We start from the raw sequence: 57,671 nt of genomic DNA, 5'->3' as shown, positions 1-57,671 counted from the left end.
TGTAATGCCATGATGGAAGTCAATATGGAAGGTAACGCTGGATATATGACAGATACTGAACCAGGTTCATTAGCTGCAATGATTGATTTAACTAAAAAGGCTGAACCAGGTTATGGTCCATTATTTGCTATTTCTGATTCTGAAGCGGAAATGCGTAAAGAGAGAATTAACAAAACCAAAACAGTATGTACATACTGCGGTGTAGGTTGCTCATTTGAAGTATGGACTAAAGATAGAGAAGTGTTGAAAGTACAACCTTCACATGATTCTCCAGCTAATAAAATTGCATCATGTGTGAAAGGAAAATTCTCTTGGGGACATATTAATTCTGATCAACGTTTGACGAAACCACTTGTGCGTAAAGATGGTCAATTTCATGAAGTTGAATGGGAAGAAGCGTTAGATGTTATTACAGATAATTTCAAACAAATTAAAGACAAATATGACGCAGATCATTTGGCATTCATTTCCTCTTCAAAAGCAACAAATGAAGAGTCATATTTAATGCAAAAACTTGCACGACAAGTCATTGGAACGAATAATGTTGACAACTGCTCAAGATATTGCCAAGCACCGGCTACTAAAGGATTATTTAGAACTGTCGGGCACGGTGGTGATTCAGGTAGTATTGAAGACCTTGAAAAAGCAGCAATGACTGTATTAATTGGTACAAATACTGCTGAGGCACACCCTGTTATTGCATCACGAATGAAACGAGCTCAAAAATTATTTGGACAAAAATCACATGTATTTGATATTAGAAAACATGAAATGGCTGAACGTGCAGATGAATTTTATCAACCGAAACCAGGTACAGACTTAGTATGGTTAGGTGCTGTAACGAAATATATTATTGATCATGATCTGCATGACAAAGCATTCCTAGACGAATGGGTAGATGATTTTGAGAAGTATTATGAATCATTAGCACCATTTACGATGGCATTTGCAGAAGAAGCTACAGGCATCCCTCAATCACGTTTGATTAACTTTGCTAAAGAAGTAGCTAAAGCAGAATCAGTATCTATTTGTTGGGCAATGGGTATCACACAACAAGATATCGGAAGTGATTCAAGTACTGCCATTTCAAATTTATTACTAGTAACAGGTAACTATAGAAAACCAGGTACAGGTGCATATCCATTACGTGGACATAATAACGTTCAAGGTTGTAGCGATATGGGTAGCATGCCTGACCAATTTACAGGTTATCAAAAAGTAGTTGATGATGATGTTCGTGCGAAATTCGAAAGAGAATACGGCGTCGAATTAAATAAGAAACCAGGTCGAGATAATCATCAAATGATAGAAGGTATTCATAATGGTGAAATTAATTCACTATATTTATATGGTGAAGATACAGGAATAGTTGATTCTAATATCAATTTTGTTCAAGCTGCCTTTGAAAAACTAGACTTTATGGTTGTTCAAGACGAATTCTTAACTTATACAGCAACTTATGCAGATGTTGTATTACCAGCTAGTCCGTCATTAGAAAAAGATGGCACATTCACTAATACTGAACGTCGAATCCAAAGGTTATACCAAGCACTTGATCCTAAAGGTGACTCTAAACCAGACTGGAAAATTTTCCAACTTATCGCAAATCGTTTAGGATTTAACTGGAACTACAAACATCCAAGCGAAATTATGGATGAAATTGCACGTGTGACACCATTATATGAAGGTGTAAGTTACGACTTATTAGAAGGCTTTAATAGTTTACAGTGGCCAGTGCATAAAGATGGTACAGATGAGCCATTACTTTATTTAAATGGATTTAACTTTGATAACGGTAAAGCAAAACTTTATCCATTAACATTCGATAATTTCTTCAAAGAAGATGAAGTGTATGACTTACATGTTAATAATGGTAGATTATTAGAACATTTCCATGAAGGAAACATGACATATCAAACTGAAATGATTAAATATAAAGTGCCTAATGCCTTTGTAGAAATCTCACCAGAACTTGCTGAAGATAGAGGTATTCATGAAGGTGCACAAGTTAAATTAATTTCTGAAACTGGCGAAGCTACATTAACGGTACATGTTACAGATCGCGTAAGTGGAAAACAAATTTACATTCCTTTAAATAATGATGCTTTAGAAAATGGTAATATGGGTGCAATCAACTTACTTACTAATAGTGATGTAGATCCATACACAGATACACCATCGTATAAACGTACAAGTGCAAGAATGGAAGTGATAACTAAACGTGGTAAATCACCGCTAAACCCAACTAACTTCCGTGTAGACAAACAACGTAATCCACAATATAGTGTCAGAGTTGATAAAAAATGGGCGCGTCCAGACTATATTTTCCCAGGAAATCAGGTGAATGACTGATGGCAGAAAGAATAACTCAAATTAAACGCATGGAAAAATCAGATGAACAAGTCAAAGCAGATAATCTCAATGAAGTGTTAGATGCAATATCTGAGAATAAAGATAGTATCATGAAAGCAATTCGATTAGTTAAAGTTTTAGACGAAGCGAAATTGTTAGACGCACTATCTGGTGGTATTAAAGGTAGACAAGTTATTATTAATAAATTTGCAGTCGAATTAAATAAAGATATTTATACTGGATTATTATCTAATATGGCATCATTAGTATTTTTACTTGGCGACTTAAATGTTAAAGACTTAAGTGAGATGCTCAATAGACTGAATAAAGGTATGCATGTAGCCAATCAAGCAAGTAGCCATTCCAAAACGAGTGTTCGAAGCTTGCTAGGGGTTCTTAAAGATGATGATATGAATAGAAGTATCACCTATATGCTTAATTTATTAAAAGGTATGTCTCGAGAAGATTAGATATAAGAAGAGGTCAGAACAAACAACTTTTGATGAACAGGTTTGTCAAAAGCGTGATGGATGATTCATTTTCCATCACATGTTCTGACCTTATTTCTTTATGTCGACATTTACAAATTAAATCATGTATCATGTAGGATAAGTATTATTTTAAGTGAATAGAGGTGTCATATGATTAATCCCAATATATTAAAAGCTATGGCTATCGTATCTAATGTTTTATTAGTGATTGGTATCATCTTTTTAATAATGTTGAAGTTGATATTAGCCATCACATTTTTTACGGTATCGTTGGCTATTAGTTTAGTAATATTTAATGTACTATTTCGTGATAGAACAGGTATGAAGATTGCAATTAACGTATCATTCTTTATCGTTGTCATAGCAATTGTAATCGCATATGTCGTTTTGTCTAAATAGTTAAAATAGGAGCTTTTATTGAATGAAGAAATTGAGTAAGTCCCGTGTAAGTACTATTATTATCCTCTTACTATTGATTGTTTTCGGAATACTGTATATCATTTTTGATACTAATTTATTTAATAATGATAAACGTGTGTCTTTTAACGAAGCGGTCTCACGTCAACAAAATAAAGGCGTACTTAATATGAAAGAAGATCATGGTGAGTTTAAAAAAGCAAATGAAAATGATATTAAAAAGGCCATGTCAATTCATCATGGCGATAACAAACTCAAATATATGGATATTTCCGAAAAAGTACCTATGTCAAAAGAAGAAGTTAATAAAATGCTTAAAGGAAAAGGGATTTTAGAGAATCAAGGGCAAAGTTTTATAGATGCTCAAGATAAATATGAAGTTAATATTATATACTTAATCAGCCATGCAATTGTGGAAACTGGAAATGGTGACTCTGAATTGGCACATGGAATCAAAGATGGTAAACACAATTATTATAATTTTTATGGTATCGGTGCATTTGATGAGAATGCGGTGCATACTGGTAAAAGTTATGCCAAAAAGGAAGATTGGACATCGCCACGAAAGGCAATATTAGGTGGAGCAAAATTTGTAAGGAATCAATATTTTGAAAATCAACAAATTTCACTTTATCAAATGAGATGGAACCCGAAAACACCAGGACAGAATCAATATGCAAGTGACATCCACTGGGCTGACAATATAGCAAAAATAATGAAGAAATATTACGAACAATTTGGAATCAAAAAAGACAAAGTTCGAAAAGATTATTACATTTAAATTATAAATTGATAAGAGTATCTGCTTGAAAGCGAGCGGTATACTCTTTTTATTGTGGCAAGCATATCTTTAGTTTACTCAATTTTGTAAATGTATGAGATGTGATAAAATATATAAGAATCACAATGTTGAGGTGGAATCATATGAAAATCGCAATTGTCGGTGCAGGGATCGGTGGCTTAACAGCGGCTGCACTATTACAAGAACAAGGTCATCAAGTTAAAATTTTTGAAAAAAATGATGCAATTAGAGAAGTGGGTGCGGGTATAGGTATTGGTGACAATGTCATTCAAAAACTACACAACCACGATTTAGCGAAAGGTATAAAAAATGCGGGTCAGAATTTAACATCAATGCAAACGCTTGATGAGCATAATAAACCATTGATGACTGCGCATTTAAAACGAGATACACTTAATGTTACATTATCTCGTCAAACACTAATCAGTATTATTCAGTCTTATGTACAACAAGACAGCATTTATTTAAAACATGGCGTAACTAAAATAGATAATAGTAATTCAAAAGTCATTCTTCATTTCATGGAACAAGAAAGTGAAGCCTTTGATTTATGTATTGGTGCAGATGGCATACATTCAATTGTTAGAGAAGCTATTGATAGCCAAAGCAAGGTTCAATATCAAGGCTATACATGCTTCCGTGGGCTAGTCGATGATATTCATTTAGATGAAACGGATGTAGCTAAAGAATTTTGGGGCAAACAAGGACGCGTTGGTATTGTGCCATTAATTGATAACCAAGCATATTGGTTTATCATAATCAACGCTAAAGAAAAAGATGTCAAATACCAATCATTTGGTAAGCCACATTTACAAGCACGATTTAATCATTATCCCAATATTGTAAGACAAATATTAGATAAACAAAGTGAAACAGGCATTATATTAAACGATATTTATGATATGAAACCACTAAAATCTTTCGTTAAAGAGCGTACTATTTTACTAGGTGACGCAGCACATGCAACAACACCTAATATGGGTCAAGGTGCAGGACAAGCTATGGAAGATGCAATTGTATTAGCTAACTGTTTAAAATCATATGACTTCAATGAAGCATTAGAAAGATATGATAAATTAAGAGTAAATCATACAGCAAAAGTGATTAAAAAATCACGTAAAATTGGAAAGATTGCACAATATCATAACAGTTTGATGATCAAATGCAGAAATACAATGATGAAAATATTACCGAATAAAATTGCTTCAAACCAAACTAAATTTCTTTATAAATCTAAAGAAAAATAGTGTATAAGTAAAAAGGCAATCCAAATCAATGATGTGATTTGGATTGCCTTTTGTTTTACTGTTGAGGATTAACAATGAATTGCGGCGTTTTGCCATTTAATTTTTTAATTGTATCATTTGCTACAATTTTAGCCATCATATCTCTTGCTTCAAATGTTGCATTACCAATATGTGGTGTAAGTACAACATTTTTAAGCGATTTTAATTCATCTGTAATTTTAGGTTCAAATTCATATACATCTAATGCTGCACCTTCAATTTCTTTGTCTTGTAAGGCTTTTACAAGTGCTTGTTCATTAATGATTGGACCACGTCCAGCATTAACAATATAAGCTGTAGATTTCATCTTTTTGAATTGTTCAGTATCAATTAAGTGATGTAAATCAGGATTATAGGCAGCATTAATTGTGATGAAGTCTGCATTCTCAAGTAATGTATCTAAATCAACATATTTAGCACCGATATCTCGTTCTTTTTCCTCTTTACGATGAGGTCCAGTATATAAAACATCCATATCAAATGCACGTGCACGTTTTGCAACTGCACCACCAATTTCTCCTAATCCAATAATGCCAATGGTTTTCTCAGAAACTTCTCTACCTCTAAAGAATAGGGGAGCCCAACCATCAAAGCCTTTCGTACGTGATAACTCGTCGCCTTCAACAATACGTCTTGCGACACTTAAGATAAGACCAATGGTTAAATCAGCTGTAGCATTGGTTGAAGCTTTCGGTGTGTTTGTCACATCAATATCTTTCTCACGTGCATAGTCAATATCTACATTATTAAAACCTGCACCATAGTTAGCAATGATTTTTAAATTTTTAGCACTATCAATCACATCTTTATCTACATTAGTTGATAATAAACTTACTAATGCAGTGGCATCTTTAACACCATTTATTAGCGCATCTTTACTAATTAATCCCTCATCATCGTACATTTCTACTTCGAAATGTTCTTTGAGAAGGTTTAAACCGACCTCTGGAATTGCACCTGCGATAAATACTTTTTCCATCCTAATCACTCCTTTTATCAACAGTATATAAAAAGATAATACTCTAAACAATGAATAAACATATGAGCTGAATAATATATTAATTGATTAAACGTAATCCAATGACTGATCCTAGTATAAGTAGAATACAAAGAATTCTCATAATATTTTTGGATTCATGATAAAAGATCATACCTATCATCGTACCCCCAGCTGTACCAATACCTGTCCAGATAGCATAAGCAGTACCCATAGGAATATCTATCATTGATAGTTTTAATGTACTAAAACTACATACAAAGGCAATACCAATGAGAAGAATGAAAATTTTATGTTTAGTTCTAGACCATTCATTCATCAATATAACACCAATCACTTCTAAACAACCTGCGATTAAAAGATACACCCAAGCCATTATTTGCTACCTCCTTCAACATCATCCGTTGTGGAAAGCTTTAAACCTATAATACCTATTATTAATAAAGTAACTAATAATATTTTCATAAATGTAAAAGGTTGGTTGAAAAATAGTATATCGACGATCACAGTACCAGCTGCTCCAATGCCGACGAATATCGCATACACTGTACCAACTGGTAAAGATTTCGTAGCATTGATGACGAGATAAAAGCTTAAAATGATAAAGATAAGTGTAAATAACCAACTGAAAATTGAATCAGCATTATTCAGTCCAGTAACCCATATGATTTCAACTAGTCCTGCTAGAATGACTTTTAACCATTTCAATGTAAAGGTCCTCCTTATCAAATAACAATAAGAATATTCTCTCAAATTTAAAGATATAGGGCAAAGTTTGAAATTGATGTCGTTAAGATACATTTTCAAAATAAGTTTTATTATATATGTATTTCAATATTAGGGAAGCATATTCTAAAAAAGGATGTGAATAGGGGAATAATTTATAGAAAGAAAAAAGCCTGTAAATGCTTAATTAAAAGCATCTACAGACTTTAAATGTCTATTTCATATATGAATTAGATATGAATATAATTATATGAGCTTGCTTCACCTGCAGAAATAGTACGTGTGCTTACTGAGAAAGGTCCACCGCTATAGTTCATTTCAGAAACTGTAACTGAACCGTCAGAACCAACACTTTCAACATAAGCAACGTGACCATAACCACCTGCTGATGATTGTAAAATTGATCCAGCTTTTGGTGTATGATTGACTGTATAACCAGCTTGTTGTGCAGCTGATGCCCAGTTTCTAGCGTCTCCCCAAGTTGAGCCTACTTTTCCGCCAACTTTGTCATAAACGTACCAAGTACATTGACCAGCTGTATATAAGTTACCAGAAGCAGATCTTTCTGATGTAGTATTGCTAGTAGATGTTTGAGCTGTATTATAATTATATGATTGATTATTTGATTGATTAAATTCTGCAGCATCTGCGTGATGAGCAGTTGTACCGAAATATGCAGCGCCAATGCCTGCTGTTAATGTAGTAATAGTTGCGATTTTTTTCATGATAAATATCCTCCCGAATTTTGTTTGGTTTTATTATGTAAGAAGATACGGCGTAGCGAACCGGAAATCATCTTCATTTACCAATTTAAGTTTTATCGTTTTTACGACAAGAGTAACTTTAACAGAAAATCATTACCTTGTGCGGAATGTTACAGCATCGTAATTAAATTAAAAAAACCATGACGCTCGCTGTAATAAACGAGAATCATGGTAATAAAAGTTTGTAACGCTTACAAAGTGCATCCACACTGATTTATAATTAATTTAATAAATGACCATCAATCATAAATATTACAAAGAGTTGTAATAAATGTGTTAGAGATTATTTGAAAAATCTAATGCTAAGTGGAATTAGGTATTCATTGCCATTATAGTATTTAACACATGCAATAATAGTAAAAATAAATGAAACAAAGGCTAAAACCATCATAATAATAAAGCCAATGATATAGATAATAAAACCTACAGTCATAGAGGTATCAGTACCCATACTTAACCCGATAAAAAATGGAACTAACATAACAACTAATATAATTATTGTCCAAATTGTATAGGAAATAACAAAGTTTAAGTAATTTTTACCAGCTTTATTAACGAAACGAGATTCTTTATGTTTGATTATCCAAATGATAAGCGGACCAATAAAACCACTGAATAAACTTAATAAATAGATTAACATAGCCATTAATCGAGATTCTTGGTTATCTGAATCAACTACTTCAGAAGATTGATCATGTAAAACATCATTCTGATTGTGTTCTGTCATGGTATTACCTCCATTTTATATGTAAATTAAATTTATTACATCTTTACTATATCAAATAATTATAAATTGATAAATAAGTTTTTAGATTTACTTATAACATGATATACGTTATTGTTCATTTAAAGGTTTAATTCATTTAAAATAAGGATATATAAAATTATTACAAGTTAATGGGTTGAAAATAATTGAGACGTTAATCATACCTAATTCAAGTATTTAAACATAAATGTCCAATTAAAAATGATTGTTACATCTATAATGTTTGATTTTAGTATTTAGTAGTTGTAGCAAGATTGAAAAATAGAGTGGGACTAAGAAATCTTTTTATAAAAGTCATTTCAGTCCCGCTTTTTTAATGAAAGAAAAAGATTAAGAAAGAGAGAGGATTTTAATGAAAATAGCAATTATTGGTTCAGGTAATGGTGCTGTAACAGCTGCACTAGACATGGTGGATAAAGGTCATGAGGTTAAATTGTATTGTCGTAACCAATCTCTAGAAAAATTCAATAAAGCAATAGAAAAAGGTGGATTTGATTTTAATAATGAAGGAGAAGAAAAATTCATTCAGTTCATGGATATCAGTGATGATATTGAATATGTGATGAAGGATGCAGATATTATACAAGTCATTATCCCATCTTCATTTATCGAATATTATGCAAAAGTGATGTCTTATCATGTCACAAATGATCAACTGATATTCTTTAATATCGCTGCATCAATGGCATCTATACGCTTTATGAATGTACTTGAAGATAGACATATTGATGTAATGCCTCATTTTGCTGAAGCTAATACATTAACTTATGGTACACGCGTTGATTTTAATGAAGCACGTGTCGATTTATCATTGAACGTGCGTAGAGTATACTTCTCTACATTTAATCGAGAAGAATTAAATGACAGTTATGATAAAGTTTCACAAATTTATCCGAATTTGGTTAAAGAGGAAAGTTTACTTAAAACCAATTTAGAAAATGGTAACCCAGAGGTACATCCAGGGCCTACTTTATTAAATGTTGGACGTATTGATTATGCAGATGAATTCTCACTATATAAAGAAGGGATTACAAAGCATACTGTTCGTCTACTTCATGGTATTGAATTAGAACGTTTGAATTTAGGGCGTAAATTAGGATTTGAATTAGAAACTGCTAAAGAATCTAGAATTCAAAGAGGCTATTTAGAACGTAAAGATGAGGATGAGCCGTTAAATCGTTTATTTAATACGAGTCCAGTATTCTCTCAAATTCCTGGTCCTAATCATGTAGAAAATAGATATTTAACAGAAGACATTGCATATGGCTTAGTACTATGGTCTAGCTTGGGACGTGTGATTGATGTACCTACGCCTAATATTGATGCAGTGATTGTCATTGCTTCTACTATTTTAGAACGTGATTTCTTTGAAGATGGTCTAACAGTTGAGGAACTAGGATTAGATAAATTAGATTTAGAATAGTGATTTAAAAATATGGAAAGGAAAGAGGTCTTGTTTCAAAAAGAAAAGTAAAGGGGTTTAGATATATGAAAAGACAACCAACTTTTTTAGAGTCTATATCTACAATTATAGTTATGGTAATCGTAGTAACAACAGGATTTGTCATCTTTAATATACCTATTCAAGTTTTATTACTTATATCTTCAGCTTATGCAGCATGTATTGCTTATCGGGTAGGATTACGTTGGGAAGATTTGGAAGAAGGGATATCTAAACGATTGAATACAGCGATGCCGGCGATATTTATTATTTTAGCTGTGGGTATTATTGTAGGTAGTTGGATGTTCTCCGGTACTGTACCTGCACTTATTTATTATGGTCTTAATTTTTTAAATCCAAGTTATTTTCTAGTTTCTGCTTTTATCATTAGTGCGATTACGTCAGTAGCGACTGGTACGGCATGGGGGTCAGCATCAACTGCTGGTATTGCGTTAATATCAATCGGAAATCAATTAGGTATTGAAAGTGGTATGGCTGCAGGCGCTATTATTGCTGGTGCAGTATTTGGTGACAAAATGTCACCACTATCAGATACGACCAACCTAGCCGCATTAGTTACAAAAGTCAATATCTTTTCACATATTAGATCGATGATGTGGACTACGATACCTGCTTCTATCATTGGATTAATTGTCTGGTTTTTTGCAGGATTAAAATATCAAAGTCATACGAATCCTAAGCAAATTAAACAACTACTTCATGAATTAACACAGGTATACAATATTAATATATTTGTATGGATTCCATTAATTGTGATTATAGTATGCTTACTATTAAAAATTTCTACTGTACCTGCGATGTTAATATCAAGTTTAAGTGCACTTTTAGTAGGAACATTTAACAATCATTTCAATATTGTTGATGGTTTCAAGGCAACATTTAATGGTTTTAGTCATACTATGGTAAATCAAAGTCATGTTTCAAATAGTGTCAAAGCACTAATAGAACAGGGTGGCATGATGAGTATGACTGAAATTATCGTGACCATATTCTGTGGGTATGCATTTGCTGGTATTGTTGAAAAAGCCGGTTGTCTAGATGTTTTATTAAAGACAGTATCAAAAGGTGTGAATTCTGTTGGCACACTTATATTAGTAACAGTAGTATGTTGTCTCATGCTAGTTTTTGCAGCTGGTGTCGCATCTATCGTTATTATAATGGTAGGGGTACTTATGAAACAAATGTTCGAAGAGAGACATTTATCCCAAACTGTATTATCTCGAACATTGGAAGATTCAAGTACAATGGTATTGCCTTTAATACCTTGGGGAACATCAGGTATATACTATGCACATCAATTAAATGTAAGTGTTAATGACTTCTTTATATGGACCGTTCCTTGTTATATATGTGCAATCATTGCAGTTATTTATGGCTTTACAGGAATAGGAATTAAAAAAATTAATAAAAGTGAAGTTTAAATGAATGAAAATGTGGAAAGTATTAAATAAGTTAAAACAATTACATAGATATAAATTGTAGCGATTATATCTGAATGATGTTTTAACTGATAAATATCCTTCTAATTAGAGTAGTGATTGAGTTTTGTAGCGGAATTTAATCATGAAATATTAGACTAAACGAATTCTTTTAAACAACATTTAATAAATTGCCAATTATTATGTAGAAAAAGCGAATCAAGAAAGATTATTTGAATTTGTTTGTAACCAAGAACCGGGTAAGGTTGTAGCGATATTACCTGGTTTACTTGGTTATTAACGAGACAGTTATTTAGTTACTGTTCTCAATTAAATCGTTAATATAATAGTTGCAATCATATAAAGAAACCGAGTATTACATTCACAATTTTGTGAACATAATACTCGGTTTTTTAAATATGACTAAAAATGATTAGTGAATGTAGTTATATGAACCAGCTTGACTAGCTGAGATAGTACGTGATGTTACTACACCAGGACCATGTCCATAGTTCATTTCAGAAACGCGAATTGAACCGTCACTGTTTACACTTTCAACGTAAGCAACATGACCAAATCCACCTTGAGTTGTTTGTAAAATAGCACCTGCTGCTGGGCGATTATTTACAGTGTAACCTGCAGCTGCTGCAGCGTTTGCCCAATTATTAGCATTACCCCAAGTTGAACCAACTTTTCCACCTACACGGTCATATACATAATATGTACATTGTCCAGCAGTGTATAAGTTTCCGCCATTTGAAGTTGCTCTTGATAATGAAATACCATTTGAAGATGGTGCAGATGTCGTAGTTACATGTACGTTATGGCTTGTTGCTGAATAACTAGCACCTAAACCGCCTGTACGTTGTGGTGTGTTATAAGCTTGAGTGTTATAGCCATAATCATAATTATTATAATTGTAGTTATTGTAATTGTTGTAAGCTTGAGTATTGTAACCATAATCGTAGCTGTTATTATGGTTTACTTTGTCTGGGCTCCAATTTCCTTGCCAAGTGTAGTGGTAATTACCTTGTTGATCGATTGTATATGAATAACTGTAAGAAGTTGGATCATTTGGGTTATATCCACCATTATTATTTTCTGCTGCTTGAGCATCATGATTTGCAAAAGCGAAAGTAGCGATTCCTGCAGTTGCGATTGTAGCTGTAGCGATTTTTTTCATTTGATAAATATCCTCCAATTTATTTTTATAATTTTAATAGCATAAAAGCTATGTTTTTATGTAAATGAATTCGTTCTTAACGACAAGCAATACTTTACCAAAAAAAAGTAGGTTTGTGGGCGTTGTTATGGATTTGTAATTTTTTGCTAATATTGTTACACAACTTAAAATAAAAATAATACGGCAATGATTTTGTTGAAATATGATGGTTATGCCATTTATTAAATGAATTTAAAATATTACGAAAAAATGTGTTACATATCTGTAAACTTACAGAAAATTTAAATTGTATTATATTTTAAAGGATGAATAATAAATTAAAGCGTAGGACAACATCATTTAATAATATATGTAAAATATGAACTGTTCTTAATAAATGATAGTTATCAACGAGTGATAAAATATATTGAAAAATGGATAAAGTAACTAATAGTCTAAAACATGCTGTTTAAATATAAATGAAAATTGATATAATCTTTAAAAGAATTGATAGTATAGAATATTAAATCGTTATAAAATTGAATGTGAAGATAGAGGTTATCTAATTAAGAGATACTTATTAAATCAAAGCATGAAGTTATGTGGATGATGTTATTGTAAGCAGCGTGAGGAAACAACATGATAGAAAACTATTCAGTCCGAATATTTCAGAATTTAATTATTAATAATAGTAAAGAGTCAAATATCAAACTTATTTATTGGTTAAAAGGGACAGGTAACATGATCGTTAATTTAAAAAAGTATGAGATGTGGCCTGGTCGTGTTTTACTCGTAATGATGAATGATGTATATCAAATTAAAAGTGAAAATCAAGCTATAACTTGTTTAATAGAAGTTTCAACTAAGGATTTCTTGAGATTTGTAACACCTCGAACAAGACTAATAGGTGGAGAAATACCAACGTCGAACTACTCAAAAATTACTGATCTACTAACCAAGTTAATCGAAATAAAATGTATGAATCAAACAGAAGAAATGATGATTGATAAAATTATCAAATATTTATGTATTGAATTATGCTCAATCGCTTCAGATGAAAAAGGGAATCAGGGCATTTCACTCATTTCAGAACCTATTCATAATTATTTAGTAGACAATCACTCAAGAAAAATAAATAAGAATGAATTAGTAAATGCAACTAATGTGCCAAGTCATCAATTAACACAAATGTTTCAACATACACCTTATTATAGTTTTAACCAATATTTAAATCATATTAGACTAAAATTTTGTTTGATTGATATTTTATCAACCGATCAATCAATCGAGTTTATTGCGATAAATCATGGTTTCAATCATTATTCTAGGTTTATCAAATTATTTAAAGATGCTTATGGTCAAACGCCAAAATTAATTAGAAAACTATATATAGAGACGTCTATCTCTAATAATAAAACAAAAGAAATTAAATTGGACGAAAGTATATTAAGACTTTTGAACCACGTGAATAAAGATAATCAACAATCATCTATGATGATTGATGTTCATTTCCCAGTAAGTAAACAGCGCAAAAGGATTGTCCCTCATCAATTATATATAGAAGTGGATAAATTAATAACGCTCAGTCATTTTGATTTGTTGAAATTGAAAGAGAAATTGAATTATAGATGTAAGCCGATCCATATCATTATATAAGTTGAATTAACTTCACTCATAAAACAAAGCAAGGTATTTGAAGAACATTTAAATCAACGATTAAAAATGTTAAATGATGTGAATATGATTCCAGTTTATAAGATTAAAACAGAACACTCAGATGAATTGACTTCAATTGAAAAAATAGCCATCCAAAAATTAATCAAAATCTTATTTCAAATAAAAAGGCGATTTAAAAATGAAAAATTAGAAGTTTTAATTCGAGGGATTAATATTGATAGAATTAAAGAATTTAAACAATTATTGAATGTATATTTTGATGATTATCAATTAATTTGGTCTCCTTATCAACAACAATTAAATATGATTGATAAGGCTGAAAAACTAGTAGACATGATCATGATTCCTTTAAATAAAGTAAGTCAATTTGATTTTATTAAAAATGAAAAATTAATGATTAGTAATTTGATAGAGGGTAATCATACTTGTTTTATCAAACAGTCGCATTTTAAACAATTTAAAGACATTTTTAAACAACTGAAAAATGTCAATGCTGTCTGTTTACATTGGGATGATATTGATATGAAAGATATACAATTTTCTCAAATCACATCGACTCATTCCATATTGTTTTTATTGGATATTTATAATCAATTGCGTGGTAAAGTTATATTTGAGAATGCTAATTTGATAGTGTCTCATTATAGAAATGAATATCAGTGTATTGCACTACTAGATATACCAATGACTAAAAATCCTAATATTGATTTTGTTCAATTCAATTTCGCAAATATAACTAATATCAATCATGCTGAAATTAACATGATAGACTATTAGCCTTTTATGAAGTCAACTAAAGGAGATAGGAAATCAGATACAAGTGAGATTAAAACAGAAAATTTATATTGGATTGGTGAAATTTGTAAAAAAGAAATAGGTAAAAACACGATACAACTACCAAGTATAGCAATGGTTCATATTAATATTTTAGTTAATGATGTATGACTGGTATGTAAAGGGGAAGATTCATCATGCCAAATGTAAAAATAAAGACGTTTATTGCGCACTACATGATTATTAAAGTCGCTAACGATTATTTAAAATATTCATACCATTTAACATTTGATCATATTAAATTACTTTACTTTTTAGTTAATGAGAAAAACAATGAAAAGTATATGGATCTTAATCAACTTGAAATGGTCGAACAAAAAACAAAGATACTACAAATGTTACAATACTTATATCAACAACATTGGATTTTGAAAGATCGTAAGGATGAAGACCAACGACAATTAAGTATATCGATAACAGAGCTACAGAAACAAAAAATACATTTTTTATTTAGTGAACTTCTTGAAATGCTTAATTCAAATCAATTAATTATAAATGCTACAACAAAACATTCTATTAAATATGTTATAACCTGTAATGAAATGATTAGTTACATTAGTCAATGTTTAAATAAATATAACCTTTCAATTGAAGAACTCTATGTACTAGCTACATTACTTATTAATGAAAATGAAATGACAATTAAGTATATGAGATATCAAACACAAAGAGGTGTTGTAGCTTTAAGTCCCAATATAAAGAAGTTGAAACAAAAGGGTTATATTATAAAAGAAAGATGTGTCGAAGATGAACGTACGATCAAACTTAAAATAAAACATTCTAATATGAACTTAGTCGTTTCTATCATTGAATCATGTTATGAAATTTTAAAAAAGGGAATTAAAGATATATAAATAGATGAGTTATAGATAGAAGGAGTTTGTGTATGATTTTAGATAATGTCAATCCCAATGATTTATTCCCAACTGAAAAGAAAGGTCCTTCAGTGTTAGGAATTATGGATTACCAAGTTCAAGGACAATCTCAATTTGAGGGTGCATTTATAGCTACGTCTGAACGTTTAATTATGAATGTAGATATGAATGGTCAATTCTATTATAGAAATATTGGCTACGATGAAGTGAATGAAATTGAATATGATGGTGAAACAATTATATTTAATTTTAATATTGGTAAAATACCGATGCACGATTTTAAATCTAATGAAGTTCAAGCGTTTGTTGATTTTGTAAAAGATAAAATACAGGCTTAAACAAGCGGTTATAAGAAATATTTGAAATGAAACTGTCAATACTACTAATGATATATAGCGATATGCCATGATAATACGTATTATTATGGCATATCGTTATTTTTATTTTAATATTGCTTAGCAATTTATTATTTGTAAAAATCCAACTAATCAAATGGGAATTATAAAAATTTTAAAATATACGCTTTCAGAATAAGTGGTAAATTTGTGATATATATATTTTAATAACCATGAAAAAAGTTAAATAAATTTTTGAGAAAAGAAATAAATATATAAATGAAAATTCGAGTAATAAAATTATTGAATTTTTAAACTTGTTTGTTTAAAATGAACTTTGTAACATGGGTGGAGATCAATTCAGTAAGATGAAATTATGTAAACCTTGCTACAACAAGATGTGCATCAGAGGAGTGGTTTTAGAATGGCAAAAATAAAAAATATTAATGATTTAGTTGACGCTACATTTCAAGTGAAAAAATTCTTTAGAGATACAAAAAAGCAATATAATCTTAACTATGAAGAAATTTATATTCTGAATTACATATTAAAAAGTGAGTCTAATGAAATATCTTCTAAAGAAATTGCAACATGTTCTGAATTTAAACCATATTACTTAACTAAAGCATTACAAAAATTAAAAGAGTTAAATTTATTATCTAAAAAGAGAAGCGTGCATGACGAACGTACAGTAATAGTTTTTGTGACAAAAGAACAAAAGGATAAAATTAAGCAACTCATTGATGAATTAGAACAATATATCTAAGTGACTTGTTTTATTATATTTTATATTTAATGGTTCAAATTCAGATAATTAATTGTGATGGAAAGTAAGTTTTGGAATTGAGTAAGAAAGTGGAGCATTAGTTGTTACGCTTTTATCGTGTAGCTAGGGAATTATAGGTGTTTATCATTATAAACTTATTGGAAAATGGGTGTGTTTCAAGGTTAATGAATGTTTTCTTATTGTAGATACGATAAAAATGATCCATTAACCACAAACTGAATAGCATCTTAATTACATAATTTAGCTTCGCCCCTTATTTTTCAAATAAAGAAAGGCTTGGTTACCAAATGGCAACCAAGCCTTTTTAAATTTTAATCATTTTGACACTTGATTCACATTAATATTTTCTTAAGAAATTTAAATTTCTATCATACAGCATATTAGCAATATAAGCTTGAACTGTTTCAAGGATCTTTTCAATATACTGTGTACGGTTAGATAAAATTCTAATCGATAGCCCGTGTGTTGGTAATTGTGAAATGCCAAGTCGACAATTTAATTCTTTCTCAAAATGTTTAATTTGATCATAAACCTCATCGATAAATCTTTGATTTACATTAGGATGAATAAAATAAGCTGATCCTAAATGAGTATAATTTTCCATATAACCAATAGAATCTATTGAATTTTTTTCGGGATTTAACATAAGGTTATCATAATTTACTAATTCATTATCGATGTATATTTCATTTACCAAATGCATATACTTATATGAAAAGTTTTTATCTTCTGATGAATAACCAGGTGTAAGAATATCAGTATAAAACATGGCACTGGTTTGATCTAAGTCAAAGCGATTGTATTGATAAAATTTAGCATTTTCGTATGCAATAATTGGATCTGCCACATATTCCATGTATGCGTTTGGCTTTAAATGGAATGTTTGATACTGTTCCACTCTGTCGTTTAATGTTTTATAAATTTTCGTCGCACCTTGAGAAGTCAGTGTTACACTAGCATTTTCTTCAATATTAAAATTCATTGAATAACGATCACCGTCAAGATAACCACCACCGACATTAACAATATAGAAAGTAGGGATGGTTGATCCGTTTAAATATACTGGACGAATAACTTTTAATGCTTTTTCAAAAAAGATATCACGTGCAACAGAACGACTTCCATTATTAAATACGGTTAAATCAAGTTGACCTGTCCAAGCTTGTTGAGACATTATGATAATCCTTTAAGTAAAGTATCTCGTTCAATCCACTTAATCACTTCATCAAGACCTTCATCTGTTTTTAAGTTAGTAAACGCGAATGGTCTGTCGCCTCTAAATACTTTTGTATCTTCAGCCATTTGTTCTAACGATGCGCCAACATGTGGTGCTAAATCCGTTTTATTGATGATGAAAAAGTCTGATTTAATCATACCTTGTCCACCTTTACGAGGGATTTTTTCACCTTGAGCAACGTCGATAATATAGATTGAAAAATCTACAAGTTCAGGACTGAATGTAGCTGCTAAGTTGTCGCCACCAGATTCAATAAAGATAAGTTCAATATCATCATTACGTTCTAATAACTCATCAATAGCAGCAAAGTTCATAGAAGCATCTTCACGAATTGCTGTATGAGGGCAACCACCTGTTTCTACACCAATAATTCTATCTTCAGGTAAGACACCTGTATTAACTAAGATCTTTTCGTCTTCTTTTGTATAAATGTCATTCGTTATAACGCCGATGCTCATATCTTTGGCTAGACGTCTAACTACTTTTTCTATTAATTGGGTTTTACCTGCACCAACAGGGCCACCAATTCCAATTTTAATTGGTTCAGTCATACTGATACCTCCTATGAAATAAAGATTCTTACATTAACATTTTCATGTTCCATTTGGTTTAATTCTAAACCGGGTGCTGTCATACCAAAGTCGCTTTCATCAAGTGATAATATATGATTTCTTGTTTCTTCGATATAAGGCACCATTTGTGTAACCACTTTTTGCCCAGCAGTTTGTCCTAAAGGAATAGCTCTCACTGCATTTTGTGTTAAACTTGATACATTTTGATAAAGGTAATAATCAATGATTGTTCCTATATCAACACCTAAATGATAACCAAGCATAGTGAAGCAGATAGCTGGATGCAATTTGGCTTTTTTATTTTTCATTTGTTCATGATACCAATTAATCCATTCGCTATCGTATAATTCCGTCGCTAATTTCACCATACGTGTTCCCATCTGTTTTGCACCAACACGTGTTTCTTTAGGAATACTTTGTACGAATATAAGTTGATCCATACGTAAAATCTTTTCTGTGTCATTTGCTTCTAGAGCCTCATAGACAATTCTCATCGCAAGACCATCCGAATACGTTAACTGTTCATTTAAAAATAATTTTAACCATTGTACAAAAGTGTCATCATTATTGACTGACTCACGTTGTATATAGGTTTCTAATCCGAATGAGTGACTGAAAGCACCCGTTGGAAATTGCGAATCACAGAACTGAAATAAACGTAAATTTTGATGATCAATCATGGGAATGTCCTATATGTCTAAATGCTTGATTTACTTTTCTATCTTCGTGACTATATGGAATACCTAAAGATTTTAGTAAATCTTCTACAAGATAGTCATATTGTACTAACATTTCAGTTTCTGTGAACTGTGCTGGTAAATGACGGTTCCCAAGTTGATGAGCAATATCTCCCATTTCTTTTAAATTACGTGGTTTAATCACTAATAAATCTTCAGAATTAACATCTACGACAATCATATTGTTCTCATCTTGATATAAAATATCACCATATTGTAAGTCGATAGGTTGTTTTAATCGAATACCTAATTCGTTACCATGATCTGTTTTGACACGTTGAATACGTTTAACTAAATCAGAATTTTCTAGATATACTTTTTCGACATGTTTATTTTTTTCTTCAGCTGATAAATTGGCTATATTGCCTTGTATTTCTTCGATAATCATTAATATGCTTCCTCCTAGAATAAGAAGTATCTTTGAGTTAATGGTAACTCAGTTGCTGCTTCACTCGTAATTTTTTCCCCATCAACATAAACTTCATATGTTTGTGGATCAACATCTAATTTAGGTGTTGCACTGTTATTCTTCATATCTGCTTTTGTCAAGTTACGGATATTTTTAACAGGTCTTACCATACGTTGTAAGTTAAGTTGTCTGTAAATACCATTTTCATAAGCAGTATTAGATACAAATGTCATAGCTGTATGAGTAATATTACCTCCATATTGTCCATACATTCTACGATATTTCATTGGTTCTGATGTTGGGATAGAACCATTAGCATCACCATTAACTGCTACATTTATTAAACCGCCTTTTACTACAAGCTCAGGTTTAACACCAAAGAAAGCAGGATCCCATAATACTAAGTCAGCTAATTTACCAGATTCAATTGAACCAACATAGTCAGAAATACCATGTGTAATAGCAGGGTTAATTGTATATTTCGCAATATAACGTTTAATACGATTATTATCGTTATATTCTGAATCGCCTTCTAATGGACCACGTTGTTCTTTCATACGATGAGCGGTTTGCCATGCACGCGTGATAACTTCACCGACACGTCCCATCGCTTGTGAGTCAGAACTAATCATACTGAATACACCCATATCTTGTAATACATCTTCAGCAGCAATAGTTTCTTTACGAATACGTGAGTCTGCAAATGCAATATCTTCTGGAATTGAAGCATTTAAATGGTGTGTAATCATAACCATATCTAAGTGTTCATCTACAGTATTATGCGTATAAGGTAATGTAGGGTTAGTAGATGAAGGTAAGATATTTGAATAAGACGCTGATTTAATTAAGTCAGGTGCATGTCCGCCACCAGCACCTTCAGTATGATACATGTGTAAGACACGATTATTAACTGCTTTCATTGTATCTTCCATAAAACCAGCTTCGTTTAATGTATCGGCATGAAGTGCAATTTGAACATCGAATTCATCTGCTACGTCTAATGCATGACTTAATGCTGATGGTGTAGCACCCCAGTCTTCATGAACTTTTAAACCAATAACACCAGCATGGATTTGTTCGATAAGTGCTGTGTGATTGACTGCTTGTCCTTTACCTGTAAAACCAACATTGATAGGTAATGCTTCTGCAGCTTCTAACATACGATGTATATGCCAAGGACCAGGGGTTACAGTTGTTGCTTTTGCACCTTCTGAAGCACCAGTACCACCACCGATATGTGTTGTAATACCGCTTTCTAATGCGACTTCTGCTTGCTCAGGATTGATAAAGTGAACATGAGTATCAATACCACCAGCTGTTACGATTTTCCCTTCTGCAGAAATAATATCAGTTGTACTACCAATGATGATATTCACATTATCCATAATGTCAGGATTACCCGCTTTACCGATTGCAAAAATATAGCCGTTTTTAATTCCGATATCCGCTTTAACAATTTTGTCATAATCGATAATCATTGCGTTCGTTAAAACTAAATCGGCTACATTTTTATCATCACGAGTTACGTTAGGATTCTGTGCCATACCATCACGAATAGATTTCCCACCACCGAATGTAGCTTCGTCACCATAATTAGCATAATCTTTCTCAACTTCTGCAAATAGGTTAGTATCACCTAATCTTACAGCGTCACCAACGGTTGGACCGTATAAACTTGTGTATTGTGATTGCGTCATTTTAAAGCTCATTATTTAGTACCACCTTTTTTATTGACATTATCATGGCCTTCGTCATTGAATACGCCTGCATATTTATCGTCTTCGCCAGTAGGACGATATACACGGGAACCATCGATAGGGCCATTTACAAATCCGCGGAAGCCATAAATTCTACGATTACCTGCATACTCTACAAGTTGGACTTGTTTGACATCTCCAGGTTCAAATCTGACAGCTGCACCAGCAGGAATATCTAAATGTTTACCGTAAGCTTTGTCGCGTTCAAAATCCAAAGCTAAGTTAGCCTCAAAAAAGTGGAAATGTGAGCCTATTTGAATAGGGCGATCTCCAGTGTTTTTTACTTCAAGTACCGTTTCTGGTGAATTTGGGTTAATTTCAATATCTGTATTTTTAATTCTAATTTCTCCAGGAATCATATTAACGTCCTCCTTAAACTATTGGATGATGGACAGTGATTAATTTAGTTCCATCTGGGAATGTTGCTTCGATTTCGATTTCAGTAATCATACTTGCAACACCATCCATTACATCTTCTTCATTTAAAATTGTTTTACCAAAGCTCATTAATTCAGCTACTGTTTTTCCATCTCTTGCGCCTTCTAATAATTCGTCACTAATTAAAGCAAGTGCTTCTGGATGGTTTAGTTTAAGGCCTCGTGCTTTTCTGCGACGAGCAACTTCTGCAGCCACAACAATCATTAATTTATCTTGCTCTCGTTGTGTAAAATGCAAAATAATCCCTTCTTTCAAATATTTATAATTGCAAAATAAACTTGCAAATTTTATATTAGGACGATTTTTAATAATTAACAAGTATAATGAGTCGATAAGTTTCAAATTTTAAATAAAAGGCACAAAATATTTGATTTTTAGAATGCAATTATAAAAATCATTTAATTTTATTAATACGTATATTATATAAAAAGAGTAAATAACATATTTATACACATTTTTTAAAAAGTGATGTATCATGATAATTATGAAATTAGGGGGCATATGTCATGAAAGCAGTAAGTATTATCTTAAAGAATATATCCCAAGTGTTATTAATTAATAATCATTACACAGGATTATTAGTGTTAATTGCTTTATTTATTGGTAATTGGAAAGTGGGATTAAGTGCACTCGTTGGAAGTATAATCGCATATGTATTAGCACCACATGTTAATTATTCTAATGAAGAGATCAATGATGGTTTAGCTGGTTTTAGTCCAGTATTAACTGCAATTGCATTAACTTTGTTTTTAAATGAAAATTGGGCAGGTATTTTGATAACGATTGTGGCTACTGTGCTAACTTTACCAGTTGGTTCAGCTATTAGAGAATGGTTAAAGCCATATGGTATAGCAATGTTAACTGCACCATTTGTTATTGTAACTTGGTTTGCAGTTTCAATTTCAGAACAAGTGAGAGCTGTTAAAACACCGTTGAATATCATTCCGGGAACTGTAGAATCCATTGTGAAGAACCATAGTTCTGAACATGTAAATATCATTAAAACCACTTTAGAAGGCTTTAGTGAAGTCTTTATTATTCCTAGCGTATGGGCAGGCTTGCTTATATTAATTGGTATTTTAATTGGCTCTAGAAAAGCAACGGTATATGCCGTTTTAGGTAATATACTCGGTTTTGTAATTGTAGCAATGTTAGGTGGTAACGTGAATGACATTAATCAAGGGTTATTTGGTTATAATTTAATTTTAACAGCAATTGCATTGGGTACCACATTCAAGACGAGTATCAATACATATTTTTCAACATTCCTAGGGTTATTATTAACTGTATTATTACATTTGGGTTTGAATACGATGCTTGAACCTATTGGATTACCATCATTAACAATGCCATTTATTCTAGCGACATGGATTATGTTATTTGCTGGTCGTCCTCATAGAAATCTCGAGAACAAGAATTAGTTAAAAAACTCTGGTTCACGCTTATTTAAAAGTGTTGTGTTCCAGAGTTTTAGTTTATGACACTAAATAATGGGTTGTATGATGTTCTAACTTATGGAAGATGAGCTCAATAATAATCGCTAAAGCCCAATAAAATAGTGCAGCGACCGTATAAACTGGTACAAATTGATAGCCTTCATTAGCAATTTCAGTACTAATTGCCATTATTTCAGTTACTTGGACAGCAAAAGCGAGCGATGTCCCTTTTAATAGCATAATAAATTGATTTTCAATATTAGGTAGTGCATATCCAAATGCTTGTGGAAATACTATACGTCGATAAACATTCCAATTGGATAAGCCTACTGTTTGTGCAGCTTCGATTTGTTTTGTATCTACTGAAAGTAAACCACCTTTAATTGATTCGGATAAGTATGCAGTTGCATGTAATGAAAAAGTGATAGCTGCAATCATTAAAGGAGGGACCATATCTGGATTCATTTTTGTATTGAATATGGTGTTAAACCAAAGAATGAATGCTGGGACTCCATAATAAAACACAAATAATTGAACTATTAAGGGTGTACTTCTAAAAAATGAATTATAGATGACTACAAATTGAGATAGTCCAGGAATTCGATGTAAACGAATCAGAGCAAATATGGATCCAATCAGTATCCCTACACACATGGCTATTAAAGTTACTGCTAAAGTGTGAGGTACACCTTTTAAAACTTCAATAATAGTATGGAAAATAAAAGTCACTGGTATATCCCCCTTAAACTTGATAAGGCTTTTCTGAAATTTTACTAATAATTGTAAATGTTCCCTGAATGATTAATGCTAGTAACCAATAGATTATAGAAATCACAACATAGACTTCTAACATACCTAACCCATAATTATTTCCAATAATTAGTTGAACTTGTCCCATCATATCTATAATGCCAATAGTGAAAGCTAATGATGTATCTTTAATTAGTTCAATGATTTGGGTTGTTAAATTGGGAATACTGTTTCTTAATGCTTGCGGTATAATGATGTCTTTCAAGATTCTTGGATAACTTAATCCTACTGAAAGACCAGCTTCAATTTGACGATAATCCACTGATAAATAACCTGCTCGAAATACTTCAGATAAATAGGCTGCGCTGTGTAGACTGAATGCTAAAATAATGAAAAATAATCGATCAAAATGATTGATATTGATATGAAATATTAACAGAAATTGAGGTAATGCAAAATAAACTAAAAATAATTGAAGGAGAAGTGGTGTGCTTCTCATAAATGATTGGTAGATTCTCACACATGTTGATAGATAGGGCACTTGTTTTATACGTATTATAGTAAGGATTAAACCTAGTATAGTTGCTAAAATGAGTGCACATATAATCATGATTAACGTAATTGGCAATTGTTGGACGACTTGATTAAATAAATCTAGCCATTGTGTAGCAGACATTTAACTAATGCACCTCCAATTGATTCTTATGTCGATTAATCTTGTTTAAATCTTCGAATACATTGATGTCAAAGTATTTCTGAGATAATTGTTGAAGTTTGCCTTCTTTTTTTAATTCACGTGTCGCTTGATCGATATCATCATGTAATTGTTGGTTATCTTTATTGTAAACAATATGAAGCGGTTCTTTTTTAACGATGCCACCAATCTTAACGTCTTCGTGAACTTTGTCTTGAACAGCTTTATATGTATTCCAATTTAGAAACATAGCGTCACGACGGCCATTACCAACCATCTTCAAGTTGTCACCGTTAGAAGGTGATTGAATCGTATCTATATCTATCTTTTTATCATGAGTCTGATTATATTGTTTTAAAATTGAAAATAAACCACCACTTGGAGCCATAGGTGTTAACCTTTTTTGAGTTAAGTCACTGAGTTGATGTATATCATTATTCTTCTTATTAACTGCGAGCATAGGTAGTGCGTAACTATACGGCACATCTTGGTATAAAAACTGCTTCTCTCTTTCAGGCGTTTTAAAGAACCAATTAATGCCCATATCAAACTTATTAGAACCAATACCTACTAAATTAGATTCTTCTTCGCCAACCTCATATTTAAAATCATACTGCGGTAATTTCTTCTCTAATAGTTTCATATATTCCATATCTAACCCTATAAAATGATTGTTTTTATCAGTATACAGATAGGGTGGGTTAACTTCAGCTGAAAGTGCGACTTTAATTTCTTTTGGATGTGATTTCGTTGCATGTTGCTCATTATCATTAGAGCATGAATAAAGAAGAGAGACACTTAATACGAGAACGGTTAACATGAGATACATTTTTATACGTTTCACGTTGCATCCTCCTCTGTTTTAATTCTTTGGATAAAACGTTGGATGCGTTCATTACTAGGCTGATGTAAAACATCGTTAGGTGTGCCTTGTTTAATCAATTCCCCATTATCAATAAACAAAATTTGATCGGCAATCGCTTTGGCAAAACTAATTTCATGCGTCACTATAACCATCGTCATACCTTGTTGTGCGATATTTTTGATTAAGTTTAAAATACTTTGAATCGACTCAGGATCTAATGCTGAAGTAGGTTCATCTAATAGTAAGACTTTGGGATTAAGTGCAAGTGCGCGTACGATGCCTACACGTTGGCTTTGACCTCCGGAAAGTTGAATTGGATATTTATCCTTATGTGCTATCAAATTCACCATACGCAAATGTTCTTCAGCGATATGTATAGCTTCTTTTTTATTCTTACCTTGGCCATATATGAGACCTTCAGTTATATTTTCGAGTACTGTTTTATTTTTAAACAGTTGATAATTTTGAAAGACCATTGCTGATTGTTGTCTCAGGTGTGAAATATCTTTTTTATTGTGCTGCTCTGCATTGAACTGATAGTCATCAATAGTGATGTGACCTTTTGACGGAATAGCAAGTGCATTCAATGTACGAAGTAAAGTGGTCTTCCCAGAACCACTAGGGCCTATAATAGCTGTCACTGATCCCCTTTGTTGTGAAAAACTAATATCTTTAAGCACTTGATTTGAATGGTAAAAATGAGATAAATGTTCTACTTTGATCAAGTTGCTAACCTCCCTTTATCATTAAAATTAACTTATCATATTAATTCTTATCGGTAAAGTAGGGATTCTGTGATTTCAGTACTTTTAATTAATAATGTCGAGTGTTAAACTAAGAATAATTAAGCTAAAAGATATACGTTAATGAGGTGAAGAAATGGGACAATCATTATTAGTCCAAACTGAGTTGCAACGAAAATGGATAGACAAATTTAAGGCTGTAGAAGAGCAATTTAAATCATATGCAGAAAACAATGATATCGAATCACGTTTTCCATATGAAAATGTACAATGGCTCATTGATGAAGGATATACATTATTAACCTTACCTAAAGCATATGGCGGTGAGGGTGGAACAATTGAAGATATGGTTATTCTACAAACACATTTAGCTCGTATCGATGGTGCAACAGCCCTTTCTATTGGTTGGCATTTAAGTGTAGTGGGACAACTTTATGAACAACAACTGTGGGAACAAGATTTGTTAGATGAATTTGCTGAAGAAGTGAAGAAGGGTGCACTCGTTAATCGTGCAGTGAGTGAAGCAGAAACTGGTAGCCCAACACGTGGTGGTCGTCCTGCCACAAACGCAGTCAAAGTTGATGACGGATATGTCTTAAATGGTGTTAAAACATTTACGTCAATGAGTAAGGCATTAACGCACTTTGTGGTAGGTGCTTATGTAGAAGAACTAGGACAAGTAGGTTTCTTTTTAGTTCCTAGAGACTTTGAAGGTTTAGAAATAGCTGATAATTGGAACATGATAGGTATGCGAGCAACTGAAAGTCATGATTTAGTTTTAAATGATGTGAAGATACCTGAACAATATTTTGTAGAACATCAACGTAAGCCATCATTGAATGGATGGATATTGCATATTCCAAGTGTATATTTAGGTATTGCTCAAGCTGCAAGAGACTATGCAGTAGATTTTGCAAAAACATATAGTCCTAATAGCATAGATGGCACAATTGCTGAAATTCCGACAGTACAACAAAATCTAGGTAAAATGGAATCACTTTTATTATCTGCAAGACATTTTCTATGGAGTACTGCTCATGGATATCAATTATATGAGAAAGATACGGATATTTGGAATGAGACATCTGCAAGTAAAGTCTTAGTATTAAATCAAGGCTTGGAAGTGGTAGATTTAGCAATGAGAATTGTTGGTGCTAAGAGTCTAGAGATGGAAAGACCACTACAAAGATATTATCGTGACATGCGAGCAGGACTTCATAATCCTCCAATGGAAGATATGGCATATACTAATATTGCTAAAAGTATTACTGGTTTAATGTAAGTTAGATTAAAATTCGTAGCAAAATATCAAATTTATTATTATAAAAACTTATTGTAAAACTACATGCAATCTTGTATAATTTTAATGAAATTGATAATCGTTTTCAATAGGAGGAAAATATGAAAAAATTATTATTACCTTTAATAGCATTAGTGTTGTTATTAGCTGCATGTGGTAACAATTCAGGGAATGGCTCTAAAGAGTCTGATAAAAAGGCAGAAACAAAATCTTACAAAACGGATGATGGGAAAAAAATTGATATTCCTAAAAATCCAAAACGTATTGCTGTTGTTGCACCATCATATGCTGGTGGCGTAAAAAAATTAGGTGGTAACGTTGTAGCAGTAAGTAACCAAGTTGATCAAAGTGATGTTTTAAAAGATAAATTTAAAGGTGTTACTAAAGTTGGTGACGACGATGTTGAGAAAGTTGCTAAAGAAAAACCAGATTTAATTATTGTATTAGATCAAAATAAGAGTATCAAAAAATACAAGAAAATTGCAGCAACTGTGCCATTTAACTATGCAAAACATAATTATTTAGAACAACAAGAAGAACTAGGTAAACTACTAGGTAAAGAAGATGCAGTTAAAAAATGGGAAAAAGAATGGAAAGATCAAACTGCTAAAGATGGTAAAGAAATCAAAGATAAAATTGGTGAAGACAAAACTGTAACTATCTTTGATGAATTTGATAAGAAATTATATACTTATGGCGACCATTGGGGCCGTGGTGGAGAAATTCTATATCAAGCATTTGGTTTGAAAATGCCTAAAGCAGTTGATGATTTAACTAAAAAAGCAGGATTTGCTGAAGTGAAACAAGAAAAAGTTGATAAATATGCTGGCGATTACATTGTTTCAACAAGTGAAGGCAAAGCAACACCAGCTTATGAAAAAACTAATATGTGGAAAAACTTACCAGCAGTTAAAGACGGTAAAGTGATTAAAGTGAAAGCAGAAACATACTGGTATAATGATCCGTATAGCTTAGACTTTATGCGTAAAGATTTAAAGAAAAAATTAATGGATACTAAATAAACGATATCAATAATGAAGAAGTTGAGCCATGGTCAGTCAATGGTTCAACTTCTTTTTGTTCTTTTATGTCATCTTTGTAATTATTCGATATAATGAAATAGCTAATAATTATTAAAATATTTTAAATACAATTAAAGGAGTATTATTTATGAAAAAAGTTTATTTTAATCATGATGGTGGCGTCGATGATTTAGTATCATTATTTTTACTTTTACATATGGAAAATGTAGAACTAGTTGGGGTTAGTACAATAGGAGCAGATTGCTACTTAGAACCATCTTTAAGCGCATCTATCAAAATAATTAATCGATTTTCGAAGCAAAAACTTAATGTTGCACCTTCTTATGAAAGAGGGAAAAACCCATTTCCAAAAGATTGGAGAATGCATGCTTTTTTCATGGATGCATTACCGATTCTAAATGAAAAAGTGGCCAGTGCTGAGTCAAAAGAAAATACACTTGAAGCATACGAAGATATTATAGATAAACTTAAAAAAGCAGACGATAAGCTAATTCTATTATTTACAGGACCACTAACAGATTTAGCCAAAGCTTTAAAAACCGATCCCACAATCGAAAATAAAATTGAAAAACTTGTGTGGATGGGTGGTACATTTTTAGAAAAAGGAAACGTTGAAGAACCTGAACATGATGGTACCGCAGAATGGAATGCTTTCTGGGATCCAGAAGCAGTTAAAATAGTATTTGATAGTAAAATTAAAATAGATATGGTTGCACTAGAAAGTACAAACCAAGTCCCATTAACTTTAGATGTAAGACAACGATGGGCTGATGAACGTCATTTTACGGGTATTGACTTCTTAGGAGTGAGTTATGCAGCGGTGCCTCCATTAACTCATTTTGTTACTAATTCAACTTATTTCTTATGGGATGTACTGACAACAGCTTATGTTGGAAATCCAAAATTAACTAAATCAGTAAAACTAAATGTAGATGTGATTGCTCATGGTCCGAGTCAAGGCAGAACTGTTCAACGTGATAATGGTAGAGAGATTAATATGATCAATTACGTAGAACGTAATAAGTTCTTTAACTATATAGGAGACTTAGCTAAACGAGCGAACTAATGTAAACTATATATTCACTTAGGTTTACATTAATGGTATAATCATCTTCATGTAAGGAGGATGAACATATTGAGTACAAAAGATTTAGTTTACACAGCCTTGATGGCAGCAATTATATGTATATTAGGGTTAGTACCTGGTGTCCCGTTACCAATCATGCCAGTTCCAATTGTATTACAAAATATTGGTATATTCTTAGCAGGTATCATTTTAGGTAGAAAATTAGGTACATTAAGCGTAGTTATCTTTTTATTACTAGCTGCAGTAGGATTACCAGTTTTATCTGGCGGACGTGGCGGTATAGGCGCATTTGCAGGTCCATCTGCAGGATTTTTATTCTTATATCCATTTGTTGCTTTCTTTATCGGATGGGTTAGAGATAAATATTTACATAAAATCAATTTTATTATTTTATTAATTGTAACTTTAGTGGTAGGTGTCCTTGGTTTAGATATTTTAGGAACAATCATTATGGGGTTCATTACAAATATCCCAGTAAAAGAATCTATTAAATTATCGTTAGCATTTATGCCAGGTGACATTATTAAAGCGATCATAGCAAGTTTAGTAGGCGCAACGATTTTGAATCATTCTCGATTCAAACAGTTGATTAAATAAAATGACTATAAGACAATGTTTCATATAAGAATGATAAACGATTCTAATTATCGGCAGGGATGGGATAAGGATGAAACATTTGACGATATCAGACATTTATTTAGAAGGAAATATGCTATCTGAAGATGCACGCAAAACCATTTATTTAACACCGACTGATGCATTGCAATATTCTAATAATACATGGTTATATCATCAGTGTCCGACACAAGTTCAATGGCTAACAGATATTGAAACACAAAAAGAAATGCATGTTACACAAGGATCTGACCATTTATCCTTTTATTTCCCAGAAAATGAATATCTTAATGAAGCATGGTTTGATTTATTTAAAGAATTAGGATTTAAACTGGGAGTCTTAGAATTTTATTTAATAGAAGGACAAGATTTAGCACAATTAAACAAAAGAGACGATGTCACATTAATCAAAGTTAATAGGGAAAATTTGCAAGACTATCTTGATATTTATTATCAATTTTCATTACCCTTTGGTAAAAAATATGCGAAACAAAGCGTTAAGAATGTTAAACAAAATTTTAATATCAATAAAGCAACACCAATGGTTAGTTATTTAAACGGTCAACCTGTTGGTATTGTAGATATCATTGAAAATAAAAACTCGGTTGAAATAGATGGATTTGGTGTCTTAGAGGACTACCAAAGAAATGGTATTGGGCAAACGATGCAAGCATTTGTGGGTGAATTAGCCGGTGAAAGACCAGTGATGTTAGTTGCCGATGGTGAAGATACAGTTAAAGACATGTATTTGAAGCAAGGGTATGTATATCGCAGTTTTAGATATCAAGTTTTAAAAGAAAAAATATAACAATAGCTGCTAAAGATTCGACTTATTCGTTAGAATCTTTAGCAGCTTTAATACGTTCAGGGTGACTATATACATTGAAATTACCATCTCTAATAAAACCTACAGCTGTGATATTTAAATCATGTGCAAGTTGAATCGCAAGTGTAGTAGGAGCTGACTTAGATAATATAACACCTACGCCAATTTTAGCAGCCTTGATTAAAATTTCTGAAGAAATACGACCACTGAATATTAAAACTTTATTCCTAACAGGTATATGGTTTTGAATACAAAAGCCATATAGCTTATCTAGGGCATTATGACGTCCAATGTCTTGTCGATGTTCGAAAAATGTATCACCATCACTAATTGCTGCATTATGCAAACCACCCGTTTGTTTGAATATCGTACTCGCACTTTGTAAACGAGTCATCATATTCAATACTTGTTGAGGTGTGATTGTTATTTTCGATAGTGATGTCTTAGCAGTAGCGGCATCATTTTGGAAATAAAATTCACGACTTTTACCACAACATGAGGCAATCATGCGTTTAGTGGAATATTCGAAGCGATCATTTAATGACTTTGTTAATTCGACATGAGCAAAGCCTTTACTATCATCAATTTGAATGGATTTTAATTCATCTTTTTTTAATAAGGCACCTTCAGAAGCTAAAAAACCCAATACTAATTCTTCCATATTAGTGGGACTACAAATAACAGTGGCAAATTCTTCGCCATTTACCATTATTGTTAGCGGGAATTCAGTCACATATGTGTCAACACTTTCCTTAAGTTGTCCATTTTCATATCGTACAATATTTTGATTAGATGATATATCTCTATTCATATCTTTACTCCCTTTATCTCTATAATTAATATATTAAAGGGTTAATGATATATTTTAAATCATTATGTACTATATAATTAAGAAAAAGGTTGAAATTAAAAATTGCTATCAAATGTTTACACGAAAATGTCATAATAAATGATATACATCTTGAAGTATAATAGAGAATAAGGAGGTTTTATAATGAAAATTAAAAGTATTTTTGTAGTAATGTTAATGAGTTTACTAGTGTTAGGAGGATGTTCGAATTCATCTTCTGACAATGGTAAAAAAAGTGACAAGGCTGATAATGGTAAGAAACAAGAATTACAAATTTCAGCAGCAGCAAGTTTAACAGATGTTAGTAAAGAATTGAAAAAAGAATTTGAAAAAGAACATAAAGAGGCTAAAGTTGACTTTAACTATGGAGGTTCAGGTGCTTTAAGACAACAAGTTGAATCAGGTGCACCAGTTGACGTTATCATGTCAGCTAATACAAAAGATGTTGATATCTTAAAAAATAAAAAGAAAGCGCATGATACATATAATTATGCTAAAAATAACTTAGTACTTATCGGTGAAAAGGACAAAGATTATCATTCTGTTAAAGATTTAAAAGGAAATGATAAATTGGCTTTAGGCCAAATTGAGACAGTTCCAGCAGGTAAGTATGGCAAACAATATTTAGAAGAGAATGATTTATGGAATACTGTTAAAGATAAAGTCATTTATGCAAAAGATGTTAAACAAGTATTAAATTATGTGCAAAAGGGTAACGCACAACAAGGATTTGTTTATAAAACAGATTTATATAAAAATAAGAAAAAAATCGACAATGTAAAAGAAATTAAACAAGTGAAGTTATCAAAACCAATCACTTATAAAGCTGGGGCTACTTCAGATAAAAAATTAGCTAAAAAATGGATGGAATTCTTAAAAACAGATAAAGCTAAACAAATTATCAAAGACTATCAGTTCTCAGCATAGGAGTTGTCTTTCATGCCTGACTTAACTTCATTCTGGATATCTATCCGCGTGGCAACAATGAGTACCATCATTGTCATGATTTTAGGTATTCTTGTATCTAAATGGCTATACCATCGTAAAAAGCGTTGGGTAAAAATAGTGGAGAGTTTCATCTTATTACCTATCGTCTTACCGCCAACAGTGATGGGGTTTATATTACTTATTATTTTTTCACCGCGGGGAATCATAGGTCTATTCTTCAATAATATATTACATCTGCCAGTAGTGTTTACACTTACAGGTGCAGTTATTGCCTCAGTAATAGTAAGTTTTCCGCTTATGTATCAACATACGATTCAAGGATTTAATAGTATAGATAAACGTATGTTAGATACAGCACGCACAATGGGTGCAAGTGAAAGTAAAATATTTTATCGTATTGTACTTCCATTATCGAAACGTTATATATTATCTGGCATAGTGATGAGTTTTGCGAGAGCAATTGGAGAATTTGGTGCGACATTAATGGTAGCTGGTTACATTCCAAATAAAACCAATACTTTACCATTAGAAATTTATTTCTTAGTAGTTGAAGGTAAAGAAAATCAAGCTTGGCTATGGGTTCTAGTGCTTGTAGCATTCTCAATAGTCGTCATTATGACGATCAATTTAATGAATTATGATAAGTTCAGGGAGCGTGATTAAATGTTGAAAATTGATATATCACATAAAATTAATCAACGTAATATCGAGATTCATATAAACGATGACGCCCCTAAAATTTATGCTATACAAGGTCCATCCGGCATAGGGAAGACGACTATATTAAATATGATTGCGGGTTTGAAGAAAGCAGATCAAGCTGAAATTGAAGTAAATCAACGGATACTTACTAGTTCATCTAGACGAATACAACTCAAAATTCAACAAAGACGAATTGGGTATTTATTTCAAGACTATCAGCTATTTCCACATCTTACTGTGCAACAAAATATTACATTTATGACGCAATCTTCGAAACATATCAATGATGTTATGAATACACTTAATATTTCACATTTAGTTGATCAATATCCTATCACATTATCCGGAGGAGAAGCGCAACGTGTAGCATTAGCTCGAGCATTAAGTATTAAACCCGACTTATTACTTTTAGACGAGCCATTTTCTAGTTTAGATGACCATACTAAGTATGAGAGTATGAACCTAGTTCATAAAATTTATAACTTATGGAAAATACCAATTATCTTTGTTACACATTCTAATGAAGAGGCACATACGCTTGCTCATGAATTAATAATGATTTCTTAAAAATAGCGTAAATAATTATGGCGAAACTATATTAAGATGATATTCATCATATAGTTTCGCTTGTTTTATGTAGACTTTTTGTCACTTTGTCCAACAAGTTTTATAATAGAAGCAATACTATTTAAGGGAGATTCAAAGATGGATCAAGAGAGATATTCAAGGCAAATCTTATTTAAACATATTAAAGAAGAAGGACAACATCTTATTGGTCAAAAACATGTCATGATTGTAGGGATGGGAGCATTGGGAACTCATGTAGCTGAAGGTTTGATTCGAGCGGGTATTCAACAATTGACAATTGTTGATCGTGATTATATTGAGCTTAGTAATATACAGAGACAAACCTTATTCACTGAACAAGACGCAAAAGATATGTTACCGAAAGTCATAGCAGCTAAGAATCATTTAGAAGCGATTCGTCATGATATTGATATTAATGCTTATGTATCACATGTTGATGCATACTTTTTAGACATCTACACAACTAACATTGATTTAATTATTGATGCAACTGATAACTTTGAAACGCGTCAACTCATTAATGATATTGCATATCAAAAGTGCATACCATGGATTTACGGGGGTGTTGTTCAAAGTACATATGCTCAAACAACTTTCATACCTGGTAAGACGCCTTGCTTCAATTGTCTAGTCCCACAATTGCCTTCAATTAATTTGACTTGCGATACAGTAGGGGTGATACAACCCGCTGTAACGATGACAACTAGTTTTCAACTTGCTGATGCTTTAAAAGTGCTAACCAATCAGTCTACAGATATTAAATTGAAATATGGTGACATTTGGGAAGGTTACCATCATGCCATTGGTTTTAAAAATATGCATAACGACACATGTCCTACTTGTGGAAAAACACCCAATTATCCGTTCTTAAAGCGCAACCAACGACAATATACAACGTTATGTGGAAGAGATACTGTACAATACAATAACTCGACAATTTCCCAGGAAATGTTAGAAGCATTTTTAAAGACACACCATATTCAATATAAACAGAATCCATATATGATTGTTTTTACATTCAATGGATATCGTATCGTTGCGTTTAATGGTGGAAGATTGCTTATTCACGGTATGAATAATCCTAATGAAGCAACAAAATTAATTAATCAATTATTTGGATAATGATTGTTAGGAGGACTTAAATGATGCACACAAATGTGAAATTAGATAGAAATATAGAAGTTGCAGTACTTACAGTTTCAGATACAAGAAATTACGAAACAGATAAGGGCGGTCAACTTATACAAACGCTATTAAAAGATGAAAATATAAATATCAAAAGGGAAAATTATCAAATTGTAAAAGATGATCAAGAGGCTATACACAGCCAATTACAAACTTGGTTACAACAAAAAAATATTGATGTCATTATCACAACTGGTGGTACAGGAATTGCACAAAGAGATGTAACCATTGAGGTTGTGCGACCTTTATTAGACAAAGAAATTGAGGGGTTTGGTGAACTATTCAGATACTTAAGTTATACAGAAGATGTAGGTACGAGGTCATTATTATCAAGAGCAGTAGCTGGAACACATGACGAAGCATTAATATTTGCATTACCTGGATCTACAGGCGCCATTAAGTTAGCTATTAACAAGCTCATTAAACCTGAACTTAATCATTTGATACATGAACTAACGAAATGAAGATAAGGAGGCAGGGACGTCAGATTCTTAGTATAAATCATATGTTGATCGTAGTTGATGTTTGATTATTTATGTCCTTCTGCCTCTTAACTATCGAATTAAAACTAATTGGATCGATGATAATCTCCTGATTTTCCACCGGATTTAGATGTTAAATAGGTTTGACCTATTATCATACCTTTATCTACTGCTTTAGTCATATCATATATGGTTAAAGCAGTTACAGAGGCAGCCGTTAAGGCTTCCATTTCTACACCAGTTTTACCTGTTGTGGATACTGTAGCTTGAATGTTCAGTTCGAAATGATTTGAATGTGTTGTATTCCAGTCAAATGAAACATCTATACCTGTTAATGGAAGCGGATGGCACATTGGAATAATCGTTGATGTATTTTTAGCAGCCATAATTCCAGCAATTTGTGCTGTATTTAATACATTACCTTTAGCGTTAGTATTTTGAACAATTTGTTTATAAATTGTTTCATTCACTATAATACTTGAGTGTGCAATAGCAGTTCGTTTAGTAACTTCCTTATTAGAAACATCGACCATTTTAGCGTTACCTTGTTGGTTAATGTGTGTGAATTCTGACATGTTAATCCTCCTTTTCGACACAAGTATATCATGAAAAATTATTTATGGAGATGATCAAATGCCATTTGAAAAAAGAAGTCCAATTCCTGTTAAAGAAGCTATTCAACGAATTGTAAATCAAAATATTCGTTCAAATAAAATAACTGTGTCATTAGAAGAAAGTATTGGTTATGTATTGGCGAATGACATTGTAGCTACTTATGATATTCCAAGATTTGATAAGTCACCTTACGATGGTTTTGCAATTAGAAGTAAAGATACTGTAGGTGCTCGTGGTGACCATCGAATCAAATTTAAAGTGATAGATCATATTGGGGCTGGTTCAGTGTCACATAAAGAAGTTGGGCAATACGAAGCGGTACGTATTATGACAGGTGCCCAATTACCAAAAGGCGCAGATGCAGTGGTGATGTTTGAGCAAACAGTTGAGGAAGAAGATACATTTTCTATTAGAAAATCTTTCGAACACCACGAGAATGTGTCATTAAAAGGTGAAGAAACACAAACTGGAGACATTGTATTAACAGTTGGTCAACGTATTAATCCAGGTGCTATTGCAGTTTTGGCAACCTATGGTTATACAGAAGTTGAAGTTTATGAAAAACCTAGTATCGCAGTTATAGCTACTGGCAGTGAACTGTTAGATGTAAGTGATGAACTTCAACCAGGTAAAATTAGAAATTCAAATGGACCAATGATTAAAGCACTAGCTGAACAACTTGGCATCCACGTAGGATCCTATCAGATACAACAAGACGATTTACAAAGTAGTATTGAAGTTGTTAAACATGCAATGGAGCAACATGACATGGTCATTACGACAGGTGGTGTATCTGTTGGAGATTTTGATTATTTACCTGAAATTTATCGAGCTTTAGATGCCAATGTATTATTTAATAAAGTCGCTATGCGTCCAGGTAGTGTAACAACCGTAGCCGTAGCTAATCAAAAATATTTGTTTGGTTTATCTGGTAATCCGTCTGCATGTTTTACTGGCTTTGAATTATTTGTGAAACCAGCGATGAATCATATGATGAATGCCAAAGCGGTGTATCCTCAAATTGTAAAAGCAACGCTTATGGAAGATTTTACTAAAGCAAATCCATTTACAAGATTTATACGAGCTACTGCAACATTAACTCCTGCAGGTGCAACTGTTGTACCTTCCGGGTTTAATAAATCGGGTGCGGTCGTAGCTATTGCACATGCCAATGCCATGATTATGTTGCCAGGAGGTACGCGTGGATTTAAACAAGGACATACTGTTGATGTTATACTCACTGAGTCAGCGGCTTACGAAGAGGAATTAAATATATGATCTTACAAATTATTGGATATAAAAATGTTGGGAAAACAACATTGATGACACATGCAATATCATTTTTAAAAGAGCAAAATTTTAAAGTTGCAAGTATCAAACATCATGGTCATCAAGGTGAAGACATACAATTACAACATCAGCCTGTAGACCATATGAAACACTTTCAATCAGGTGCCGATCAAAGTATTGTATAAGGTCATGCCTATCGTCAAACAGTCACTAGAACGACTGAACAAAGCCTTTCTAATATTATTAAGGAATCTGTTACAATTGATTGTGATGTTGTACTAGTTGAAGGATTCAAACATGAAAATTATGACAAGATTATTGTTTACGATAATGAAAAACAATTACATGAGTTAAATCATTTAAACAATATATGTTATAGGATAAAATTAAATGAACCAAATGCATATCAAAAATTTGATGAATGGTTAATAAATAAAGTAACACATAAGGATTGAGCAAAATGAAGCAATTTGAAATCGTAACTACACCGATTCAAACTGAACCCTATCGTGAATTCACATTAAATGAACATCAAGGTGCAATGGTCATGTTTACTGGTCATGTACGTGAATGGACGAAAGGCGTTAAAACAGAGTATTTAGAATATGAAGCATATATTCCAATGGCAGAGAAGAAAATGGCTCAAATTGGCCAAGAAATAGAAGAAAAGTGGCCAGGAACCGTCACAACTATTGTTCACAGAATAGGTCCATTACAAATTTCAGACATAGCTGTTTTAATTGTCGTATCTTCTCCACATCGTAAATATGCGTATCAGGCAAATGAATATGCCATAGAGCGAATTAAAGAAATTGTTCCAATTTGGAAAAAAGAAATTTGGGAAGATGGATCGGAGTGGCAAGGGCACCAAAAAGGTAGCTACGAGGAAAGTCAAAGGGGGAAGTGAAATGAAAGTACTCTACTTTGCAGAACTTAAAGATATGATTAATCAACAGTCAGAATCAATTGATTTGTCAGAGAAAGTAACTGTTGAAGTTTTTAAAGACTTATTATTACAACGACATCCTGAATTAACACATAAGCAATTTCAAATTGCGGTAAATGAAGAATTTGTAAAAGACAAAGATATGATAGGATCTGGTGATACTGTGGCACTCATACCACCAGTCAGCGGAGGATAAAATAAATGAAAGCAATTATACTCGCTGGAGGAGAATCCAGACGTTTTGGACGTCCTAAAGCATTTGCCGAAGTTGAAGGTCAAATGTTTTATCAGCGTATTATCAAAGTATTAGAATCAACAAATATGTTTAATGACATTTTGATTAGTACAAATAATCAATTAAAAAATCAATTTGACCATACGAACGTGGTCGTGGATACCGAGGAGCATAAAGGGAAAGGCCCATTAGCAGGTATATTTACAGCTATGCAACAGTATCCAGATGAAGAATTATTTTTTGTAGTGTCAGTTGATACACCTATGATCAGTGAAAGAGCTATTAATCAACTCTATCAATTTATGGTGTCACACTTAATAGATGATCAAATAGATATCGCAACGGTAAAAGCATCAGGGCGTTATATTCCAACTATAGGTTTTTATAGTCCTAAGACGAAAGCCGTTATAGAAGATATTCTAGAGTCCGATGATTATAGTTTTAAACAATTATATAATCAAATGAATATAGATTGGATTAAAGTAGAAGACATCAAAGCACCGTCATATTGGTATTATAATATCAATTCACAACAAGACTTGGACACTTTAAAACAACAGTTAAGTTAATAAGGAGGGTCCATGATGGTAGAGCAAATTAAAGATAAATTAGGTCGACCAATAAGAGATTTAAGATTATCTGTCACTGATAGATGTAATTTTAGATGTGATTATTGCATGCCAAAAGAAATATTTGGTGATGATTTTGTCTTTTTACCCAAAGAAGAATTATTAACATTCGAAGAGATGGTAAGAATATCTAAGCTTTACGCGCAATTGGGTGTTAAAAAAATAAGAATTACTGGTGGTGAACCACTACTACGTAGAAATCTTTACCAACTCATAGAGCAACTGAATCAAATTGAAGGTATAGAAGATATTGGATTGACTACAAATGGCTTACTATTAAAAAAACATGGTCAAAATTTATATAATGCAGGTTTAAGACGAATTAATATTAGTCTAGACGCGATAGATGATGAAGTTTTTCAAGCTATTAACAACCGAAATATTAAAGCATCTACAATACTAGAACAGATTGATTATGCTATATCAATAGGGTTTGAAATTAAGGTGAATGTAGTCATTCAAAAAGGCATTAATGATGATCAAATCATTCCGATGTTAGATTACTTTAAAGATAGAGGCATTGAAATCAGATTTATAGAGTTTATGGATGTTGGGAACGACAATGGTTGGGATTTCAGTAAAGTAGTAACTAAAGATGAAATGTTAAGTATGATAGAAGAACATTTTGATATAGAACCAGTAGAACCAAAATATTTTGGTGAGGTTGCAAAGTACTATAGACATAAAGATAATCAAGTGAAATTTGGATTGATTACAAGTGTTTCTCAGTCATTTTGTTCATCTTGTACTAGGGCACGTTTATCTTCAGATGGAAAATTTTATGGTTGTTTATTTGCAGAAGTAGAGGGGTTTGATGTCAAAGCTTTAATGCGATCAGGTGCAACAGATGCAATGTTATTAGAGCAATTTAAAGCACTATGGCATGTTAGAGATGATCGTTACTCTGATGAGCGAACTGAACAAACCGTTCAAAATAGAAAGCGTAATAAAATAAACATGAATTATATAGGCGGATAGCATTAAACTATAAAACTAATTATGAATAAAAGAAGACTCATATTTTAGAAACAATTATTCGATTAATGGATTTAAAACGTTTTGTGATATCTGTGCTTTTACATTTATTTACTTTTCAATATTAAAATCGTACTTTAAAATGATGTAATTCCAAACCAATTTTAGACTTAAATTTAATATTTGTAATAGATAAAATTCTAACAATGTTATATAATAAAGTTAAGCAATTTAATTGTACAATACAAACATCACATCTAAGAATCAACATAGGAGGCATTTTATTATGACAAATAAAGTACAAGGTTTTATTGCATCTGAAAGAGAGCTAAGTCAACTTAAGCATTGGTTGAAATCAACTTATCGTATTTCAATTGAAGAGTTTGTTGTATTATACAAAGTCTTTGAAGGAGAGAAAATAAGTGGAAAAGAATTAAGAGATACATTACATTTTGAAATGCTTTAGGATACAAGTAAAATTGATGTCATTATCCGTAAAATCTATAAAAAAGAACTTATTTCAAAACTACGTTCTGAAACAGACGAACGACAAGTCTATTATTTCTTCAATGCGTCACAAAAGAAATTAATTGATAAAATGATTAATGAAATAGAAGCGATTAGTATTGCAAACTAACTATATAATGAAAAAGAAAGCTAGAGAAGCCTTGTTAATGAGGTTTCTCTAGCTTTTTAAATTTAATAAAATTAGCTTGATTTAATCATTATTCATAAGAATACGTATGTCTAACTTTCTTACCATGTACCAAGAAGTATACAGCTGTAGTTAATAGACCTAATATAGCCATTGCGCCATAAATCTGACTATATGAAACCATATGCGTAAATAATCCTAAGAATGAAGGTCCAAAACCTACGCCGATATCTAGACCAATAAAATAAGTTGATGTGGCTAAGCCATATTTAGATGATGGTGAAACTTTTATAGAAATAGCTTGCATAGATGAAGAAAGGTTTCCATATCCTATACCTAGTAAAATACCAGCAAGTAATAATAAGCCACTGTTATAACTGAAAACTAAACAAATAAAACATAGTATTTGTGCAATGAATGCTGGGTAAACCACAACATTTTCATTTTTATTATCCATGAGACGGCCTGCTATAGGTCGTGTGACTAATGAAGCGATAGCATAGAAAATAAAGAAATAACTTGCTGCATTAACTAAGTCACGTTGTTCCGCAAACACTTGTAAATAAGTTAATATAGCTGCATAAGTTACACCAACTAACATCATCACAAATGCTACTGGAACTGCCTCTTTGGCGATAAAGTTATGGATACTGAACCCCTTAGGTTCTGAAGCATTATGACTGGGTTTAACAGTTTCAAAATCTATTTTAATGAATAAAGATAATAGTAAACCAATGATTCCTAATGCAATACATAAAGTGAATAGTACAGTGATTGAAAAGGCATTAAGCAGCAGAATACCAAAGAAAGGTCCTACGGCAGTACCTAATACTAAACTTAATGAAAATAAGCTGATACCTTCACTTTTACGAGTTTGAGGCGTTACATATGCTGCTATAGTTCCTGTAGCTGTAGTAGCAATCGCTGTCGCAATACCATTTATTAAACGTACAAACATTAAGAAATAAATATTACTTGGAATAAAATAAAGTGCTTGAGTTATTATCAAACAACTTAAACCAAATATTAACATCTTTTTAGGACCAAATAAATTTACATATTTACCTGTTCCAAAACGACCTATTAATGATCCTACAATAAATAAACCAACGACAAGGCCTGCTAAACTATCTGATGCATGATATTCAGTCTTACTATATCCAGCAATTACAACAATCAACAAATACATACATAAGTATACGAAAAAGTTTATGATGAAATTTAGATTGAAGCGTTTGGTAAAAATAGGTGCTTTAGTTGCTGACGATTCATTCATTCTTGACTCTCCTTTAGTATTGTTTCATAAATGATAGACATTGACTCGATAATTTTTGATAATTGTTGCTCATTAACACCTGATTTCTTAATAATTTCACTTTGTATTTCATTAACCTCTTTATTAATCGCGTTAAATAATTGCATGCCTTCTTCTGTTAAACTCAACCATTTTTGACGCTTGTCATTACCCGTTGTAAATGTGATCAATTCTTTTTCTAACAATACTTTGATAAACTTTCGTGTTGTTGGTTTCTCTATAGAACGACGGTAAGAAATGTTAACTAAAGTCGTCGGTTGGAATTGAGCTATGTCTTTTAATACAAGCCATTGACCAGTATGGATATCATATCGGTCCAATATTGGTTGTGTTAATTTAATATAAGGTCGATAAATACTTATAAAACTATTAAAAAAATCATTACTAATCATGAGTACACCCCAAAATATTATAAATTAGTTAGCTTGGCTAACCTTTTTAAACGCAAGCATTATTATAGGACTAAAAGCTATATTTTGCAATACTTTTTTGCTAGGTTTTAGAAGTAAATTATCGATACATTTGTTAAAATAAGGATTAAGAAATGTAAAAAGGAGCTCATAACATGGATTTGAAATTTGATCATATCATTCATTATATTGATCAATTAGAGCAATTTAAGTTTCCAGGTGAAGTTGTTAAACTCAATTCCGGAGGGAAACATCATAAATTTGGAACATTTAATAAATTGTCCTATATAAATGAAAATTACATAGAATTTTTAGATGTAGAAGACCAAGAGAAATTACAAAAATTAGCTAAAACCGAAGAGGGTAGAGTGTCATTTGCGACGAAAATAGCTCAAGATAACTTTAAACAAGGATTCAAAACAATATGTTTAAGAACAAGTAATATTGATGCGATTAAACAGACATTAGAAGATAGAAATATAGATGTCATTGGTCCTGTAAATATGGAAAGAGAAACTAAAAAAGGTGAAAAAATAACGTGGCGTCTTCTCTATATTGCTGATCCAAGTTATATGGTCAAACCACCATTCTTTATTCAATGGGATCAAGGAGACGCCAATCGACATGAACAACTAAAGTCGTTATATCAAACTCAATTTTCTATTGATATGATTATGGTTTCAAGTAGTAAGAGAGCTCAGACAGTTAAGAACTGGCAAAATTGGTTTGATATGGAAATAGTTGAAGAAACTGAGAAATATACGGATTTGATTTTGAAAGAAGACCAGATATATTTTCGTATTGAAGATGGTAAACAATCTGGTTATCATACCGTAGTGCTTAAGGATACTGAAGCTACGGCACCATATTCACTATATATTAGAGGTGCTAAATATCGATTCGAGCCGATTCATTAATATAGATAATTATAGGCACTTTGAATAATAATAGCGATATGAATAAAAACAACGATAACAGATATAACACTTAAGCAACTACACAAAGAAGTCGTTCTAATTAATAAAAATAGTATAGATAATACTAAAGTGAATATTGCTATGATGACTTTCAGACTAAAATAGTCAATGGTAAATCCACTTTGTACAGTAGTAATAATAGAAACAAGATTAAAAACAATGAACAATACAATGAGTGTTGGCCGCATTAAATACACTACTTTCCTTTAGAATTAGATAGTATATTATATCAAGATTAATCTAACTTTAAAAACGAATTAAACTTGATAAAAATACTCATCTAGTATCGATGGAAATAAAGTTAAATATTGAAGTTTAATCGTTAATGTGTTTTGTCGACACTTATATTCAGACGTTGTATAATTATAGGTATTGTTAATATAAAGGAGATATTATAAACCATGGAAAAGATGAATATCACTAATCAAGAACATGACGCATTTGTAAAATCTCATCCAAATGGCGATTTACTGCAACTTACGAAATGGGCAGAAACTAAGAAATTGACTGGATGGTATTCAAGAAGGATTGCGGTTGGTGAAAATGGTGAAATCAAAGGTGTTGGACAATTATTATTTAAGAAGATTCCTAAACTACCATTTACATTATGTTATGTTTCAAGAGGATTTGTAACAGATTATGATAACAAAGATGCGTTATCACAATTATTAGAAGAAGCGAAAAAAGTAGCTAAAGACGAAAAAGCCTATGCTATTAAAATAGATCCAGATGTTGAAGTCGAACATGGTGCAGAAGCATTGAAGAATTTACGTAACCTAGGCTTTAGACACAAAGGATTTAAAGAAGGATTATCTAAAGATTATATTCAACCTAGAATGACTATGATAACGCCAATAGATAAATCAGACGAAGATATTATCCAAAGTTTTGAAAGACGAAATCGTTCTAAAGTAAGACTTGCCCTTAAACGTGGTACAAAGGTTGAAAGAGCTGGCAGAGAAGGCTTAAAAACTTTTGCGCATTTAATGCAAATTACTGGTGAGCGTGATGGTTTCTTAACGCGTGACATTAGCTATTTTGAAAATATATATGATGCCTTACATGATGATGGTGATGCAGAACTATTCTTAGTTAAGTTAGAACCTAAACCGGTCCTTGAAACGGTAAACTCAGAAATAACAGATTTAGAAAATGAAATTGAAAAGCTTCAAAATAAAAAGCAAGACAAAAAAACATTAAATAAGATTAATGATGCAAATAACAAAATTAAAAAGTCTCAGGATTTAAAAAATGATTTGTTAGAACTTGAAAAAGAACATCCAGACGGCATTTATCTGTCAGGTGCATTATTAATGTTTGCAGGAAATAAATCATATTACTTATATGGTGCATCATCTAATGATTTCCGTGATTTTCTACCAAACCATCATATGCAATATACAATGATGAAATATGCGCGTGATCATGGTGCAACAATATATGACTTTGGCGGCACTGATAATAATCCTGACAAAGAGTCTGATCATTATGGATTATGGACGTTCAAAAAAGTATGGGGCACTTATTTAAGTGAAAAAATTGGTGAATTTGACTATGTTTTAAATCAACCATTGTATCAACTTATCGAACAAGTGAAACCTAAATTAACGAAAGCTAAAATTAAACTTTCACGAAAATTAAAACGTAAATAAATTTAACCATTTTATCTGAACGATTCTGTCTATAAAAGAACGTTCAGATTTTTTTGAATGAACATTGCAATTTATGCGTATCGAACTAAGACTAGAAATTAATAAAAGGGGACACTTGATAAATGATAAAAAAACTATTGCAATTTTCTCTTGGTAATAAATTCGCAATTTTCCTTATGGTATTACTTGTTATTTTAGGAGGCGTTTATGCTAGCGCTAAATTAAAGCTTGAATTATTACCAGATGTTGAAAATCCTATGATTTCTGTCCAAACAACAATGCCAGGTGCAACACCGCAAACGACACAAGATGAAATTAGTAGTAAAATTGATAGCCAAGTGAGATCGATGGCTTATGTTAAAAGTGTCAAAACAGAATCTATTCAAAATGCTTCTATAGTGACTGTTGAATATAATAATGACACAGATATGGATAAAGCAGAGGAACAATTAAAGAAGGAAATAGACAAAATCAAATTTAAAGATGGTGTCAGTGACCCTGAATTAACACGTAATTCGATGGATGCCTTTCCTATTATCGCATATTCTTTAACTGATAAAGATAATGATTTAAAATCGGTGACGAAAAAGTTAAATCAACAGCTTATTCCTAAATTACAAACAATTGATGGTGTACAAAATGCACAATTAAATGGTCAAACCAATCGTGAAGTGACATTAAAATTCAAACAAAAAGAGTTAGATAGTAAAGGTGTCACGGCAGACGATGTTGAAAACTATCTGAAGACTGCCACTAGGGAAACACCCTTAGGTTTATTCCAATTTGGAGATACAGACAAATCAATTGTTGTAGATGGTCAATTTACTTCTGTTGATGCATTTAAGAATCTAAAGATACCAGCGACGATTGCTGGTCAAGGACAAAGTAGCGAAAGCGGTAGTGCTGATAATCAAGATAGTGAAAGTTTAATGCCATCTGAACCATCATCAGCGAGTAGTTCAAAGCAAGGTTCATCTAGCTCAATGCCATCATTTAAATTAAAAGATGTAGCGGATATATCAGTTGGTGATGAACGTACATCAATTTCTAAAACAAATGGTAAGGATGCAGTTAACTTACAAATTACTAAAGCACAAGATGCTAATACTGTTCAAGTTGCCAAAGATGTACAGAAAAAAGTAGATGAATTTGAAAAAAATAATAGTGAAATGAAAGCCATTAAAACAATGGATACAGCAAAGCCTATTGAAGATTCATTATATACGATGATTGAAAAAGCAGCTTTAGGTACCATTGTAGCGATAGTAGTTATACTTTTATTCTTAAGAAATATAAGAACAACGGCCATTTCAATTGTTTCAATACCAATGTCAATCTTAATAGCATTAGTTGCACTTAAATTATCTAATGTATCATTAAATATATTGACATTAGGTGCCCTAACAGTAGCAATTGGACGTGTCATTGATGATTCTATTGTTGTTGTAGAAAATATATATAGACGCTTATCAGATAGAAATGAACAACTTAAAGGTGATTCACTTATTGTCAGTGCTACAACGGAAGTGTTTAAACCTATTCTATCTTCAACTCTTGTGACTATCATTGTATTCTTACCACTAGCATTCGTATCAGGATCAGTTGGTGAGATGTTCAGACCATTTGCATTAGCTATCACATTCAGTTTATTAGCGTCATTATTAGTATCTATTACTGTTGTTCCGGCATTAGGTTCAACATTGTTTAGAAAAGGAATTCAAACTAAACCTCAGAAACAAGCGCAAGGTGTAATCAGCACTGGTTATAAAAAGTTACTCAATTGGTCTCTCAATCATAAATGGATAGTTATTATCATTAGTATTGTTCTACTAGTAGGCAGCATTGGTCTAGGCGCGGCTAAACTAGGTACAAGCTACATTTCATCAGGTGATAATAAATTCATGGCGTTAACTTATACACCAAAACCTGGAGAAACTGAAAAATCGGTACTTGAACATGGTGAACAAGTTCAAAAATATCTTAAAACAAAAAATAAAGTAAAAACAGTACAATACTCAGTAGGTGGACCCACACCTTCTGATCCTACAGGAAGTACAAATAGTATGGCCTTGATGGTAGACTACGATAAAGACACACCTAACTTTGAGGAAGAACCAGATAAGGTCCTTAAGCATGTCGATTCCTTTAAACATCCAGGACAATGGAAAAACCAAGATTTAGGAACTGGTGCAGGTAATGATTCTATTGAAGTGACAGTTCAAGGACCTTCAACAGATGCGATTAAAGGTACAGTTCATAAAATAGAAAGTACAATGAAAGATGTTAAAGGCATCAATAATGTCAAATCCGACTTGTCAGAAACATATCAACAATATGAAGTCAAAGTCGACCAAAATAAAGCGGCTGATAATGGTATATCTGCTAGCCAGTTAGCTATGAATTTAAATGAAAACTTACCTGAAAAAACAGTTACGACAGTAAAGGAAAATGGTAAGAAAATTGATGTGAAAGTAAAACAAAACAAACAGACAGATTGGTCTCAAAGTAAATTAGAAAATATTAAATTGAAGAAACCAACGGGTGGAACAATTAAATTAAGTGAGATTGCCAAACTGGAAAAATCTTCAACACCAAGTAAACTAACACAAGAAGATGGTGACTATTCAACAACAGTTTCTGGTAAGATAACAAATAGCGATGTCGGTGGTACTTCTCAAAAAGTCATGTCAAAAGTCAATAAGATGGATAAACCACATGGTGTAAAAGTGAACGTTGGTGGTGCAACAGATGATATTAATTCTGCTATGTCTCAACTTGCGATAGCGATGTTAGCAGCAATTATTATAGTATATCTTATCTTAGTCATTACGTTTAAAGGTGGTTTAGCACCATTTACCATTTTATTCTCGTTACCATTTACGGTTATTGGCGTTGTGCTTTCACTTGTAATTACAGGCGAAACCATTTCAGTACCTAGTTTGATTGGTATGTTGATGTTAATTGGTATTGTAGTGACCAACGCAATCGTATTAATAGATAGAGTAATAAATAACGAAAAATCTGGAATGGATATGAAATCTGCATTAATAGAAGCAGGTGGCACAAGAATACGTCCTATTTTAATGACAGCCATTGCAACAATAGGTGCATTGGTACCATTACTCTTTGGGGAAGACAGTTCTATATTAATTTCTAAAGGTATGGCTGCAACAGTTATTGGAGGACTTATTTCTTCAACGATATTAACACTTATCGTTGTTCCGGTAATTTATGAAATATTATTTACACTTAAAGATAAAATATATCGAAAACTAAACAGAAAATAGTATGTAAAAAGCCTCTTATCCCAACTAAGGGATAAGAGGCTTAATTATTAATATAAAATTAAGGTTAGAATAATATAAATAACAAATAATCCAATGGATAAGATGTTTAATATGTTTACACCTTTCACATCATTTTTTAGTGATTTAAATGCTGTTACTTCAACATTACCAACTAACAGTAATAAGACTATGAATACCCACCAATTTTCATTTGGGAATTGCATTGTAGTAATAGCAACTACAAATAATAATAACACAGCCATGATTATTCTTAAGATTCTAGTAAATATAGAATTCATTTTGAATATACTTATGTAACTTACAATTAAGTATAGTAAAGGTAATAAGATTAAGTATAATTTCATGAATTGACATCCTTTCTATTTCGAATTTATATTAGCACGTTCTATTACTTATGACTAGGATGTCTTTAATAAAAAATGTAATGATATTGTGACACCACAAACACTATTGTTCATTTATTTGCTTTCTCACCATAGCCATCTCTTTTTCGATTTCTTCTAATTGATTAACTAGTGGATCGATATTTTGATTTAATGACTCACGTTTTTCCAAATCACCTTGTAGGCGCGTGTAATCATATTTAAGTTCAGCTAATTTAGATTCTAAATTCATTCAAAGACAACTCCTTTATTTTTAATTTTACAGAGTATTTAAATTATATCATGAAACAAAGTGGTTCTAAAATTTATAGCAAATGTGTTAAAGTTATCAATTGTAAGAGTTGAGATACGTGAAAGAAGGGTTGGTATGACGGAGCAATTTGTAATGATTATTCTTTTAATCGCTTTAGGGTACTTTTTAAAGCGAATTAATTATTTAAAAGCAACGGATAGTCAAGTACTTTCCACTTTAGTTTTAAATGTAACCCTACCTTCTTTAGTGATTGTTAATTTGAATCATGCTGATTTAAATCCATCGTTTTCGATATTGCCTGTTATGATGATTATTTACGGAGTATTAGCTAAAATTATCGTTATTTGGTGTTTTCGAAAATATAATAATCAAATGCGTGGTTCAGTAGGTATGATGATTGGTTCTATGAATATTGGGTTATTTGCTTATCCACTTGTAGATGCTATTTGGCCGGGAACGGGTATGGTTTATTTTGGAATGGTTGATATTGGTGGAGCAGTAATTATGTTCGGTCTAACTTACTTTGTTGGTAGTTACTATAGTGAGGGAAGCGACCAGTTTAACTTTAAATTTTTAGGACTAAAACTAATTCAATCGGTTCCGCTAGTTACATACATTGTTATGTTTACGTTAAATATGGCTAATATACATTTACCAAAAGTAGCCATAGATTTCTTTTCAATTTTAGGTAAAGCCAATATGCCAATGTCTATGATTTTATTAGGTGTTATGCTGAGCTTTACAATTGATCGAGCGTATTTACCTATTGCAATCAAATACCTATGTCTACATTACGGAATTGGCTTAGGTGCAGGACTTCTTGTACATTATTTCTTACCGGTATCTGATCAAATGATTAAAACAACATTATTAATCACATGGTTATTACCTGTAGGAGTGGCGATTATACCTTATTCAATTCAATTTAAATACAAAACGTTACCTTTAATAGGGATGGTTACTAATTTAACGATTGTCATTAGTATTATTATATTATATATGTATCAAGCATTCTTTGTTTCATAGTCATTTTGTCACAGAACTAAAATAAAAACCATGCAATACAAGCAAACATAGTGTTATTAAATAACATATATTGTGCATGTATATTGCATGGTTTATTTTTTTGATTTAGCCTTTACCACCCATAAATGCAGGATAGTTTGTCATACCACCATCAACATAAATGGTAGTACCATGAACATAATGAGCTAAATCTGATGCTAAGAATAAAGCTACATTAGCAATGTCTTGAGCATCACCAATTTCTTTGGCAGGAATCATTTCTAATGTTTCTGCACGTGTTTTTGGGTCAGAGAATTTTTCTTTGGTATGTTCAGTAACAATAGCCCCAGGAGATATATTGTTAATTCTGATACCAAACTGAGCATATTCCATCGACATTGTTTCCATCATTAATTTTAATCCACCTTTACTAGAAGCGTAATGGACGTAATTAGGCCATGGAATTGTGTCGTGAACACTTGAAGTATTAATGATAACACCTTGTTTATCTTCATCTCTGAATTGTTTTATCGCTTCTCTTGAACCGATAAAAGCGCCAGTTAAGTTAATATCTATAACTTTTTGCCATTCTTCAAGCGTCATTTCATGAGTTGGTGTTGGTTTTTCAAAACCAGCATTATTAATCATAATATCTAACGTTCCAAAATGATTAACGGTTTGTTTAATTAAGTTGATCACATCTTCTTCTTTTGATACATCACCTTGAACAAGTAAAGCATCTCCACCAGCTTGTTTGATTATATCTACTGATTCTTGTAAAGAATCATCATGTTTATCAGAGCGATAGTTAAGTACAACTTTGGATTTAGCTTTACCAAAGTTTTCTGCAAATGATTTTCCAATACCACTACCGGCTCCTGTAATAATGACTACTTTATTTTCTAAGTCTTTAAACATTTAAGAGCCTCCTATAAATAAATTATTTTAGATTACCTAAAATAATAGCAGCAATGATAATAAGGATAATACCTGACCATATCCCTGTCATCTGACGACTGTCTTTTTTCTCTCCTAAGATAAAGATACCGCCAAGTGTAGATACGATAACTAATAATTGAGATAATGAAAAACTAGTTGCAACGCCTACTTTAGGTTGTGAATAGAACATAAATAAGTTACCGATTGCCCATACTACACCAGGAATAAGGTTTAAGGCAGTAGACTTGATTGATGTTTTATGATTCATTGATAAAATGAATCCACCAATTGCCATTCCGACTGATTGGAAGAATAGCGCTTTAGTACCACTAACATTAAAGATATCTCCTAATACAACATAACCAACATAACCAACTGTTGAAATTAAAAGAATACCCATTGCTTTTTTGAACTCTGGATCGTCAGATTTTCCTTCGTTTTTAGCTTTTAATGATGTTAATGCTATACCTGCGACTAATAGCACCATGGATAATAGACCGAATACAACTTGTACCATAGTACTCCATTCACCAAGGAAAATAACACTAAATAGAGTGGTGCCGACCAACTGCATGCCAGTTGAGATAGGCATTGTTTTAGATACACCAATTAAATTAACAGATTTTAATTGGTTCCCTTGACCGAATGCCCAAAGAGCACCAGAGAATAATCCAACTATAATGACTGTTAAATCGTCAAATGCTGCATTACCAGTTAAAAGTAAACAAATACCTACAATGAGTGCACCTAAAGTGGTACCTCTGATTTGGTTATAGGGGCCACCACCAACGAAAACATTGATAATAACAACACTACCCCAAAATAGTGCTGGTAACAATGCTATTAAAATATCAAGAAACTGCATATGTTTCTCACTCTCCTAAATTACGAATTAAGTGCTCCCCTTAATAACACTTGGAGTTAATTCTAAAACAAATTGATAGAATAGTAAAAAACATCGCTCGAATATTGGTTTGCTGCATTAAAAAAATACATCCCCCAATTATAGGAAGATGTATAATAGACATTTTTAATTATCGGTATTATTAACTGTTTCATGTATATGTTGTGGTTCTAATTTATATTTTTTGTATTCGTAGTTCGTTTTAAAACCTAATTCGTTAAATCGTTCCACAAGTCTACTGTTTTTATTACGTATTTTGAAATAAACTTTGCGCAAATCAAAATGAATAAATGCATAATTTAATGCGTATTCTAATAAATCAAAGGCGATACCCTTCATACGATAATCAATATGTGAACTGAAATACTTTATTTCAGCACTAGCTTGTTGCGTATTAACGTCTAAATATAAATAACCTTTTAATAAACCTTCACTAACGAATAGGAATAATCGATGTGTCTCATCAATACTATTTATGATGTCATTTGCATCCATAGCATCGTGTTTGAATGTTTTTTGATGCATACGTGAAAATGCACGATAAAATCCTTTTTGGTATTCAATAATATTTTGTTCACTTCCTAGATCGCCTATATCTTGATGAGCTTCTAAATAATAGTCTGTGAAATTATAACTCGCTTGAATTTGTTTAACGAAAGGTTTATATGTTTGTACGCCTTCTTCGAATGAAAAATTATATACCGCATAATCAGGTTGCCCAGCTATCATAGTGTCAAATAATTGTTGGAATAATTCCGGAGACAATGTGTAATTTGCTTCTATAAATGGACCAATAACTTTGAATTTATAAGTTTCATATGGAATTGCAAAAATTAGTGCTTTGATTTGGCTATCTTCAATAATGGCAAATGCGCCAGGATGATTAATTGCTTCTTCTAATAATTGATCAAATTCAGTAAATTGTTGAGGTATTTTATATAAATAGGAAGTTACTTGGTAATCAGAAGTTTCAATGAAAGATTTTATTTCTTTTGGGTCATTCAACTGAATAATGTCCATAATCCTACCTCCGTAACATAGTGATTAATATAATTATATGGGTAATTACAAATAAATGAAAGTTAATTGATACATGTACATGTTACAATTAATGTAATCCATTAAACATAATTATTATAGACATTAAAAAAGCTTAAATCTATATTTATTATAGTTAAATAAGAAAGGGAATTATCACAAATGCAATCATTAATTTTAGCAGAAAAACCTTCAGTTGCACGAGATATTGCAAGTGCACTTAATATAAATCAGAAAAGGAATGGTTATTTTGAAAATAATCAATATATTGTAACTTGGGCACTAGGTCATCTAGTTACGAATGCAACACCTGAACAATATGACAAGGCTTTTCAGGAATGGAAACTTGAAGATTTACCAATCATTCCGAAACAAATGAAAACAGTAGTGATTGGCAAAACAAGTAAACAATTTAAAACAGTAAAGTCATTAATGCAAAAAGACAATGTTAATGAAATAATCATTGCCACAGATGCTGGTAGAGAAGGGGAGCTCGTTGCAAGACTTATTTTAGATAAAGTTGGAAACAAAAAACCTATTAAGCGATTATGGATAAGTTCAGTAACTAAGAAAGCTATTAAAGATGGTTTTAATCATCTAAAAGATGGCCGTCAATATCAACACTTATACGAAGCAGCACTAGCAAGAAGTGAGGCAGATTGGGTAGTTGGTATCAATGCAACAAGAGCTTTGACAACAAAATATGATGCACAATTATCTTTAGGTCGAGTTCAAACGCCTACCATTCAATTGGTTCAATCTCGTCAAAATGAAATTAATGAATTTAAACCGCAAACATACTATACATTAACAATTAAAGTAGACGGGTTTGAGTTTAATTTTGATTCTGGGCAACGTCGAGTCACTGACCAACAAGAACTTAAATCAATAGTAGATGATATAAAAAATAAAAAGGGTCAAATAGAAAATGTAGTATCAAAACATAAAAAGACTTACCCTAGATCTTTATATAACTTAACGGATTTACAACAAGATGCTTATCATCGCTATAAGATGGGACCAAAAGAAACGTTAAATACTTTACAGAATTTATATGAAAGACATAAATTAGTTACATATCCGCGTACTGATTCTAATTATTTAACAACCGATATGGTGTCAACTATAAAAGAAAGATTACAAGCATTATTGGCGACAGAATATAAAGAAAATATAAGAGCATTAATGTCTCAATCTTATTCTACTAAAATGAATATATTTAATAACCAAAAAGTTTCTGATCACCATGCAATCATTCCAACCGAAATAAGACCTGACTTATCTCAATTAAGTAATAGAGAAATGAAAATCTATATGTTAATAGTAGAAAGATTTCTTGAAAGTTTAATGCCACCATATGAATATCAACATATTAAAGTGCATTTAGTAGTAGGTCAGTTCAAATTTGTATTAAACGAAAATGTCACAACTCAATTAGGGTTTAAAGCATTGAAACAACAAGAAACAGAAATTGTTACTCAGAATCCTTTTAAAAATAACCAAACAGTTAATATACAACATACCGATATAAAGTCACATCAAACAACACCGCCAGATTATTTTAATGAAGGAACATTATTAAAAGCTATGGAAAGTCCTCAGAATTATATACATTTGGATGATAAAAAACACGTACATACACTTAAAGAAGCGGGGGGTATTGGGACTGTTGCCACACGAGCTGATATTATTGAAAAGCTCTTCAATATGAATGCAATTGAATCAAGAGATGGCAAAATTAAAGTAACATCAAAAGGTAAACAAATTTTAGAGCTTGCACCATCAAAATTAACATCACCATTATTAACGGCTGAATGGGAAGAAAAATTACTATTAATTGAAAAAGGAAAATATAATAAGCAGCAATTTATAAAAGAGATGAAGGAATTTACGACTGAAATTGTAAACATTATTAAGAATAGTGAACAGAAATACAAACACGATAATTTAACCACTACCGAATGTCCTACATGTGGTAAATTTATGATTAAAGTCAAAACCAAAAATGGTCAAATGTTAGTTTGCCAAGATCCAACATGTAAAACAAAGAAAAATATTCAAAGAAAAACAAACGCGCGTTGTCCAAACTGTAAAAAGAAAATGACTTTATTTGGTAGAGGAAAAGATGCAACATATAGATGTGTATGTGGTCATTCAGAAACCCAAGCGCAGATGGATAAACGTATGAAAGAAAAATCGAGTGGTAAAGTATCCAAAAAAGAAATGAAAAAATATATGAATCAACAAGAAGAACTTGATAATAATCCGTTTAAAGATGCTTTAAAAAATCTAAAATTATAAATAAATTCGAACAAAAACGTGCCGAAAATTATGAAAGTTCGTATTTAGTATTGTCTTTTTAGAAAATTGGTATTAAAATATTAAAGTATTTCAAAAAAAGGAGCATTAGCCGTGAAAAAATACTTCAAGTTCGATGAATATGGTACAAACTTTAAAAGAGAAATCTTGGGTGGTATCACTACTTTCTTATCAATGGCGTATATTTTAGCAGTAAATCCACAAGTTTTAAGTTTAGCAGGAGTTAAGGGTGTATCTGCAGATATGAAGATGGATCAAGGAGCCATTTTTGTAGCAACTGCCTTAGCAGCATTTGTAGGTTCATTATTTATGGGCCTTATTGCTAAGTATCCAATTGCGTTAGCACCAGGAATGGGATTAAATGCATTCTTCGCATTTACAGTTGTTTTAACAATGGGCATTCCTTGGAAAGTCGGTTTAACAGGCGTTTTATTCTCGGGTATCTTCTTCGCGATTTTGACCGTCACTGGTCTTCGAGAGATTATCATTAACGCGATTCCGTATCAAATGAAAATGGCCGTCTCAGCTGGGATAGGATTGTTTATCACCTTTGTCGGTTTACAAAGTTCAGGTATCATTGTTAAAAATGATTCAACATTAGTCACACTTGGTCATTTAACAAAAGCGCCAGTGTTATTAGCAATATTTGGTATTGTAATTACAGTAGTATTATATGCAAAAAAAGTACCAGGTTCTATATTTATTGGTATGATTATCACTGCCATAGTTGGTATGATTACAGGTCAAATTCATACACCTACTGGCGTTGTTGGTCAAATTCCTAGTATCAAACCAACATTTGGTGCTGCATTTGAAGCATTTAAAGATCCAGGACAATTATTTACGATACAATTCTTAATTGTCATTTTAACTTTCTTATTTATAGATTTCTTTGATACAGCAGGTACTTTAGTTGCAGTAGCAACTCAAGCCGGTATCATGAAAGATAATAAATTACCGAGAGCAGGTAGAGCTTTATTCTCAGACTCACTAGCAACAATTGTAGGTGCTATTTTCGGTACTACAACAACTACATCTTACATTGAATCAACTTCAGGTGTAGCAGTAGGTGCTAGAACAGGTTTTGCCAGTATTGTAACTGGATTCTGTTTCTTATTAGCATTATTCTTTAGTCCATTAATCGCTGTAGTTACAAGTGCGGTTACAACGCCAGCACTTGTCGTAGTAGGTGTGTTAATGGCAGCGAATTTTGCTGAAATCAATTGGAAACGATTCGAAGTTGCAGTTCCAGCATTTATTACAATTATCATGATGCCTTTATCATATTCAATAGCTACTGGTATTGCATGTGGATTTATATTCTATCCAATTACTATGTTAATTAGTAAAAGACATAAAGAAGTACATCCGATTATGTATGTATTAATGGTATTATTCATTTTATACT

Annotated in this window: 61 protein-coding genes and 2 pseudogenes (2 of these 63 only partly in view); 37 read left to right on the top strand and 26 right to left on the bottom strand. The window is 32.0% G+C overall.

Features of this window, described 5'->3' with window-relative positions; translation table 11 throughout:
• The 5 genes from fdhF to ACZ267_RS00655 form a co-directional block, all read left to right on the top strand.
• Positions 1-2,352 carry the 3' portion of a formate dehydrogenase subunit alpha gene (gene fdhF, locus ACZ267_RS00675; RefSeq protein WP_015364774.1) on the top strand. 603 nt of this gene lie to the left of the window's left edge, so 2,352 of the gene's 2,955 nt are visible here — the last part of the coding sequence; its start codon lies off the left edge, out of view; its stop codon occupies positions 2,350-2,352.
• Entirely contained in the window at positions 2,352-2,822 is a 471-nt protein-coding gene (locus ACZ267_RS00670; RefSeq protein WP_002465484.1) for a helical membrane plugin domain-containing protein, read from the top strand. Before fdhF ends, ACZ267_RS00670 begins: the two co-directional genes overlap by 1 nt.
• Before the next feature lie 171 nt (positions 2,823-2,993).
• Entirely contained in the window at positions 2,994-3,242 is a 249-nt protein-coding gene (locus ACZ267_RS00665) for a hypothetical protein (protein ID WP_002465485.1), read from the top strand.
• A gap of 22 nt (positions 3,243-3,264) precedes the next feature.
• Positions 3,265-4,041: an N-acetylglucosaminidase gene (locus ACZ267_RS00660; RefSeq protein ID WP_002465481.1), complete on the top strand. Its 777-nt coding sequence runs from the start codon at positions 3,265-3,267 to the stop codon at positions 4,039-4,041.
• 143 nt (positions 4,042-4,184) lie between these two features.
• Positions 4,185-5,309: an FAD-dependent monooxygenase gene (locus ACZ267_RS00655; RefSeq protein WP_015364776.1), complete on the top strand. Its 1,125-nt coding sequence runs from the start codon at positions 4,185-4,187 to the stop codon at positions 5,307-5,309.
• A gap of 55 nt (positions 5,310-5,364) precedes the next feature.
• On the opposite strand, the gene ACZ267_RS00650 is transcribed toward ACZ267_RS00655, so the two are convergent.
• The 5 genes from ACZ267_RS00650 to ACZ267_RS00630 form a co-directional block, all read right to left on the bottom strand.
• Positions 5,365-6,327 carry a 2-hydroxyacid dehydrogenase family protein gene (locus ACZ267_RS00650; protein ID WP_002465506.1) on the bottom strand — a complete coding sequence of 321 codons (963 nt, stop codon included), beginning with the start codon at positions 6,325-6,327 and terminating at the stop codon, positions 5,365-5,367.
• Between the two features lie 79 nt (positions 6,328-6,406).
• Positions 6,407-6,721, bottom strand: coding sequence for a DMT family transporter (locus ACZ267_RS00645; RefSeq protein ID WP_002465510.1), 315 nt, complete (start codon positions 6,719-6,721; stop codon positions 6,407-6,409).
• Positions 6,721-7,053 (bottom strand): DMT family transporter, encoded by a 333-nt coding sequence (locus ACZ267_RS00640; RefSeq protein ID WP_002465517.1) that lies wholly within the window; start codon positions 7,051-7,053, stop codon positions 6,721-6,723. The genes ACZ267_RS00645 and ACZ267_RS00640 overlap by 1 nt, the downstream gene beginning before the upstream one ends.
• Before the next feature lie 248 nt (positions 7,054-7,301).
• On the bottom strand, positions 7,302-7,796 hold the full coding sequence (locus tag ACZ267_RS00635) for a CHAP domain-containing protein (protein WP_002465512.1): 495 nt from the start codon (positions 7,794-7,796) through the stop codon (positions 7,302-7,304).
• A gap of 322 nt (positions 7,797-8,118) precedes the next feature.
• Positions 8,119-8,562, bottom strand: a complete 444-nt coding sequence (locus tag ACZ267_RS00630; protein ID WP_002465507.1) for a DUF4870 domain-containing protein — start codon at positions 8,560-8,562, stop codon at positions 8,119-8,121.
• 391 nt (positions 8,563-8,953) lie between these two features.
• Between ACZ267_RS00630 and ACZ267_RS00625 the strand changes: the two genes are divergently transcribed.
• The gene (locus tag ACZ267_RS00625) at positions 8,954-10,024 is read left to right on the top strand and encodes an NAD/NADP-dependent octopine/nopaline dehydrogenase family protein (protein WP_047210945.1); all 1,071 of its coding nucleotides are present in this window, start codon (positions 8,954-8,956) and stop codon (positions 10,022-10,024) included.
• 65 nt (positions 10,025-10,089) lie between these two features.
• Positions 10,090-11,484: a Na+/H+ antiporter NhaC gene (nhaC, locus tag ACZ267_RS00620; protein ID WP_079448964.1), complete on the top strand. Its 1,395-nt coding sequence runs from the start codon at positions 10,090-10,092 to the stop codon at positions 11,482-11,484.
• A gap of 430 nt (positions 11,485-11,914) precedes the next feature.
• Here nhaC and ACZ267_RS00615 read toward each other — a convergent pair whose 3' ends face one another.
• Entirely contained in the window at positions 11,915-12,664 is a 750-nt protein-coding gene (locus ACZ267_RS00615; RefSeq protein ID WP_002465515.1) for a CHAP domain-containing protein, read from the bottom strand.
• Positions 12,665-13,282: 618 nt separating this feature from the next.
• Between ACZ267_RS00615 and ACZ267_RS00610 the strand changes: the two genes are divergently transcribed.
• From ACZ267_RS00610 to ACZ267_RS00585, 6 genes are all read left to right on the top strand, one after another.
• Entirely contained in the window at positions 13,283-14,299 is a 1,017-nt protein-coding gene (locus tag ACZ267_RS00610; protein WP_463680275.1) for a helix-turn-helix transcriptional regulator, read from the top strand.
• Positions 14,300-14,383: 84 nt separating this feature from the next.
• Complete coding sequence (locus ACZ267_RS00605; protein WP_463680274.1) at positions 14,384-15,097, top strand: hypothetical protein; 714 nt, start codon at positions 14,384-14,386, stop codon at positions 15,095-15,097.
• Positions 15,098-15,103: 6 nt separating this feature from the next.
• Positions 15,104-15,265: a hypothetical protein gene (locus tag ACZ267_RS00600; RefSeq protein WP_251509925.1), complete on the top strand. Its 162-nt coding sequence runs from the start codon at positions 15,104-15,106 to the stop codon at positions 15,263-15,265.
• 26 nt (positions 15,266-15,291) lie between these two features.
• Positions 15,292-16,008, top strand: a complete 717-nt coding sequence (locus tag ACZ267_RS00595) for a transcriptional regulator, SarA/Rot family (RefSeq protein WP_002465509.1) — start codon at positions 15,292-15,294, stop codon at positions 16,006-16,008.
• A 32-nt stretch (positions 16,009-16,040) separates the two neighbouring features.
• Positions 16,041-16,367 (top strand): PH domain-containing protein, encoded by a 327-nt coding sequence (locus ACZ267_RS00590; protein WP_015364778.1) that lies wholly within the window; start codon positions 16,041-16,043, stop codon positions 16,365-16,367.
• A gap of 421 nt (positions 16,368-16,788) precedes the next feature.
• Complete coding sequence (locus tag ACZ267_RS00585; RefSeq protein WP_002465419.1) at positions 16,789-17,130, top strand: transcriptional regulator, SarA/Rot family; 342 nt, start codon at positions 16,789-16,791, stop codon at positions 17,128-17,130.
• A 358-nt stretch (positions 17,131-17,488) separates the two neighbouring features.
• Here the strand turns inward: ACZ267_RS00585 and ACZ267_RS00580 are convergent, their stop codons facing one another.
• From ACZ267_RS00580 to ACZ267_RS00550, 7 genes are read right to left on the bottom strand one after another with little or no spacing between them, the layout of a single operon-like run.
• The gene (locus ACZ267_RS00580) at positions 17,489-18,325 is read right to left on the bottom strand and encodes an urease accessory protein UreD (protein ID WP_079448963.1); all 837 of its coding nucleotides are present in this window, start codon (positions 18,323-18,325) and stop codon (positions 17,489-17,491) included.
• The gene (gene ureG, locus ACZ267_RS00575) at positions 18,325-18,939 is read right to left on the bottom strand and encodes an urease accessory protein UreG (protein ID WP_002465435.1); all 615 of its coding nucleotides are present in this window, start codon (positions 18,937-18,939) and stop codon (positions 18,325-18,327) included. The genes ACZ267_RS00580 and ureG overlap by 1 nt, the downstream gene beginning before the upstream one ends.
• Positions 18,940-18,950: 11 nt before the next feature.
• Positions 18,951-19,640 (bottom strand): urease accessory protein UreF, encoded by a 690-nt coding sequence (locus tag ACZ267_RS00570; protein ID WP_002465437.1) that lies wholly within the window; start codon positions 19,638-19,640, stop codon positions 18,951-18,953.
• Positions 19,633-20,085: an urease accessory protein UreE gene (gene ureE / locus ACZ267_RS00565; RefSeq protein ID WP_015364779.1), complete on the bottom strand. Its 453-nt coding sequence runs from the start codon at positions 20,083-20,085 to the stop codon at positions 19,633-19,635. The genes ACZ267_RS00570 and ureE overlap by 8 nt, the downstream gene beginning before the upstream one ends.
• Before the next feature lie 14 nt (positions 20,086-20,099).
• Positions 20,100-21,815, bottom strand: coding sequence for an urease subunit alpha (ureC, locus tag ACZ267_RS00560; protein ID WP_015364780.1), 1,716 nt, complete (start codon positions 21,813-21,815; stop codon positions 20,100-20,102).
• Positions 21,815-22,222: an urease subunit beta gene (locus ACZ267_RS00555; RefSeq protein WP_002465420.1), complete on the bottom strand. Its 408-nt coding sequence runs from the start codon at positions 22,220-22,222 to the stop codon at positions 21,815-21,817. Before ACZ267_RS00555 ends, ureC begins: the two co-directional genes overlap by 1 nt.
• Before the next feature lie 13 nt (positions 22,223-22,235).
• The gene (locus tag ACZ267_RS00550) at positions 22,236-22,538 is read right to left on the bottom strand and encodes an urease subunit gamma (protein ID WP_002465430.1); all 303 of its coding nucleotides are present in this window, start codon (positions 22,536-22,538) and stop codon (positions 22,236-22,238) included.
• 269 nt (positions 22,539-22,807) lie between these two features.
• On the opposite strand from ACZ267_RS00550, the gene yut reads away from it, so the two are divergent.
• Entirely contained in the window at positions 22,808-23,722 is a 915-nt protein-coding gene (yut, locus tag ACZ267_RS00545) for an urea transporter (RefSeq protein ID WP_002465416.1), read from the top strand.
• A gap of 54 nt (positions 23,723-23,776) precedes the next feature.
• On the opposite strand, the gene ACZ267_RS00540 is transcribed toward yut, so the two are convergent.
• Genes ACZ267_RS00540 through ACZ267_RS00525 form a run of 4 tightly spaced genes read right to left on the bottom strand, consistent with a single transcriptional unit; the run spans position 23,777 to position 26,771 of the window.
• A complete protein-coding gene (locus ACZ267_RS00540) occupies positions 23,777-24,466 on the bottom strand; it encodes an amino acid ABC transporter permease (RefSeq protein ID WP_002465438.1) in 690 nt (229 codons plus the stop codon).
• A 13-nt stretch (positions 24,467-24,479) separates the two neighbouring features.
• On the bottom strand, positions 24,480-25,163 hold the full coding sequence (locus ACZ267_RS00535) for an amino acid ABC transporter permease (RefSeq protein WP_002465431.1): 684 nt from the start codon (positions 25,161-25,163) through the stop codon (positions 24,480-24,482).
• Positions 25,164-25,167: 4 nt separating this feature from the next.
• Positions 25,168-26,025 carry an amino acid ABC transporter substrate-binding protein gene (locus ACZ267_RS00530; RefSeq protein ID WP_002465422.1) on the bottom strand — a complete coding sequence of 286 codons (858 nt, stop codon included), beginning with the start codon at positions 26,023-26,025 and terminating at the stop codon, positions 25,168-25,170.
• Positions 26,022-26,771: an amino acid ABC transporter ATP-binding protein gene (locus ACZ267_RS00525; protein WP_002465424.1), complete on the bottom strand. Its 750-nt coding sequence runs from the start codon at positions 26,769-26,771 to the stop codon at positions 26,022-26,024. Before ACZ267_RS00525 ends, ACZ267_RS00530 begins: the two co-directional genes overlap by 4 nt.
• A gap of 154 nt (positions 26,772-26,925) precedes the next feature.
• Between ACZ267_RS00525 and ACZ267_RS00520 the strand changes: the two genes are divergently transcribed.
• From ACZ267_RS00520 to ACZ267_RS00500, 5 genes are all read left to right on the top strand, one after another.
• A complete protein-coding gene (locus ACZ267_RS00520) occupies positions 26,926-28,071 on the top strand; it encodes an acyl-CoA dehydrogenase family protein (RefSeq protein ID WP_002465444.1) in 1,146 nt (381 codons plus the stop codon).
• 119 nt (positions 28,072-28,190) lie between these two features.
• Positions 28,191-29,111: an ABC transporter substrate-binding protein gene (locus ACZ267_RS00515; RefSeq protein WP_015364782.1), complete on the top strand. Its 921-nt coding sequence runs from the start codon at positions 28,191-28,193 to the stop codon at positions 29,109-29,111.
• Between the two features lie 148 nt (positions 29,112-29,259).
• Positions 29,260-30,198, top strand: a complete 939-nt coding sequence (locus ACZ267_RS00510) for a nucleoside hydrolase (protein ID WP_019236039.1) — start codon at positions 29,260-29,262, stop codon at positions 30,196-30,198.
• A gap of 69 nt (positions 30,199-30,267) precedes the next feature.
• Entirely contained in the window at positions 30,268-30,816 is a 549-nt protein-coding gene (locus ACZ267_RS00505) for a biotin transporter BioY (protein ID WP_002465426.1), read from the top strand.
• Between the two features lie 70 nt (positions 30,817-30,886).
• Complete coding sequence (locus ACZ267_RS00500) at positions 30,887-31,642, top strand: GNAT family N-acetyltransferase (RefSeq protein WP_002465443.1); 756 nt, start codon at positions 30,887-30,889, stop codon at positions 31,640-31,642.
• A 22-nt stretch (positions 31,643-31,664) separates the two neighbouring features.
• Here ACZ267_RS00500 and fdhD read toward each other — a convergent pair whose 3' ends face one another.
• Positions 31,665-32,471 (bottom strand): formate dehydrogenase accessory sulfurtransferase FdhD, encoded by an 807-nt coding sequence (gene fdhD, locus ACZ267_RS00495; protein WP_002465427.1) that lies wholly within the window; start codon positions 32,469-32,471, stop codon positions 31,665-31,667.
• Positions 32,472-32,654: 183 nt separating this feature from the next.
• Between fdhD and modA the strand changes: the two genes are divergently transcribed.
• The 5 genes from modA to ACZ267_RS00470 all read left to right on the top strand — a co-directional run bounded on the left by modA (position 32,655) and on the right by ACZ267_RS00470 (position 36,397).
• Positions 32,655-33,437: a molybdate ABC transporter substrate-binding protein gene (gene modA, locus ACZ267_RS00490; RefSeq protein ID WP_015364784.1), complete on the top strand. Its 783-nt coding sequence runs from the start codon at positions 32,655-32,657 to the stop codon at positions 33,435-33,437.
• Positions 33,438-33,449: 12 nt separating this feature from the next.
• Complete coding sequence (gene modB / locus ACZ267_RS00485) at positions 33,450-34,121, top strand: molybdate ABC transporter permease subunit (RefSeq protein ID WP_002465433.1); 672 nt, start codon at positions 33,450-33,452, stop codon at positions 34,119-34,121.
• Complete coding sequence (locus ACZ267_RS00480; protein ID WP_002465436.1) at positions 34,122-34,727, top strand: ATP-binding cassette domain-containing protein; 606 nt, start codon at positions 34,122-34,124, stop codon at positions 34,725-34,727.
• Positions 34,728-34,865: 138 nt separating this feature from the next.
• Positions 34,866-35,870 (top strand): ThiF family adenylyltransferase, encoded by a 1,005-nt coding sequence (locus ACZ267_RS00475; protein ID WP_002465417.1) that lies wholly within the window; start codon positions 34,866-34,868, stop codon positions 35,868-35,870.
• 23 nt (positions 35,871-35,893) lie between these two features.
• Entirely contained in the window at positions 35,894-36,397 is a 504-nt protein-coding gene (locus ACZ267_RS00470) for a MogA/MoaB family molybdenum cofactor biosynthesis protein (RefSeq protein ID WP_002465432.1), read from the top strand.
• A gap of 104 nt (positions 36,398-36,501) precedes the next feature.
• Here ACZ267_RS00470 and moaC read toward each other — a convergent pair whose 3' ends face one another.
• The gene (gene moaC / locus ACZ267_RS00465) at positions 36,502-36,990 is read right to left on the bottom strand and encodes a cyclic pyranopterin monophosphate synthase MoaC (protein WP_002465428.1); all 489 of its coding nucleotides are present in this window, start codon (positions 36,988-36,990) and stop codon (positions 36,502-36,504) included.
• 58 nt (positions 36,991-37,048) lie between these two features.
• Here moaC and ACZ267_RS00460 point away from each other — a divergent pair, with 58 nt between their 5' ends.
• From ACZ267_RS00460 to ACZ267_RS00430, 7 genes and pseudogenes are all read left to right on the top strand, one after another.
• Positions 37,049-38,308, top strand: a complete 1,260-nt coding sequence (locus ACZ267_RS00460) for a molybdopterin molybdotransferase MoeA (protein ID WP_002465447.1) — start codon at positions 37,049-37,051, stop codon at positions 38,306-38,308.
• Positions 38,305-38,775: pseudogene (mobB, locus tag ACZ267_RS00455) on the top strand (molybdopterin-guanine dinucleotide biosynthesis protein B). The gene ACZ267_RS00460 and the pseudogene mobB overlap by 4 nt, the downstream one beginning before the upstream one ends.
• 5 nt (positions 38,776-38,780) lie before the next feature.
• Complete coding sequence (locus ACZ267_RS00450; protein WP_002465448.1) at positions 38,781-39,227, top strand: molybdenum cofactor biosynthesis protein MoaE; 447 nt, start codon at positions 38,781-38,783, stop codon at positions 39,225-39,227.
• 1 nt (position 39,228) lies between these two features.
• On the top strand, positions 39,229-39,462 hold the full coding sequence (moaD, locus tag ACZ267_RS00445; RefSeq protein ID WP_002465423.1) for a molybdopterin converting factor subunit 1: 234 nt from the start codon (positions 39,229-39,231) through the stop codon (positions 39,460-39,462).
• Positions 39,463-39,467: 5 nt separating this feature from the next.
• On the top strand, positions 39,468-40,070 hold the full coding sequence (mobA, locus tag ACZ267_RS00440) for a molybdenum cofactor guanylyltransferase MobA (protein WP_002465414.1): 603 nt from the start codon (positions 39,468-39,470) through the stop codon (positions 40,068-40,070).
• A gap of 15 nt (positions 40,071-40,085) precedes the next feature.
• Positions 40,086-41,108: a GTP 3',8-cyclase MoaA gene (moaA, locus tag ACZ267_RS00435; protein WP_015364787.1), complete on the top strand. Its 1,023-nt coding sequence runs from the start codon at positions 40,086-40,088 to the stop codon at positions 41,106-41,108.
• A 283-nt stretch (positions 41,109-41,391) separates the two neighbouring features.
• Positions 41,392-41,742 (top strand): annotated as a pseudogene (locus ACZ267_RS00430) (SarA family transcriptional regulator).
• A gap of 88 nt (positions 41,743-41,830) precedes the next feature.
• Here the strand turns inward: ACZ267_RS00430 and ACZ267_RS00425 are convergent.
• Positions 41,831-43,036, bottom strand: a complete 1,206-nt coding sequence (locus ACZ267_RS00425; protein WP_079448962.1) for an MFS transporter — start codon at positions 43,034-43,036, stop codon at positions 41,831-41,833.
• Positions 43,033-43,467 carry a MarR family winged helix-turn-helix transcriptional regulator gene (locus ACZ267_RS00420; RefSeq protein WP_002465446.1) on the bottom strand — a complete coding sequence of 145 codons (435 nt, stop codon included), beginning with the start codon at positions 43,465-43,467 and terminating at the stop codon, positions 43,033-43,035. The genes ACZ267_RS00425 and ACZ267_RS00420 overlap by 4 nt, the downstream gene beginning before the upstream one ends.
• Positions 43,468-43,640: 173 nt before the next feature.
• On the opposite strand from ACZ267_RS00420, the gene ACZ267_RS00415 reads away from it, so the two are divergent.
• The 3 genes from ACZ267_RS00415 to ACZ267_RS00405 all read left to right on the top strand — a co-directional run bounded on the left by ACZ267_RS00415 (position 43,641) and on the right by ACZ267_RS00405 (position 49,401).
• A complete protein-coding gene (locus ACZ267_RS00415; protein ID WP_002465442.1) occupies positions 43,641-44,402 on the top strand; it encodes a VOC family protein in 762 nt (253 codons plus the stop codon).
• A 461-nt stretch (positions 44,403-44,863) separates the two neighbouring features.
• Positions 44,864-46,114 carry a lipid II:glycine glycyltransferase FemX gene (locus tag ACZ267_RS00410; protein WP_079448961.1) on the top strand — a complete coding sequence of 417 codons (1,251 nt, stop codon included), beginning with the start codon at positions 44,864-44,866 and terminating at the stop codon, positions 46,112-46,114.
• A 122-nt stretch (positions 46,115-46,236) separates the two neighbouring features.
• Positions 46,237-49,401 carry an efflux RND transporter permease subunit gene (locus ACZ267_RS00405; protein ID WP_002466480.1) on the top strand — a complete coding sequence of 1,055 codons (3,165 nt, stop codon included), beginning with the start codon at positions 46,237-46,239 and terminating at the stop codon, positions 49,399-49,401.
• 47 nt (positions 49,402-49,448) lie between these two features.
• Here ACZ267_RS00405 and mspA read toward each other — a convergent pair whose 3' ends face one another.
• Both mspA and ACZ267_RS00395 read right to left on the bottom strand, forming a co-directional pair.
• Entirely contained in the window at positions 49,449-49,766 is a 318-nt protein-coding gene (gene mspA, locus ACZ267_RS00400) for a membrane stabilizing protein MspA (protein ID WP_015364788.1), read from the bottom strand.
• 103 nt (positions 49,767-49,869) lie between these two features.
• The gene (locus ACZ267_RS00395) at positions 49,870-50,037 is read right to left on the bottom strand and encodes an SE1832 family protein (RefSeq protein WP_002466504.1); all 168 of its coding nucleotides are present in this window, start codon (positions 50,035-50,037) and stop codon (positions 49,870-49,872) included.
• 135 nt (positions 50,038-50,172) lie between these two features.
• On the opposite strand from ACZ267_RS00395, the gene ACZ267_RS00390 reads away from it, so the two are divergent.
• Entirely contained in the window at positions 50,173-51,084 is a 912-nt protein-coding gene (locus tag ACZ267_RS00390) for an AEC family transporter (protein WP_002466477.1), read from the top strand.
• Between the two features lie 105 nt (positions 51,085-51,189).
• On the opposite strand, the gene ACZ267_RS00385 is transcribed toward ACZ267_RS00390, so the two are convergent.
• The 3 genes from ACZ267_RS00385 to ACZ267_RS00375 form a co-directional block, all read right to left on the bottom strand.
• Positions 51,190-51,981 (bottom strand): glucose 1-dehydrogenase, encoded by a 792-nt coding sequence (locus ACZ267_RS00385; protein ID WP_031464033.1) that lies wholly within the window; start codon positions 51,979-51,981, stop codon positions 51,190-51,192.
• A 22-nt stretch (positions 51,982-52,003) separates the two neighbouring features.
• Positions 52,004-52,867 (bottom strand): GRP family sugar transporter, encoded by an 864-nt coding sequence (locus tag ACZ267_RS00380; protein ID WP_002466496.1) that lies wholly within the window; start codon positions 52,865-52,867, stop codon positions 52,004-52,006.
• 165 nt (positions 52,868-53,032) lie between these two features.
• Positions 53,033-53,926 (bottom strand): GNAT family N-acetyltransferase, encoded by an 894-nt coding sequence (locus ACZ267_RS00375; RefSeq protein ID WP_002466515.1) that lies wholly within the window; start codon positions 53,924-53,926, stop codon positions 53,033-53,035.
• Between the two features lie 180 nt (positions 53,927-54,106).
• Here ACZ267_RS00375 and ACZ267_RS00370 point away from each other — a divergent pair, with 180 nt between their 5' ends.
• Positions 54,107-56,245, top strand: a complete 2,139-nt coding sequence (locus ACZ267_RS00370; RefSeq protein WP_015364790.1) for a DNA topoisomerase III — start codon at positions 54,107-54,109, stop codon at positions 56,243-56,245.
• A 111-nt stretch (positions 56,246-56,356) separates the two neighbouring features.
• Positions 56,357-57,671 carry the 5' portion of an NCS2 family permease gene (locus tag ACZ267_RS00365; RefSeq protein ID WP_002466521.1) on the top strand. 20 nt of this gene lie beyond the right edge of the window, so the window shows 1,315 of its 1,335 coding nt (coding positions 1-1,315); its start codon is at positions 56,357-56,359; the stop codon falls past the right edge of the window.

It is taken from the genome of Staphylococcus sp. AC872, assembly GCF_979255425.1.
Note: the sequence above shows the minus strand (reverse complement) of the source record. Positions and strands in the feature narration are given on the sequence as shown.

Excerpts from the sequence above, each read along its gene's own strand:
- ACZ267_RS00555 (WP_002465420.1), bottom strand. The coding sequence starts at position 22,222 with ATGATTCCTGGAGAAATTAGAATTAAAAATACAGATATTGAAATTAAC.
- ACZ267_RS00570 (WP_002465437.1), bottom strand. The coding sequence starts at position 19,640 with ATGATTGATCATCAAAATTTACGTTTATTTCAGTTCTGTGATTCGCAA.
- ACZ267_RS00405 (WP_002466480.1), top strand. The coding sequence starts at position 46,237 with ATGATAAAAAAACTATTGCAATTTTCTCTTGGTAATAAATTCGCAATT.
- ACZ267_RS00450 (WP_002465448.1), top strand. The coding sequence starts at position 38,781 with ATGAAGCAATTTGAAATCGTAACTACACCGATTCAAACTGAACCCTAT.
- ACZ267_RS00410 (WP_079448961.1), top strand. The coding sequence starts at position 44,864 with ATGGAAAAGATGAATATCACTAATCAAGAACATGACGCATTTGTAAAA.
- ACZ267_RS00595 (WP_002465509.1), top strand. The coding sequence starts at position 15,292 with ATGCCAAATGTAAAAATAAAGACGTTTATTGCGCACTACATGATTATT.
- ACZ267_RS00585 (WP_002465419.1), top strand. The coding sequence starts at position 16,789 with ATGGCAAAAATAAAAAATATTAATGATTTAGTTGACGCTACATTTCAA.
- ACZ267_RS00375 (WP_002466515.1), bottom strand. The coding sequence starts at position 53,926 with ATGGACATTATTCAGTTGAATGACCCAAAAGAAATAAAATCTTTCATT.
- ACZ267_RS00425 (WP_079448962.1), bottom strand. The coding sequence starts at position 43,036 with ATGAATGAATCGTCAGCAACTAAAGCACCTATTTTTACCAAACGCTTC.
- ACZ267_RS00645 (WP_002465510.1), bottom strand. The coding sequence starts at position 6,721 with ATGGCTTGGGTGTATCTTTTAATCGCAGGTTGTTTAGAAGTGATTGGT.
- fdhD (WP_002465427.1), bottom strand. The coding sequence starts at position 32,471 with ATGAATAGAGATATATCATCTAATCAAAATATTGTACGATATGAAAAT.
- ureE (WP_015364779.1), bottom strand. The coding sequence starts at position 20,085 with ATGATTATCGAAGAAATACAAGGCAATATAGCCAATTTATCAGCTGAA.
- ACZ267_RS00665 (WP_002465485.1), top strand. The coding sequence starts at position 2,994 with ATGATTAATCCCAATATATTAAAAGCTATGGCTATCGTATCTAATGTT.
- moaC (WP_002465428.1), bottom strand. The coding sequence starts at position 36,990 with ATGTCAGAATTCACACACATTAACCAACAAGGTAACGCTAAAATGGTC.
- nhaC (WP_079448964.1), top strand. The coding sequence starts at position 10,090 with ATGAAAAGACAACCAACTTTTTTAGAGTCTATATCTACAATTATAGTT.
- ACZ267_RS00670 (WP_002465484.1), top strand. The coding sequence starts at position 2,352 with ATGGCAGAAAGAATAACTCAAATTAAACGCATGGAAAAATCAGATGAA.
- ACZ267_RS00420 (WP_002465446.1), bottom strand. The coding sequence starts at position 43,467 with ATGATTAGTAATGATTTTTTTAATAGTTTTATAAGTATTTATCGACCT.
- ACZ267_RS00480 (WP_002465436.1), top strand. The coding sequence starts at position 34,122 with ATGTTGAAAATTGATATATCACATAAAATTAATCAACGTAATATCGAG.
- yut (WP_002465416.1), top strand. The coding sequence starts at position 22,808 with ATGAAAGCAGTAAGTATTATCTTAAAGAATATATCCCAAGTGTTATTA.
- ACZ267_RS00650 (WP_002465506.1), bottom strand. The coding sequence starts at position 6,327 with ATGGAAAAAGTATTTATCGCAGGTGCAATTCCAGAGGTCGGTTTAAAC.
- ACZ267_RS00635 (WP_002465512.1), bottom strand. The coding sequence starts at position 7,796 with ATGAAAAAAATCGCAACTATTACTACATTAACAGCAGGCATTGGCGCT.
- ureG (WP_002465435.1), bottom strand. The coding sequence starts at position 18,939 with ATGACTGAACCAATTAAAATTGGAATTGGTGGCCCTGTTGGTGCAGGT.
- ACZ267_RS00600 (WP_251509925.1), top strand. The coding sequence starts at position 15,104 with ATGAAGTCAACTAAAGGAGATAGGAAATCAGATACAAGTGAGATTAAA.
- ACZ267_RS00380 (WP_002466496.1), bottom strand. The coding sequence starts at position 52,867 with ATGCAGTTTCTTGATATTTTAATAGCATTGTTACCAGCACTATTTTGG.
- ACZ267_RS00580 (WP_079448963.1), bottom strand. The coding sequence starts at position 18,325 with ATGTCTCAACAAGCTTGGACAGGTCAACTTGATTTAACCGTATTTAAT.
- ACZ267_RS00625 (WP_047210945.1), top strand. The coding sequence starts at position 8,954 with ATGAAAATAGCAATTATTGGTTCAGGTAATGGTGCTGTAACAGCTGCA.
- ureC (WP_015364780.1), bottom strand. The coding sequence starts at position 21,815 with ATGAGCTTTAAAATGACGCAATCACAATACACAAGTTTATACGGTCCA.
- modB (WP_002465433.1), top strand. The coding sequence starts at position 33,450 with ATGCCTGACTTAACTTCATTCTGGATATCTATCCGCGTGGCAACAATG.
- ACZ267_RS00390 (WP_002466477.1), top strand. The coding sequence starts at position 50,173 with ATGACGGAGCAATTTGTAATGATTATTCTTTTAATCGCTTTAGGGTAC.
- ACZ267_RS00415 (WP_002465442.1), top strand. The coding sequence starts at position 43,641 with ATGGATTTGAAATTTGATCATATCATTCATTATATTGATCAATTAGAG.
- ACZ267_RS00610 (WP_463680275.1), top strand. The coding sequence starts at position 13,283 with ATGATAGAAAACTATTCAGTCCGAATATTTCAGAATTTAATTATTAAT.
- modA (WP_015364784.1), top strand. The coding sequence starts at position 32,655 with ATGAAAATTAAAAGTATTTTTGTAGTAATGTTAATGAGTTTACTAGTG.
- ACZ267_RS00515 (WP_015364782.1), top strand. The coding sequence starts at position 28,191 with ATGAAAAAATTATTATTACCTTTAATAGCATTAGTGTTGTTATTAGCT.
- ACZ267_RS00520 (WP_002465444.1), top strand. The coding sequence starts at position 26,926 with ATGGGACAATCATTATTAGTCCAAACTGAGTTGCAACGAAAATGGATA.
- ACZ267_RS00535 (WP_002465431.1), bottom strand. The coding sequence starts at position 25,163 with ATGTCTGCTACACAATGGCTAGATTTATTTAATCAAGTCGTCCAACAA.
- ACZ267_RS00385 (WP_031464033.1), bottom strand. The coding sequence starts at position 51,981 with ATGTTTAAAGACTTAGAAAATAAAGTAGTCATTATTACAGGAGCCGGT.
- ACZ267_RS00475 (WP_002465417.1), top strand. The coding sequence starts at position 34,866 with ATGGATCAAGAGAGATATTCAAGGCAAATCTTATTTAAACATATTAAA.
- ACZ267_RS00590 (WP_015364778.1), top strand. The coding sequence starts at position 16,041 with ATGATTTTAGATAATGTCAATCCCAATGATTTATTCCCAACTGAAAAG.
- ACZ267_RS00630 (WP_002465507.1), bottom strand. The coding sequence starts at position 8,562 with ATGACAGAACACAATCAGAATGATGTTTTACATGATCAATCTTCTGAA.
- moaA (WP_015364787.1), top strand. The coding sequence starts at position 40,086 with ATGGTAGAGCAAATTAAAGATAAATTAGGTCGACCAATAAGAGATTTA.
- ACZ267_RS00395 (WP_002466504.1), bottom strand. The coding sequence starts at position 50,037 with ATGAATTTAGAATCTAAATTAGCTGAACTTAAATATGATTACACGCGC.
- ACZ267_RS00460 (WP_002465447.1), top strand. The coding sequence starts at position 37,049 with ATGCCATTTGAAAAAAGAAGTCCAATTCCTGTTAAAGAAGCTATTCAA.
- ACZ267_RS00370 (WP_015364790.1), top strand. The coding sequence starts at position 54,107 with ATGCAATCATTAATTTTAGCAGAAAAACCTTCAGTTGCACGAGATATT.
- ACZ267_RS00500 (WP_002465443.1), top strand. The coding sequence starts at position 30,887 with ATGAAACATTTGACGATATCAGACATTTATTTAGAAGGAAATATGCTA.
- ACZ267_RS00605 (WP_463680274.1), top strand. The coding sequence starts at position 14,384 with ATGATTCCAGTTTATAAGATTAAAACAGAACACTCAGATGAATTGACT.
- ACZ267_RS00655 (WP_015364776.1), top strand. The coding sequence starts at position 4,185 with ATGAAAATCGCAATTGTCGGTGCAGGGATCGGTGGCTTAACAGCGGCT.
- ACZ267_RS00510 (WP_019236039.1), top strand. The coding sequence starts at position 29,260 with ATGAAAAAAGTTTATTTTAATCATGATGGTGGCGTCGATGATTTAGTA.
- mspA (WP_015364788.1), bottom strand. The coding sequence starts at position 49,766 with ATGAAATTATACTTAATCTTATTACCTTTACTATACTTAATTGTAAGT.
- ACZ267_RS00660 (WP_002465481.1), top strand. The coding sequence starts at position 3,265 with ATGAAGAAATTGAGTAAGTCCCGTGTAAGTACTATTATTATCCTCTTA.
- mobA (WP_002465414.1), top strand. The coding sequence starts at position 39,468 with ATGAAAGCAATTATACTCGCTGGAGGAGAATCCAGACGTTTTGGACGT.
- moaD (WP_002465423.1), top strand. The coding sequence starts at position 39,229 with ATGAAAGTACTCTACTTTGCAGAACTTAAAGATATGATTAATCAACAG.
- ACZ267_RS00615 (WP_002465515.1), bottom strand. The coding sequence starts at position 12,664 with ATGAAAAAAATCGCTACAGCTACAATCGCAACTGCAGGAATCGCTACT.
- ACZ267_RS00470 (WP_002465432.1), top strand. The coding sequence starts at position 35,894 with ATGCACACAAATGTGAAATTAGATAGAAATATAGAAGTTGCAGTACTT.